Raw genomic sequence first — 49,750 nt, 5'->3', positions numbered from 1 at the left:
GATAGAATATCGGGAAAAGGCCGTGGCATAATACTCTTTTTATTACTGTCTACTTGACAGGGAGATGACCAGCTTTACTCTTTTTTTACATTTGTTTAGACAAGCCTTAATAATAGTTTATTAAAATGAAAGTGTATTCATTCATTATATTCACTGTGTATAAAGTTATAATGATATGAACATTTGCATATTTTAATTTATTGATAGAAATTTCGTGAAAGGTGGGATATTCTAGTCATAGGTTAACCGGACGACATCATAGGATCCTAACAAAATGTTTACAATAATTCAATTATAAAATGGAGGATTTTATATGAAAAAGAAAGTACTTGCTTTAGCGGCAGCTATTACATTAGTTGCTCCATTACAAAGTGTTGCATTTGCTCATGAAAATGATGGGGGACAGAGATTTGGAGTTATTCCGCGCTGGTCTGCTGAAGATAAACATAAAGAAGGCGTGAATTCTCATTTATGGATTGTAAACCGTGCAATTGATATTATGTCTCGTAATACAACACTTGTAAAACAAGATCGAGTTGCACTATTAAATGAATGGCGTACGGAGTTAGAGAACGGTATTTATGCTGCTGACTATGAAAATCCTTATTATGATAATAGCACATTTGCTTCACATTTCTATGACCCTGACAATGGGAAAACTTATATTCCGTATGCAAAGCAGGCAAAGGAAACTGGAGCTAAGTATTTTAAATTAGCTGGTGAGTCTTACAAAAATAAAGATATGAAACAAGCATTCTTCTATTTAGGATTATCTCTTCATTATCTAGGGGATGTAAACCAACCGATGCATGCAGCAAACTTTACGAACCTTTCGTATCCACAAGGGTTCCATTCTAAATATGAAAACTTTGTAGATACGATAAAAGATAACTATAAAGTAACGGATGGAAATGGATATTGGAACTGGAAAGGTACGAATCCAGAAGATTGGATTCATGGAGCGGCAGTAGTTGCGAAACAAGATTACGCTGGCATTGTAAATGATAATACGAAAGATTGGTTCGTGAGAGCTGCTGTATCACAAGAATATGCAGATAAATGGCGCGCTGAAGTTACACCAATGACAGGTAAGCGTTTAATGGATGCACAACGTGTTACTGCTGGATATATTCAGCTTTGGTTTGATACGTACGGAAATCGTTAAGTATTTAAAAAAGGTCAAATCTCAGAATAGAGTATTTGGCCTTTTTATCACTATACAATACATGGAGGTATGAAACGTGAAAGGTAAATTGCTAAAAGGTGTACTTAGCTTAGGTGTTGGTTTAGGAGCTTTATATAGCGGAACGTCAGCTCAAGCAGAAGCGTCTACAAATCAAAACGATACATTAAAAGTGATGACGCATAATGTATATATGCTATCAACAAACTTATATCCGAACTGGGGACAAACTGAGCGTGCTGATTTAATCGGGGCGGCAGATTATATAAAGAATCAAGACGTAGTTATATTAAATGAAGTGTTTGATAATAGCGCATCAGATCGTTTATTAGGGAATTTGAAGAAAGAATATCCAAATCAAACAGCAGTATTAGGTCGTAGTAGTGGAAGTGAATGGGATAAAACGTTAGGAAACTATTCATCTTCAACTCCTGAAGATGGTGGCGTTGCGATTGTGAGCAAATGGCCAATCGCTGAAAAGATTCAATATGTATTTGCAAAAGGATGCGGGCCAGATAATTTATCGAATAAAGGATTTGTATACACGAAAATTAAGAAAAATGATCGCTTTGTTCATGTAATTGGTACGCATTTGCAAGCGGAAGATAGTATGTGCGGAAAAACTTCACCTGCATCTGTACGTACAGACCAATTAAAAGAAATTCAAGACTTTATTAAAAATAAAAATATACCAAATAATGAGTATGTGTTAATTGGTGGTGATATGAACGTAAATAAAATAAATGCAGAGAACAAGAATGACTCAGAGTATGCATCTATGTTTAAAACATTGAACGCTTCTGTACCATCTTATACTGGACATACAGCGACTTGGGACGCAACGACAAACAGTATTGCAAAATATAATTTCCCTGATAGTCCTGCTGAGTATTTAGATTATATTATTGCAAGTAAAGACCATGCGAACCCATCGTATATAGAGAATAAGGTGTTACAGCCGCAATCTCCACAATGGACTGTTACATCATGGTTCCAAAAATATACGTATAATGATTACTCTGATCATTATCCAGTAGAGGCGACTATTTCTATGAAGTAGTTTCAAAAAGTTTCTTCGTAAAGAAGAAACTTTTTTTATTTGCAAACAGGAAAATCACACTTTCTTTCCAATATGTATAAGACATATTGAGAAGAGGAGAGAAAAATGTGGATCGAGGAATTTTTAAAGAAGTTCCATTACCGTGTGCATTTTTGGATGAAGTGGCTTTAGATAGAAATATTCAATCGATTATAGAGTTAAGTGGAAATAAAAAGATTCGTATAGCGAGTAAATCGTTACGCTCTGTTCCGATTATGCAAAAGATACTAGCTGCAAATGATCGATTTCAAGGTATTATGTGCTTTTCACCTAGAGAGATTTTATTTTTAATAGAACAAGGATTTAATGATTTATTGCTTGGATATCCTGCTTACGATGAAAGAGCTCTGTATGAAATTAGTTTGTTAACAAAGAAAGGTTTCATTATAACTTGTATGGTGGATTGTGAAGAGCATATTGTGTATTTAGAAAACATTGCTGAGCAATCTAAAGGATGTTTTCGTGTTTGTTTGGATATTGATATGAGTAGTCGCTTCTTTCAATTTCATTTTGGTGTACAAAGGTCCCCAGTAAAAAATGTGCAGGATGCGTTGAAAGTAGTAGAAAAGGTGAGAAGGTCATCATATTTAATGTTAGATGGTGTAATGGGATATGAAGCTCAAATTGCCGGGGTGGGCGATTATATACCGAATCAATGGTTGAAAAGTAAAGTGATTTCGTATTTAAAGCAGAAATCAGTGCTAGAAGTTAAAGAAAGAAGAGAACATATTGTAAAAGCAATACAAAACATTGGTATTGAGCTAAGGTTTGTAAATGGAGGCGGAACAGGAAGCATAAAAACAACCGAGAAAGATAATTCAGTTTCAGAGATTACAATAGGTTCTGCTTTTTATTCTCCGAAGCTGTTTGATTATTATAAAGAGGTGAAATTTCATCCAGCGGTCGGATTTGCCTTACCAGTTGTGCGTAAACCAGTCCCGTTTATTTACACTTGCCTAGGTGGTGGATATATTGCTTCAGGAGCAGTTGGAAAAGATAAAGAGCCTGAAGTTTGGAGACCGAAGGGTGCAAAATTATTAGCTTTAGAAGGTGCTGGCGAGGTACAAACGCCAATTTTTTATAACGGCGAGGAACGAGTGGATATAGGAGAGACCATTTTGTTTCGTCATAGTAAGGCTGGTGAATTATGTGAACGCTTTCCTTTTTTATATCGTGTTAAAAAAGGAGAGATTGTCGGGGAGTATTCAACATATCGGGGGGATGGCCAATGCTTTCTATAAAGGGACAAAAGTGGAGAAATTGGACAGGGAATGTAGAAGGAACGCCGCATTATACGATGTATCCAGAAAGTATACAAGATGTAGTAGAAGTTGTGGGGCTTGCGCGAAAAAAGGGAAAGAAAATTCGTGTTGTCGGTTCAGGACACTCGTTTACCCCCCTTGTGCAAACGGAAGAAGTTTTAGTTTCTTTAGATGAATTGAAGGGTATTGTGAATATTGATGCAGAGAAGATGGTTGCTGAAGTATGGGCAGGAACAAAGTTATATGATTTAGGGAAGTTACTTGAGGAAAAAGGTTATGCGCAAGAAAATTTAGGGGATATTGATTCGCAATCTATTGCAGGAGCGATTAGTACGGGGACTCATGGAACGGGTATTACCTTTGGGAGTTTATCAACACAAGTTATAGAGATTACGGCAGTTCTATCTAATGGTGAGAGTATAGTTTGTTCGGAAGCTGAGAACGTAGAATATTGGAGAGCGTTTCAGTTGTCACTTGGAATGTTAGGTATCATTGTAAAGATAAAATTGAAGGTTATTCCAGCGTATTCACTCGTTTATGAAAGTGAAAAACAGTCATTATCCACTGTAATGAACAAACTAGAAGAATATAAGAAGCATCGTCATTTTGAATTTTTCGTTTTTCCTTATTCTGATGAAGTACAAGTGAAACTTACGAACGAAACAACGAATAAAGGCAGTGATTTGAAATGGCATAAACTAAAGGTGGAGTTACTTGAAAATAGGATGTTCTCTTTACTATCTAAAGGATGTAAATGGTTTCCTTCTATAAGTAAAGGCGTGAGTCGGTTATCAGCTAAAGCTGTACCAAACACAAAAATAATTGGCCCGAGCTATGAAGTATTTGCTACATCACGTACGGTGCCATTTTATGAAATGGAGTATAGCATTCCTTCAAAGTATATGAGGACGGTTGTAGAAGAAATCTCAAATCTTATTGAAAAGAAAAAGTATAAGGTGCACTTCCCAATCGAATGCCGCTATGTGAAAGGGGATGATATATGGCTTAGTCCGGCCTATGGAAGAGATTCAGCATATATCGCTGTTCATATGTATAAAGGTATGAAATATGCTGCTTACTTTGGCGAAGTGGAAAAGATTTTTCTGAAGTATGAAGGGCGTCCACATTGGGGGAAAATGCATACATTATCGTATGAACAATTACAATATATATATCCAGAGTTTCATTCGTTTTTACAGGTGAGGAAATCTCTAGATGAACTTGGAATGTTTTTTAATCCTTATGCGGAGAAGTTATTTATCCCGCTATTTGTCAGGCAGTAAGACCCCTACCTCAAAATTCAGTGGAAGCAAAGAAGTTAGGTGAGGGCTAATTAAAGTTTCACATTATGTATATGAAAAAGGTGACAAATAATTATTTGTCACCTTTTTTTAGTGTAATTGCATTTCTTGTATGACTAATATGTTCATAAAATAGTAGTTTATCACGGCTAAATACATGCAGTAAAACATGAATAATAAATAGGCCGTTAATGATGAATAGGAATAATAATGTAACGAGTAATACTAAAGGCTCTGTGTGATTTAAAATAGAGCTACTAGAAAGAATATAATTGATTCCACCTAATGCAAAATAAAATATACCGTAGCGAATAAATAGTTCTTTTAATGTAATACGATTTGATTTTCCTTTCACGTGAATGCGAAGCAATGCTTTCCCAATTGTTTTTCCGTTAGTAAAGTATGGAATAATAATAAAGTAAATAAGGATTGAACACGTAATGAAAATGAGTTCATACATATTGGTGTAAGATTGCATATTAGAAACGAAGAAAGAATTTCCTTTGTTTTTAACGACAGGTACGACGATAGATAAGAAAATCCAATCAATTTGCATCGCGATAAGGCGACGAATGAATCCGACTGGTTTCGTTTCCAAATCAATATGACTATCTAACTCGTTTGTCTTCGGAAGGAAGTACGTAAATATTGGTGCAATGATAAAACCAATTACGCCACCTAATGTATTTAAAAACAAATCATCGATATCAAATAATCGGTATGCACAATTGTATATACCGTATAATCCAGTCACTTGTGTTAGCTCGAAAAATAGTGAAAGGAAAAAGGAAATGCAAATTGTTTGTAAGAAACTACGTCGGAAATAATAACGTAAGTAAATACCGAATGGAACAGTTAATAGAACGTTAAAGGCAACTTGTAAAAACGCAGACTCTTTTAATAAGTAGAAATAAGTAGCTGGTTTCGTTAAAACTGCCGATGTATGACTACTAATCTCTTGTATGAAATAAAATGGTGCGAGTTGCATGTGTTGTGTATTAGCCGGTTGTAGGCTACAAGTATCAAACGTTTGTGGCAACGGCAAAATAACAAGAAAATAGGCATTTAATAAGTAAAGTAATAATGAGTATAAAATAAATGAGCGCCATTTATTTAAATAACCGTATTTTCGATAATTAAATATTAAAAAAGGGATTAAAAGAAACATTGCTAAAAAAGGAAATAAAATAAATGCTGTTTTCACTGGAAATAAATATGCAGTCAAAGTAAAACTCCTTTCAATAAAAATTCGTTTATCATTATAGCGCTAAAAATATTTAAATACAAAGTTAAAACCTTTCGAAATAGAAAAAATTACTAATTTGATAGGGATTAAGTTATAATAAATTTAATATAAGGATATTGTGATTATATAAGTTGAGAGAGGGTACAAGAGATGCGATATGAACTTTTTTCTGTAAGTGGGGATCATATTACGACTTTTGAAAGTGCATGGCGTTTTCAGGAGGGAGAACAGATTTTTGTTCATGATGATCAAACAAAACGAAACTTTATTATTATTCGGCTGACGCATGATGTATTTCAACAAAATAAACATGTTATTCGTTTGTATTGTCAAGAGAAGAAAGTGTATGCATAAGAGAAGCCCTCTTACAGTATGAAAAGTAAGAGGGTCCTTATCTCGTTATTTGTGAACAGCCCAATTGATGAGGGCTGATTAATTTAACTTTATCATTTTGGCCCTCGTAAGGAATAAAAAGAGAAGGATTAATGCACATAGGTAGCATTTGATTTGGAAGAAAGGATATAGCCTTGTATTTTGTGCTTCAAAGTTTCATTGCCTTCTTTTTGAGAAAGCCATGTATGGTAATCTTGTTGTGTTTTCCATAACATACGAATCATATACTCTGCCTTATCATTTGTACGATGAACAGGTGAAAACTCTATGTTAATACAACCGTTCGTTCCGGGGGAAGGATAATATTGTTTAATCCCATAAAGTAGCTCATTTTCATATTCGTACTTAATGTGAATGAGTTTAGTAACTATAAACATATAAACACCTCTTTTACGATAATAGTAGGAAAGATAGAATTACTGTAATAGTGAACTTGATAAATATTATACTATTCTGAAAATTATAAGTAAATAATAGGTTTTAACTTAATAAAGGTATAAAAAAGCGAGTCATTCTATTACACTAGATGACTCGCTTTTAATTTGTAAGTTTTACTTTATAAGAAAATAAGAGTAAGTACACCTACGATAATACAATAGAAAGAGAAATATTTTAAATTTCCTTTTGCCATAATGTTCATAAACCATTTTAGTGAAATATACGTCATGATAAATGTTGCGATGAATGCAACGACATATGGTACGAATAATGTGTCTAGATTTGGGTCATTTGCAATGTCTGTAATGCTTAACAATAAGCCACCTAAGCTAACAGGAATGTATAGTAAGAATGAGAAGCGAAGAGCTGTTTCTTGCTTCATACCAAGTAACATTGCTGCTACGATTGTGGCACCAGATCGGCTTATTCCGGGAATCAGTGCGCAAGCTTGTGCTAATCCGACGATGATTGCATCTTTCATAGAAAGGTCGCCATCATTTTTACGACCGCGTAAATTTCTAATAGTCCAAAGGCCGACAGCAGTAATAAGAAGGGAAACCCCAACCATCTTCACACCTTTTAAGTACTGATCGATGTAATCTTTAAATAAAACACCAATAACACCTGCTGGAATGGTTGCAATAACAAGATAAATAATAAAGAAGAAATCTGATTTTGCGTCTTCTGCTCTTGTAAATATATAAGAGAGACCATTCTTTGTTAGACGAATTAAATCATTTCTATAAATAAGTAATACAGCTAATAATGAAGCTGAATTAACAAGTAGTTCGAAGCTAAACCCTTCTATTTTTAGTCCTAGCAAATGTTGTGCTAAAACGAGATGACCACTTGAAGAAATCGGAATTGGTTCTGTTAGTCCTTGGAACAGACCGAGAATTAAATATTTTAAAACGTAGTAAAATTGTTCCATAATAACCTCCTTGTTTATTAGTTGAAAGAAACAACTTTTCCATTATAACAAAGATATGGATGAATATTGAAAAGAAATAAATATTCAAAATAAAATAAAAATCCCTTATAGCAGTATAAGGGATTCTTAATTTTAATTAAGAAGTCACTGTTCTTTGAAGACTTTTAGATAATTGAACATCGACTTTTTCAGCATCATGAATATGATTCATAATAGTAGTATTTAATTTTTGGAACATTTGTTGTGTGTTAGCAAATTCTCGTAATATGTCATCATTACAAGACTTTTGGTTTTCGATAGCCTTAATAACATTTGTAGCACCATTTTGTAACGTTTGAATCATAACTAAAATATTTTCAATTCTAGCATTTGTATCGGCGCTCATTTCTACACCTTCATCGACTAAATGTAAATTATCTTTTGTGTTATCATATGCTTTTTCAATTTCTTCTTGAATTTTTTTCGTTAAGTTGCCGATGTTTTTTGTACTTTCTGCTGTACTTTCCGCTAGTTTTCTTACTTCATTGGCAACGACAGCGAATCCTTTACCGTGCTCTCCAGCACGCGCGGCTTCAATACTCGCATTTAATGCAAGTAAATTTGTTTGTGCTGCAATGTTTTGAATGACTTCTACAATTTGCTCGATTTCCTTTGAGCGTTCGCTTAGATGATTCATACTATTAGACGTGCGTTGAGATTGTTCACCTAATTTATTAATTACAATAAGTAAGCGGTGAACGGATTCTTTTCCTTCATTAGAGCAGTCAATAATTTCTGCAATAGACTGAATTAAGCTTTGTTCCTTTTGTAACATTTCATTATTTAACTCATTGGAATGTGTCGTACGTGTTGAAACATTTTCGAAACATGAACTTAATTGTTGAACTAAATTTTGAAGTGTATTATGTTGGTTATTTACAAGTTGATGCTCTTGGATAACGCTTTGTACACGATCGTGGATAGTAGAAATAGTCTCCTGCTTTTCGATATCTTTTTGTTTTAATTCTGCTTCTAATTCTTGTATACGCTCTTGTAATTGAGCAATTGTATGTTGGAGTGATTTTTTTTGAGTAAACATGTATTTATTTCAACCGCCTTCGAAAGTTATATTTTCTCTATATTTGGATTTTAGCATCTTTTGTATTTTTTAAATATAGGAATTGTTAAATATTTAAGAATCTATTACATTTTATTCATAATTCTCTTTTTTTCGTCACGAAAAATAAACTGTATTTAATCGTTTTGTAAACAAACTGTAAAATAAATCATGTATAACTGTATAAGAAGGGAGTCGGATTATGAACTATTTTAAGCGAATCAGCTGTCTAGTATTAGCAGGAATTATCGGTCTTTCTAGTACAGTCGCTGTTAAAGCAGAGTCAAACGACGAGAAACTTAACAACATGCAACAGCAATTGCAACAAAACGATGCAGAAATGCAAAAGAAAGAGCAAGAGAAGCAAGCTGTTAGTAAAGAAATTAAAGGTATCGAAAACGAACTACATAATTTAAATAATACAATTGCAAAAAATAAAGAGGATCAAGCTGCTATTCAACGTAAAATCGATGAAACACATAAGCAGATTGAGCAAAAAAAGCAAGAAATTGTCGTTTTGGAGGATAAAGTCCTTGCTCGTAAAGATATTATGAGAAAACGTATGGTTTCTGTTCAAAACAGTTCAAATACAAGTTTAGTAGTAGAAGTTGTAGTAGAGTCAAAAAACTTTGCAGACTTCTTACAACGTATGAACGCAGTTTCTACTATTCTAGAAGCTGATAAAGAAATTTTACGTCTACAAGAACAAGATCTTCGTCAAATTGAAGAAGATAAGAAAACAATTGACGAAAAAGAAGCATCTTTAGTAGTAGACAAACAAAAATTAGCAAAAGCGCAAGCTGAACTGCAAGATAACTTGAAAAAGCGTCAAGATAACTTACAAACAGTTCAAGCTAAATATAATGAAGTTGCAAGTCAACTTAATTTAGCAGCGGAAGAAAAAGCTAAAATTGAATCAAATATGAAGACAGTACAAGAAACGATTGCTCGTGAGCAAGAAGCAGCAAGAATTGCAGCGGAAGAGCGTGCAAAAGCAGAAGCGGCTGCAAAAGCAGAGCAAGAAGCTTTAGCGAAAGCACAAGCAGAAATTGTTGAAAAGCAAAAGCAGGAAAAAGCTAGTAAACCAGCTGAACCAGTTGCTAATAATGATTCGAAGGTAGAACCTGCACAACCTGAACCATCTTCTAAGCCAACTGCTGGTGGGAAAGAAATTTATGTAGAAGCTACAGCTTATACAGCTGATCCAGGGGAAAATGGTTATGCACCAGGTCAACAAGTATTTTCTGCATGGGGACCAGGTGGTAAAGGTTATAATCTAACTGCAAACCCAGGAATGAAATTAATTGCTGTAGATCCAAATGTTATTCCATTAGGTAAGACTGTAAATGTTGAAGGTTATGGAGTAGCAATTGCAGCCGATACTGGTGGGGCTATTAAAGGGCATAGAATTGATGTTTTAATGCCAGATAAAGGTTCATCAAGTAGCTGGGGCAGAAGAACAGTTAAAGTTACAATTTTAAACTAACAAGTAATCCAACTTTACAATACGTAGAGTTGGATTTTTTTATAATAATAATGTTAAGTTGAGTTTACATTTTGTTAAGAATAGCATACAATAATGGTGAGAGGTGGTAAATTTGACCATTTTAAACAGAGTAAAAGAATTAAGAGCTCGTTTTAACTTTACGCAAAGCGTATTAGCAGAAAAGGTTGGAGTAACGAGACAAACAATTGCAGCAATTGAAAAAGGGGATTACGTTCCTTCGTTGTTATTGGCACTTACGATTTGTGATGTGTTTCAGTTAAAGATGGAAGATGTGTTTGTTTTAAATAAGGAGGGGGAAAAGGATGAATAGAATTGTTTTTTCTTATATTATAAATGTACTCTATACTGCACTAGCATGTTGGACATTTGTTGAATTTTATAGTGTTATTACAGAGTTAGCAGATATAATTAAAAACGAGAAATTCCCGTTTGAAGTATGGTTTAATGGAGTACCATTCATTTTATTATTTATTGGAGCAATTATAGTTACAATTTTTTATAGAATTCAAAAGAAAAAATATAAGAATTTATCTTTTTGGATGTATCCATTATTATTTCCACTAGAAGATGAACGTGAAAAAGCGATTACGGATAAAGCTTGTAGAACAACATTTGTATCGTTATGGTTTGTGTTACCTTGTGCAGTTGGATTTTTAACTTTTTCGCCTATTATTAATGAATATCTTCCTGGATACCCATTATATATTCTATTTTCTATTTTCTTTATTCAAATGACAGTATTTCACGTATCACTATACAGAAATAAATTAGCTTAAAAAGAAACCTTCTTGCACCGGCAAGAAGGTTTCTTTTTAAGCTAATACTTGTACATATAGCGATATTATTTTATCATTTTATATAGAGTAAGATTTTGTAAGGGAAAGGAACTGTGTATGAATAAGCAAAGAATTTATAGTATAGTAGCAATTCTGCTATTTGTTGTAGGTGGCGTGTTAATTGGAAAGCCATTTTATGATGGATATCAGGCTGAAAAGAAACAGACTGAAAATGTGCAGGCTGTTCAAAAGATGGATTATGAAAAGCATGAGACGGAATTTGTAGATGCTTCCAAAATTAATCAACCAGACTTGGCGGAAGTAGCGAATGCATCATTAGATAAGAAACAAGTAATTGGTCGTATTTCGATTCCAAGTGTTTCAGTAGAACTGCCTGTTTTAAAAGCTTCTACTGAAAAAAACTTATTATCAGGTGCAGCGACAGTAAAAGAGAATCAAGTTATGGGAAAAGGAAATTACGCATTAGCAGGACATAATATGTCTAAAAAAGGTGTTTTATTTAGTGATATAGCTTCTTTGAAAAAAGGCGATAAAATTTATTTGTATGACAATGAAAATGAATATGAGTATGCGGTTACTGGTGTATCTGAAGTGACTCCTGATAAGTGGGAAGTTGTAGAGGATCATGGGAAAGATGAGATAACGCTTATTACATGTGTATCTGTAAAGGACAATTCTAAGCGTTATGTTGTTGCTGGTGATTTAGTAGGAACGAAGGCGAAGAAGTAAAAAAGAAGGGGAACTCTTTAAAGAGTTCCCCTTCTTTTTTACTAATGTTGAGAAATAATAGAATATTTCGGTTTGCATTTAATTATTCTTCTATTTATGTATAATAAATTTAGAATTCTATATTTTGGGAGGAACAAGAGTGAGACAACAGGTGAAGAAACTACTTTTAACAACGAGTATAGCGTTATTGGTAGCTCCAATTTCAGCTTATGCGCATCCAGGGCGTACAGATGCTAATGGCGGACATACGTGTCGTACAAATTGTGAGAAGTGGGGATTACAGTACGGGGAATATCATTATCACAATAAACCAGCTTCTAGTAGTGGCGCAACGAGCCTAGCTCCTAGTCAGAATAATAATAGTGCTGTAGAAGCTGAGAGACAAGCAGAAGCACAGCGCAATACTGAGGCTGAAAAACAACGTGCTGCAGAAGCACAGCGTAAAGCTGAAGAAGAGAGACAACGTGTAGCCGAGGAACAAAGAAAAGCTGAAGAGGCACGTAAGCAAGAGGAAGCGCAGCGCCAAGCTGATATGGAAAAAGGTCAACTTGAAGGTCAAAAGAATGGAGAAACTGATTTTAAAGCAGGAAAAAATGATGCAGAAGTGCATGTAGCTGGAAAATCTGATGCATATAAACAAGCGTTTAAAGCGACTTATGCAGCCGCATGGTCTTTAGAAGAGCAGAAGAAAACGCATTTTGAAAAAGGAAAAGAACAAGGTTTAGCACAAGAGACAATGGACGATAGTCAAGTTGCTCCAGAGTTTAAGGTAAACTTTGCAGACGGATTCAAAGTAGGGAATAAAGAAAGAACAGAAAAAATTGAAAAAGAGCAAGCTGAATTAGGGGAAAAGACAGGGAAAGAACTAGCTGAAAAGAATCCTGGAAATAGAGAGAAAGAAGTATACGTGAAGGCATATGAAAAAGCGTATGAAAAAGGCTATAAGTCTACAAAAAAGGCAGTAGAAAAGGCTGGCTATAAGTATGCATTTGAAAACTATGATTTAAAAGTTCTTGCTAAGTATGAACGAAATGAATTGTTAAAGAAATGGTTTACTGAAGGATTTAAATCGAATAAAAAAGCAGCGGAAATTCGAGAAGAAGGGTATAAAAAGGGAGATAGCTGGTTCTCATTTTTCTATAAGAGTTTCGTACCAAGTGAATATAAAGAACATAAAGAGCTGTACGAACAAGCAATAGAAAAAGGTAAAACAGTATAAAAAAAGATGAGGAGAAATTCCTCATCTTTTTTAATCCATCCATTTCACTAATTTCTTAGAAATTAATAATAAAACACAGCCTAATACAATTGCCACAGCGCCAATAACTGTGAATACTTCAGCGTATCCAAGTGAAGTTGTGAAGCTTGCAAGTTGTCCGCCTAAAATGTTGGCGATACCTGAACTTGCTAGCCATACACCCATTAATAAAGATGCTAATTTTACCGGAGCAAGCGCACTAACCATTGATAGTCCGACAGGTGATAAGAATAGCTCACCTAACGTATGGAAAAGATACGTAAAGACGATAAACAGTAAGTTTGCTTTTTCTGTAATGTTATGTTCATCACTACCTGTTTTTAATGTAGCGATAACGAGAATGATATAACCGATACCGAGCAAGATCATACCAAGTCCCATTTTAGTTGGGATTTTTAAATCACCTTGCTTGCGAGTTGCAAGTTTTGCCCATAATGCAGAAATGACTGGAGCAAGTAAAATAATAAATAATGGATTGACCGATTGGAACCAAGATGTTGGAACTTCCCATCCGAACACAGAGCGGTCTACAAATTTGTTTGTATATAATGTTAATGAGCTACCAGCTTGTTCAAAGCCAGCCCAGAAGAAGACAACGAAGCATGTTAAAATGACGATAACTGCGGTACGTTGTTTTTCTTTTTTTGTTAACGGTGTATCTCCTACTGATGGTTGTCCAGCAGCTGTTTGTAAATCACGAGTTGGTTTTTTACCGATATTACCAAGGAAGCGATTTGATAGTGTTGTAAATAAAATTTGTCCAATGATCATTCCGATTGAAGCGGCTAAGAAACCGTAACGGAATCCGTAATGTACAACGCCATCAACTGTTGTTTTGAATAAATTTTCTGATAAAAATCCGCAAACGAGTGGAGCTAAAAATGACCCGACGTTAATACCCATATAGAAAATGGTAAATGCACTATCACGTTTTGGATCGTTCTCTTCGTATAATTCTCCAACCAGTGTAGAGATGTTCGGTTTGAAGAATCCGTTACCTATAATAATAAGCGCTAATCCGAGGTATAGGCCTAATTGGTTTTGCAAGGCAAATAGTGTAAGGTTACCGATTGCCATTGTTATACCACCAATTGTGATTGCTTTTCGTCTACCTAGAAAACGGTCTGTTAAGTAGCCACCAATCATTGGTGTGAAATAACAGGCTCCAGTATAAAATCCGTAAATAGAGAGTGCCCATGCGGGACTAAACCCAAGACCACCGCTTACTAAAGCTGTCGTTAAATATAATGTTAATAATCCTCGTAATCCATAGTAACTAAATCTTTCCCACATTTCTGTAAAGAAGAGTAAGTATAAACCTGGAGGATGTTTCTTTTTTCTTTGTTGTTCTCTTTCTAGTTGTATCGCTGATTCCATGTTATTTTCCTCCTGACACAAACAAAAACAAAGTTAATAATTTTGTACATTTAATATTTTACCTTGTTAACTATTATAAGTCAATAAAGGTTGATTTTTCAGAAGAAATTGGAAAAGAGGAATAGCTATAGAATGGGTGTTTCTTTTGTGATAGACTATGGACTATGTTTTCTTTGTAAGGAAGCGGGTTATTGTACTTTTTATATGTGAAATTGATTTCATAAAAGATGAAATTAAAGAAGGAGAAAGAAATGAAATTGTTACAGAAAAAAGAAATTTTACTTATTAGCCTTATGTTATTCTCTATGTTCTTTGGAGCAGGGAATCTGATATTTCCACCTTTCCTTGGATATGAAGCAGGAGAACATGTTTGGATTTCATTAGTAGGATTTATTATATCAGCAACAGGTCTTCCTATATTAGGTGTTATCTCCATTGCAAAAGCAGGAAGTTTTCAAACGTTAGCGGGTAGGGTTCATTCTTCATTTGCAATTATTTTTCCATGTATCGTGTATGTATTTATTGGACCTGGGCTTGGTATACCACGTGCGGGAAGTTTAGCTTTTGAAATGGGGCCAGGTCAGTTATTCCCTGAAGCAGGAAACGGATTATTATTGTTTTACACAGTTATTTTCTTTAGTATTGTTTACTGGTTAAGTTTATCCCCATCTAAATTAATGGGGTTGTTTGGAAAAGTCTTGACGCCGTTATTATTATGTATGATTGCACTCATTTTTATAAAGAGTATGTTTACAACGGTAGGAGATATGAAAGAACCAATAGGGAACTATGGACAAGCTCCTATGTTTCAAGGGTTTTTAGATGGATATTTAACAATGGATGCGTTAGCTGCTTTAATCTTTGGAATTGTTATTGCAAATGCATTACGTGCAAAGGGTATTGAAGATGATAAAGGTTTAGCGAAATATATGAGTATTGCTGGCATTGGGGCAGGATTATTATTATCGATTATTTATGTCATCCTTGGATATGTGGGGGCAATTAGTGGCTCATTAGGAACATTCGATAACGGTGCGAAAGTGTTAGCACAAGTTATGATTACATTATTTGGACAGGGCGGAGTCGTTTTATTAGGTCTTATTTTTACTATCGCGTGTTTATGTGTTTCAATTGGACTTGTTACGTCTTGTAGTCAATTTTTTGCGAGTGCATTTCCGAAAGTATCTTATAAATTGTGGGCATTTATAGTAAGCGTTGTTAGTATGATTTTAGCTAATTTAGGGTTAACGCAAATTTTAAAAGTATCAGTACCAATTCTTGGATTTATTTATCCAATTGCGTTAACGCTTATTATTCTAGGGTTATTCCATCAGTATATTGGAAAGTATGCATACGTATATGCAGTAACTGTTTTGGTTGTAGCGATATTTAGTGCAATTGATATTTTAAATAAAAATGTAATGATGAATCAGTGGACGTCAGCATTAAAATACATTCCGTTTTATACAGAAGGTGTTGGGTGGATTGTTCCAGCTATTGTAGGCATGTGTCTTGGTTTCATCGTTAGCATTGTTTTAAATAAGAATAACTGAGTAAAAAGGTGTTTTCCGATTTTGGAAGACGCCTTTCTTTTTTTGGAAAAAATACTATTGAAAATGAATAGACTAGGAGTATGATAAAGATAATTGGTAATATATAGGTTTAATGAGAGTTACAAATGAGGGGGGAGCGTATGAAGAAGGATTTGGATAAGAAAATAGAAGCACTCGAAACGGCAATTGAAACAATTCAAGAAGCACTTGCTGAATTAAAAGTGAAGCAAAGGGAAATAGAAGTAGAAAACGCTCAGCAACATGTTAGTAAGAACAAGAAAGAATATATTGAAACGGTAATGGAGGAAAAGCCAAAAGAAGAAATAGTTAAGATAAAAGAGCCTTTGCAAGAACGTCAGGTAAAACAAGTAGATATATCTGCTTTTAAACCAGAGCCATTTAATATTATTAAGTTTTGTCAAACATGGTTACCGCGTGTATTTGTCGGTATTATGTTGCTTGGAGTGATCTGGTTATTTAAAGCAGGGGTAGATGCTGGCTTATTAACACCAGCGATACGAATTGTGTTTGGTATCGTATTATCTATCGGATTGTATTATATAGGAGATATTCAAATTAAAAGAGAGCGGCAGGCGTTAGGGTTAGTATTAGCTGGAGGAAGTATTACCGGGATTGTTCTAACAACGTTTGCAGCACATTATTTATATGGATTTATTCCGGCAAGTGTCGCGTTTCTCTGTAATATTGCATGGGTTATTTTAGGTATTTATTTAGCGAAAAGATATCAATCGGAATATCTCACTATTTTCGTAGCGGTCGGAGCGTTCTTCGTACCATTCTTGTTAAATAGTACGACTCCTAATCCTTATATTTTCTTTGGATATGAGACAGTATTAACACTTAGTTTATTATGGTATGCGTTGAAAAATCGTTATAAATACTTATATATGATTTCTTACGCTGTTGCTGCCATTGTCCTTTTCGTTTTCTTTGCTGTTATGTCAATGTTAGTAGAGAACTTGCAAATACAGTTAACGATTGTATATGGTTTGATTCATTTACTATTATTTTGGCATATGTTTACGGAGAGAAGTTTTATACTAGAACCACGTTTGGCGATATTTAGTGCAAATGCAGTGTTCTTTATACTAGCTATTTCAAAAATACCTGATTTTACAACATGGGGATTAATTATTAGTGCAATCGTGCATGCCGCTATGTTCGTATTTGAATATAGGAAAAATAGGCATTCTACATTTACAAATCTCTTATTTGGTTTCGCAATGGGAGCATTTAGTTTAGCAATTTTATATGAGTATAGTTTAGTGAATGCAGCGATTGTACTATTATTACAAGGTTTCCTCGGCATGGTCACTTCTATTAAAGTAAAACAACAGATAAAATTGTATGTTAGTGCGACGGTTTACGCAATTGGAATGATACAGACTATTTTTAGCCCGTTTGATCAATTTATTTCGGCAGGCTTTGTTGCTCATCTTATTTTAATAGGAACGTTCTATTATTGCATGAGAGAAGCGAAAGAAGTATTAGCGAGCTTCGGCAAATATATGTATTCTATAGTGCTCTATTGGTTTATGATAATTGTATTTATTACAATTACGAGAATCGGTGAAGTTTTATCTACAGATGGAAGCGTAATTAGTGTATCAGTATCGTTATTATGGATGGTATATGCATTATTTGCGGTTTGGTTTGGAAGAAATAGAAATATGAATGAAATATTATATGCTGGTTTAGTCGTTTTAGTCGTAACGGTAGGGAAGTTATTCTTACTTGACTTACCAGAGGTATCGATGATGATTAGGGCAGTGTTATTCCTAATCGTCGGTAGTATAGGTATCGTTATTTCAAGAATGTTTTTCTCGAAGGAAGAGAAGTGAGAAGAAGGCAATCCATGTATGGATTGCCTTTTTTATTATTTCTTATTAATTGTTACAGTTTCATTATATTTCGTTGTTGTATTTTGGCGTAGACGAAGCGTTGCTTGTCCAATTGTATTTGAATCAATCTGTACATTTACAACTTTCTCAGCAGAGCCTAAGCTGTTTGTTGTGAAAGAAAATGCACTGCTATATCCAAAAGTAGATGGCCAAGTGCCGTTTGCATTTTGTACTTTAGCCACTTGTGTTCCTCCAGTAGTGAAGATACCTAAAGAATAGTTGTTATAAGTTGTATTAGGTAGTAAGTTGTTTACTTGAATCTTCATTTGGAAAATTTCATTGTTTGGTAGAATGCTAGGGTGTGTAACGACGTAGTCGCTTGTTGTTACCGCACCATTATAACCGTATGAACCTGGTTTGAAAGTATTTGTATTAAACCATTGATAACCTGCATTTGGTGCACCCCAAGGTTCAGGTTGTGGTTCTGTTGATAAGCTTGGCTGTTCAAATGTCTGTAGAGCTGTAGGTGAATCAAGTTGTAAACCATTTACTTGATCTAAACTTGTAAATGTCTCTTTATTCGATAACCAATTTACGATGTTTTCTAATAAGATAGCATCGTTTTCTTCTTTATAACCATCGTAAGTTTTCTTTGTTTGGCCAGAATCTTCACGAACGTACTTTGGCGTAGCATCTTCAACAGGAGAAGAGTCACCAATAAAGGCAGCTTTTCCAAGTCCTACTTTTGCAATTGCAGCATATGGGCCTTCTGCAATACCACCGCCATTATAAACGCCACTATCAACAGCGTTATTCCATTTTGATGGATTTTCTGGAAGGTAAACAAGTCCTTTTGCTAGTTTTGGGTTTGTAATTGCTAGAGTAGAACCAGCATGCATTGCTACAGACGAAACACCTTTTGTAATTCCGAAAGATTGTTCAGGTGATACAATTGTTTTCGCTGAAACATCACCAATTGCATTGTAGCGGAAGCGAATACCGAAGTTGTCAGAGAGCCAATCAGAGCTTTCTACTCCTTGCATAGCTTGTGAATTTGCTTCTTCATTAGACATTCCTTTTGCAGGATTATCCCAAGCACCGCGTCTATATCCATTAAATACTTCAGAAGAGTCCCAGCGATTTTTATTACGATCTGCATTGTAATGATCAGCAATAAAGAAGATACTACCACCATTTTTCACATATTGTAACATAGCGTCCTGCTCAGATTTTTTGTAAGGAATATTAGCTTCTGGAACGATAAATACATTGTAACCTTTTAAGTCTTCGTACGTAATAGGTGTTGATTTACGAAGTTCCTTTACGTGATATCCGTTTTTTGCAATGCCGTTTCCGAAGTCAGAAAAGCCGCCGTCAATAACCCAGTCAGCTGTCCCAGCAGTTTGACCGTGTGTATTATCGAATAATACTGTCTTCCCATTGTTTTGATTTACAACTTTTGCAGCAATTTCAGGAGCTGGGTCTACAGAGCTTTCGGCATAAGTAGACGGTATGAACGAGGTCCCTATACTTAGTGTAATTGCTGTTGCTAAAGAAAATGTAATCCATTTTTTATTCTTCATAGAAGAATCCCCCTAATAATAAATATATGTGCTTTAATAATGTAATTTATTTTTCTGTAAAAATAAAGACGGAAAACATAAAAAATATTAAAAAATTGTAAAAATACCGTGAATTTTGTTGAGAAATATTTGTATAGATATAAAAACATCCCTTCCAAGTAATAAGGAAGGGATGTTTTGCTTAACTAATTTTTGAGTTAGGTGTTTCATCAATCTTATGAAACCCTTTCATGTAATATACGATTGCTAAGCCGATAAGCCAAATTGGGCCGACAATCAATGCAATTCGTGTATCTTCTGAATACGCCATTATACATAAGACTAGTGCAAGGAAGGCAAGTGAGAAATATGAGCTTAATGGGTATAAAGGCATTTTATATGATAACTTTTGTTTATTTTGAGTAGGCAAGCTTTTACGGAATTTAATTTGAGCGACTAATATAATGCCCCAAGTCCAAATTGCACCGAAAGTTGAAATGCTAGTAAGCCATGTAAATACCTTTGCAGGTACAAGATAGTTTAATATAACACCAATTAGTAAAACGATAGCAGTTGCTACAATTCCTTGGCTTGGAATGCCATTTTTATTTAAACGACCAAATCTTTCAGGAGCTTTTTTCTGCTGAGCTAATGTATATAGCATACGGCCTGTACTAAATAAACCACCGTTACAAGAAGAAAGAGCTGCTGTTAATACGACAAAGTTAATAATACCTGCTGCTTTTGCGATACCAATTTGCTGGAATGTTAATACAAATGGACTGCCTTTCTCACCAAGTTCGTTCCATGGATAAATTGCCATCATAACGAATAATGCCCCAACGTAAAAGAGTAGAATTCTCCAAAATACGTTATCAATTGCCTTTGCGAGTGTTTTCTTCGGATTTTGAGCCTCACCAGCTGTAACACCGATTAATTCAACGCCTAAATAAGCGAATAGTACCATCTGCATGGAGAGTAGTAACCCAGAAAATCCATTTGGGAACCAGCCACCATGTGACCAAAGATTTGAAATACCAGTAGCGATACCACCGTTTCCGAATCCGAATAAAATAATACCAGCTCCCACCACTATCATACAGATAATTGTGACAATTTTAATGAGAGCAAACCAAAACTCAAGTTCTCCAAATACTTTTACCGATAAGAAGTTAAAAGCGCTCATTAATAATAGAGCAAGTAATGCCCAAGTCCAGCGCGGGATATCAGGGAACCAGTACTGCATGTAAATGCCAGCTGCTGTAATTTCAGCCATACAAGTAACAACCCATAAGAACCAGTAATTCCAACCAGTAATATAACCAGCGAGTGGTCCAATATAATCATATGCATATTTACTAAAAGAACCAGCAACAGGTTGTTCAATTGCCATTTCCCCAAGCGCTCGCATAATGAAAAAAATAACGAGACCGGCAATCATATAGCCTAGCAAAATAGAAGGACCTGCTAGTTTAATGGCGGAAGCGGATCCTAAAAATAGCCCAACGCCAATAGCTGAGCCCAGTGACATTAAAGTAATATGTCGTTCTTTTAAACCACGATTTAAAGTTCCAGATTTGTTTGTGTGCTGCATAAGAAGAATCCCCCTTGTAGAGTGAACGATATTTGAATGCGTTTACTAAATATTTAACTATTTCAAATTATAAAACATTTCTATCTGTTATGCTACAAAAATAATCATAATGAACTGTACTACATCTGTACTTGTCAGACTTAAACTTAAAATTCGAACTATTAGGGAATATATTGACTCTTCTTTTTATTGATTGTTAAGATTAAGTATTATATTTTCTCACATACTAGTAAGAAAAAGAATGTGTGATAATAATTCAGGTGTAGGAAGGGTACATAAGCATGTTTCAATTACAAAAATATAACACTTCTGTGAAGCAAGAGTTTTTAGCTGGCATCACAACTTTTTTTACATTTGCGTATATTCTTGTCATCAATCCAAAAATATTATCTGATGCAGGTGTACCATTTGACCAAGCGTTTACAGCAACAATTATTGCAACCGTTGTTGGAACAGTAGGTATGGCGATTTTCGCGAATTACCCGATTGTTATTGCTCCAGCTATGGGAATGAATGCATATTTTGCTTATTCTGTTGTACAGAAGGCAGAAGGGATTACATATGTAGTTGCCTTTTCAGCTGTATTTGTAACGGGGATTATTTTTCTTTTATTATCTTTTACTTCGTTTAGGCAAAAGTTAATTTTAGCAATTCCTGATAGTTTAAAGCATGCAATTGCAGGTGGAATTGGACTATTTATTGCTTTTATTGGATTGCGCCTTTCTGGAATTATCGTGGATCATCCGTCTAATTTAGTTACGATTGGTGATTTTCATTCTCCAGCTGTTATTTTAACTTTAATTGGTTTAATATTAGCGGCGGTATTAATGACATTGCGTGTGAGCGGTGCATTATTTATTAGTATGATTGTGACAGGAATTATTGCCTTCTTTACAGGGCAATTGAAGTTTGCTGATAAAATTGTGGCGATGCCTCATTTACCAGAGGGTATCATCGTTTCAAACCCAATCAATGCCTTTTCAGATGTAATTGAATACGGATTATACGGCGTTGTATTTTCATTTTTACTTGTACTTTTATTCGATACAACAGGTGCATTACTCGGTTTAATTAAACAAGCAGGTTTAATTACAGACAATACAGAGAAGCGTTTTGGTAAAGCGTTTATTGCAGATGCAATTGGCGGGACTACAGGTTCTATCTTTGGAACAAGCCCAACAGCAGCGACGATTGAATCATCAGCAGGTATTGCTGCAGGTGGTAAAACTGGATTAACAGGGATTGTAGTTGTTGGTCTAACAATTATAACGGCATTTTTTAGTCCTGTTATTGCTTCTTTATCAAGTGTAGCCGCTATTACAGCTCCTTCATTAATTATAGTAGGTAGTTTAATGGCACAAAGCATTCGAGATATTAATTGGAATGAATTTGAAGATGCGTTACCAGCATTTTTAATTTTTATAGGTATTCCGTTAACATCTAGTATTGCAAATGGAATCGCAATTGGATTTTTAGTATATCCAGTCTTGAAAATTGTGAAGGGTAAAGGGATGGAAGTACATCCATTACTATACTTATTTGCATTCTTATTTGGATGTCATTTATTCTTATAATATAAATATAGGAGAGGGCCTTCTTATGGGAGGCTCCCTTTTTGTGTATAATAAAGTGAAACTATGGGCAGTAGGGGATATCCTCACTGTGTATTAGCCCGCACCAATCGGGATAAGATGAAAACTTAATTGGTTTTGTAAAATATAAATTACTTAATGGAATATATATGTTACAATATAGATAGAGGAGGAACATGAATGCCTGTAAGTAAAATAAAAGTCGCGCGTGTTCAGTTAGATTTAACACAGCAACAATTAGCAGAAAAAGTAGGCGTTACAAGGCAAACGATTAGTTTAATTGAGAAGGGGAAATACAATCCATCTTTAGATTTATGTTTAAAAATTTGTTATGCAGTAGATAAAACGTTGAATGATTTGTTTTGGGAGGAAAAGGAGTGGTAGGATGAAAATCGTGAAAGATGAACGTTTAATGATTGAAGGGTTAAAACATATTAGATTAGCTTTCATCTTACAAAATATCGTCATACTAGCTATCGTCTTTTACCGCTATGTCTTGCAAGGGGCAGGATATGAAAGTGTTTCGGATTTATTAATGGTATTTATGGGCGGGATAATAATTATTAACTTTTTAAATCTGAAAAATTCAGTGGAAGTGTATGAGCATACGGGCGGAGTGTCGCGTCGTTATTTTATGAAGCTATTATTCATTCCGGTGGGTATTATTATTGGGATTTTAGCTATTTGTATCGTTGTAACACCAGATATTTCGATAAAGGAAATTAGTATGACAGGACTTATTATGTTTGCTTGTTTTTTAGTTCCTAGTTTGTTTATATACATATATATGAAAAAAATAAAAAGAGAAGATTGAAATATAAGAAAGGCTTTCCCGTATTGAGGAAAGCTTTTCTTATATCTTTTTATACAAAACTTTATGAAGGCCAATTGGTTCAATTTCAAAAATTTCACCATGCTCCTGAAAGCCTAATCGCTTGTAATAGTCAGTTACAGTAATTCGGCCATTACACCATAACATATTTGCTTGACGCTCTTGTAAGATTTGTTCTGCATTCTGAATTAAGGAGCTTCCAGCGTGGTTGTTTCGAAACTCAGGTAATGTGGCCATTCCTCGTAGACGATAATGAATACCGGCTGGTAGGTCAGGGTATATTTCTTTTGAGAAGGAAGCGATACTAATTAGTTCATCGTTTATAAATGCGCCTAAGTGGAAGGTGTCTGTTTCATAATCGGAAGGATATTTACAATCTGCTAATGTTTGATTGGGGCGTAAAATTTTTTGACGTAATACGTAAGTTTCAGATCCCTCAATATTTTTCACGATAATCATATTAACATCCTTTCTTATAAGGCCTTTTCTGTTAATTGTATAAAGAAATAAGCAGGTGCGGCGAGAAGTCCGAGTATGCTAGCAGTTCCGAGAAGGAGTGAAAGTAGGAGGCAAGAATATTTTATTCCATTCGATTTTTTCCATCCGTAACTACAAATCTCAATACTAACACCGATGAGAATAATGGCAACGAGTATTTCTGCTAATAATAAAAGAGCTAAAGTTACAATAGACATAATGTGATCCATCCTCATAATATGTGATAGTAACATTTTACCATATGAAGTTAAAAAAATGCCCCTCAATTATGTGAGGGGCATTTTTTTACTCTAATATGTTTTTTAGTGTATCGATATGTTCTTTTGAACCTGTTACAAGTAATGTGTCACCGTGTTGTAGTCTTGTATCACCATGTGGTATTAATGCTTTGTTACCGCGGTAGATTTGAATGACAAGTACATCACCTAAAAACGGGAGGCGGCGAAGCGCAACGCCGTTATATTTATTGCTGCGCAGTTCAACTTCACGTACTGTTTCGTTTGCTGTTGTAATTAAGCGAACGAGACTAGGTTTATCAATAAGTGCACGTAATAAAATACGTGTAGAGTTAATTGTTGAGAATACAGCGATATGTTCTTGCGTTGCTTTTTCTTGTAGAAGTGGATCTTCTACACTTGCAATAACATGTTCAACACCTAGCTCTTTTGCATGTTCTGCCAATAATAAGTTTTGTTCATCATCGCTTGTTGCAACAACGACGCGATCTGCATCAAATGCTGTTTGTTCAGTTAATGATGCGATTGTGATGTCATCTAATTTCACGATAGGGAAGTCATGTGATTTCGCTTCTTCATCATTTATTTTGTTTTGACGCATCATATATAGCGTTACGTCATAATCTTCTCGTTTTAAATCTAGTGATAACGGAAGGGTAATTCTGCTCGCGCCAATAATAGCTACTTTTGGTTTTGGTGTTTCTACTTTTGGGAACATTTTTTTAAACAATATAGGTGCAAAAATACAAGTAATAACTGCGCTTAAAATAAGAGAGGCAGATAAACTTGGACTGATGATCTCCAGTTTTTCACCAATTTGTGCAGCCGCAATAACTAAAGAAAGTGTCGATGTTAATAAGATTGCACTTCCAAGTACGATATTACGTGGATACCATTTTCTTAAGACGAGTGATGGTAAGAGTTTCGAAATAAAGAGTCCTACAATTAAGATTGGAATCATTAGCATGCTAGAAGGTTCTTTGAAAATAGACCACACCTCTAGATTTACACCAACCATTACGAAGAAAATAGGGATGAAGAAACCATAGCCGATAGAATCAAGTTTTTCCACCATATCTTCATTTGGTGATAATAACGATACAAGTACACCTGCTAAGAAGGCACCTAAAATATTTTCTGCTCCAACAGATTCCGATAACCCAACTAAGATTAAAATGAGTGCAAAAACAGCTCGTGTATCAATTTGTACACTACCAGCTTTTAAACTATCTAAGTATGGAATGTTTTTAAAGCGTTTTGCAATAAAGTAAATGACAATACCGGCACCGAATAGAATAAGTAAGAGCCACATACTTTGACCGCTTTCGGAATTTAATCCGACGAAAACAGCGAGTAAAATCATTGTAACTAAGTCTGCAATAACAGCAACTAATAAAATGATTTGTCCGATTGCAGTTTTTCCTAGGTTGTTTTCTTTTAATGTTGGTACAACAACACCTAAAGAAATAGTTGAAATAATTAAAGTCATGAACATTGCATTATCTACAAATCCTAGCCATACGAATAGTAATGATAGGGCATAAGATAAGATGAAAATAAATAAGAAGATAATGCTTGCTACTTGAAATGTATTTGGCTCGTTTGTCGTATTTTTTTTCCCTTTTTGTTTAAAGATAGAAAAATCAATTTCTAAACCGCTTAAGAACATGAGGAAGATAAATCCTAATGTTGATAAAACTTGAAGCCATATATCTGGCTCAATAATATTAAACCCACTTTTACCTACAAAGATTCCTGCAATAATTTCTGCAACGACAACAGGAAGTGCTTTTAATTTAAAGCGTTGTAACAAAAGGGGAACGAAAAACGCGATTGCAACGACAACCATAAGTGATAGAACAGAAGTATGATGTTCCATTGCGTTCTCTCCCTTCAAATAAATATAGTACCTATTTAGCCATATAATAGGTAGAAAAGCAACGCATATGGATTCGATTTCATAAAGAAAGATTTTTCTTAACATTTGTCATAATAAGTATATTTTTCATGATTCTATTGTTAATTCCGTAATGTGGATGTAATAGGGGAGGGGATAAAAAAAAGACTGCTGAGGAATCTCAGCAGTCTTTTTCATGTACATTACATTGAGAAGAAGATCCATACAGTTAAACCAACTGTTGCAGTTGCAACGAAGAAACTGTATATCATTGTAAGAATTTGAACTCTTCCTTCTCCTTCTTTTAAATGCATGAACATAATTAATTGTAACAATGCTTGCGCAACAGCCATTATGATAATAGTTGTTAAGACTGTTGAAAGTGGCAATGTTGTGTAAAGTGCCACGTATAACGCTAGAAACGTTAATGCAAGCGATAAAATAAATCCGAAAACGTGTGACCAAGGGAATCCGCTATGCGCATGCCCGTTTGCTTGATTGTTGTTTTGAGCCATTTACGCCACCATCCCGTTCAAGTAAACTAGTGTGTAAATAAAGACCCAAACTAGATCAAGGAAATGCCAGTATAAGCTGATAATGAATACTTTACGAGCTGTAACTGGTGTTAAACCTCGTTTTAAAATTTGGATAATAACACAAGTTGCCCAAATGATACCGCCTGTTACGTGAGCTCCGTGCGTTCCAAGAAGAACGAAGAATCCAGATAAGAAAGCACTTGTTTGAATTGTTGCGCCTTCACCAATGTACATAATGAACTCTTCGATCTCAAAGAATAGGAAACCTGCACCTAAAAGTAATGTAAGGACGAACCATCCAAGCATCGCTTTTTGGTTATGCTTACGCATTTCATGAATTACGATACCGCATGTAAAACTACTTGTTAAAAGTAGTAATGTTTGAATTAAAAGCGTTTTAAGTTCAAACAATTGCGCTGGTGTTGGGCCATCTGCCGTACGACCAGCAAGGACTAGATAAGAGGCGAAAAGTGTTGCGAACAGCATAATTTCAGCCCCAAGAAAAATCCAGAATCCTAGGATATTCAATCTGCTTTGTTCGGATTGATATTCCAAAGGTAAGCTTTTATCTAAAGCCGCCATGTCATTTCACCTCTCATGCTATATGTTCTGTTTTTTTAATTTCATCAACACTGATATAGTAACCTTCATCATAATCGAATGAACGATAGATTAAGCAAGCTAAAATACCAACTCCACCGATTGCTGCAAGCCAGAACCAGCTAAATACTAATGCGAAACCTGCAAGACCGAAGAATCCAGACGCAATAATAGGCACACCAGAGTTACTTGGCATGTGAATTGGTTTGATATCTTCTGCTGCTGGTGTAACTGTTTCTCCGCGTTTTTTCATGTACCAGAAAGCATCAGCTTCTTTAATTTCAGGAAGCTTCGCGAAGTTGTAATGTTGTACAGGAGAGTGAGTTGCCCATTCAAGTGTACGACCATCCCATGGATCTCCAGTTGTGTCACGTTCACCGTGACGTGCACTCCAAATTACGTTGTAGCAAAGAAGTAGGAAGCCGATACCCATCATTACCGCACCAACAGATGCGATTTGGTTTAGCCATCCCCATCCAAGACTTTCAGAGTAAGTGTACATACGACGAGTCATACCGTCTAAACCTAAGAAGTACATTGGGAAGAAACAGATGTTGAATCCGCTCATAAAGATCCAGAATGTCCATTTACCTAGGCGTTCATTTAACATATGACCAGTCATTTTTGGATACCAGAATGTGAATCCAGCAAGCATAGCGAATACTGTACCTGCGATTAATACGTAGTGGAAGTGAGCGATTAGGAAGTAGCTGTTATGGTATTGATAATCAGCAGCTGCCATTCCAAGCATAACCCCTGTAACCCCACCGACTACGAAGTTTGGAATAAATGCCAATGACCAAAGCATTGGAACTGTAAAACGGATACGTCCTTTATACAGTGTAAACAACCAGTTAAAGATCTTAACACCGGTTGGAATCGAAATCGCCATTGTCGAAATCGAGAAGAATGAGTTAACCGCTGGACCTGCACCCATCGTGAAGAAGTGGTGAAGCCATACGACGAAACTTAGTAAAGAAATTGCAACCATTGAGTATACCATCGCACTGTAACCGAATAGACGCTTACGTGAGAATGTACTAATGATTTCAGAGAAAATACCGAATGCCGGTAAAATAACGATATATACTTCAGGGTGACCCCATACCCAGAACAGGTTGGCCCATAACATCGGCATACCGCCGCTCGCCATCGTAAAGAAGTGAGCATCGAATAGACGGTCAAATGTCATTAATGCAAGAGCAACTGTTAATACTGGGAAAGCGAAAATAATGATAATTGTTGTAATTAAGATTGACCAAGTAAACATTGGCATTCTCATTAAAGTCATACCAGGTGTACGCATTTTTAAGATAGTAACAAGGAAGTTAATACCGGTCATTAGCGTACCGAGACCTGAAATCTGTAATGCAATTGCGTAGTAGTTATTTCCTACGCCTGAAGTAAACTCTGTACCTGCCATTGGGAAGTAAGAAGTCCACCCAGCGTCTGGAGAACCACCGATTACGAAAGCGATGTTGAATAACATTGCTCCGACAAAGAATAACCAGAAACTTAAAGCATTTAAGAACGGATATGCAACATCACGAGCACCAATTTGTAATGGGACTACAAGGTTCATTAATCCCATAACGAATGGCATTGCCATGAAAAGAATCATTACTGTACCATGCGTTGTAAAGATTCCGTTATAGTGTTCAGCGTTTAAATAAGTTGTTTCTGGGAATGTTAACTGTGCACGGATCATTAAACCATCCATACCACCACGGAATAACATGATAACCGCAGAAATAATATACATGGCTCCGATTTTTTTATGGTCAACAGTTGTCAACCATTCGTCCCAAAGCCATTTCCATTTTTTATACTTTGTTAGTACGAAAATGATTGCTAATGTCACAAGAACGATAGAAGCGTCTGCACCGTAAATAATCGGGTCACCTGTGACAAAGAATTCATCAAGCTTCACTGTGTTCACTCCAATCTGTTGGAATAATAGCTATTATTTTTTGTTTTTGTAGTAGTTGTAATCACAATATTCAAGTGATTTTGGATCTACATAACTTAAGTGGTGACTAGAGAATGTCATACGACCAACTACACCAGGTTTAACAATTTCGTTGTACTTAGCTTCTGTTAGTTTAGGAGCAGTTTCTTGTACTTCTTTAACCCACTTGTCATATTTCTCTTTAGTTTTTGCTTCAACTTCGAACTCCATGTGTGTGAATCCTTCACCAGAGAAGTTCGCACTACGGCCTAGGTAAGAACCTGGCTTATCAGCTTGTAAATAAAGATCCATAATCATGCCATCCATTGTGTACTTCATACCACCAAGTTCTGGTACCCAGAAAGCATTCATTGGGCCGACAGAAGTCAGTTTGAATTGAATTGGTACACCAGCTGGGATGTTTAAATAGTTAACGGTTTCAATTTTTTCCTCTGGGTAACTGAATAACCATTTCCAGTTTGCAGATGTAACATAAATTTCAACTGGTTTAATATGTTTGGACTCTTTCGGAACCTCTTCCGAAGCATAAGTTGCTTTTACTGTTGGAATCGATAATGCGATAACGATAATAACAGGAACAAGCGTCCAAATAATTTCTAGTAATGTGTTACCGTGTTGTTCAGGTGGCTCATAGTCCATATTCTCTGGTTTTTCACGATAACGAATCAAGATGACTGTAAACAGAATGAATACAATTGCGATAATTAATGACATAAGCAAGAATGACCAAACAATTAAATCATACTGTGCTTTTGCAACAGGTCCTTGCGGATTTAATACTGCGAGTTTTTTATCACAGCCACCGAGGAACAGAAGTAATGATAACGGAAGAAGTGAAGCCAACTTCCAAAACGCTTTCTTTAGTTGCACGATTGAAAATCTCCTTTCTCCTTGGATTGAAACTATGCCAATAAAACAATATAAACCTATTAATTTATAGAAGGCAATAGTTTTTGATATATTGTTAAAAAATAGACACAAATGCACACTTTTTAAGGTGAATATCATTTGTAACTTGATTACATTGTAAACTATTTTCCAGAGAAAAACGTGATTGTGAAAATTTTAAGATAAATAAAGTTATACCAGGATATCCAAGAAATAGAAAAAAGCTATCTTATGATAAGAAAGATAGCTGAATATTTTGTATATTTAGTTTATTTCTTGTGTGACAGTTCGTGGCTGTTCAAGTGTGACAATTTTTTTATATTTAACTTGGTATAAAATGTAACAAATAATCATAAATGGAATGCCGCAATAAAGAGCAATTCTTTGATCTGGAATGAAAGCCAAACTAACAAATATAATGAAATTGAGCGAGAACGCTACGATTGGAACGAGTGGATAGAGCGGTGTACGATATTTTAAATCATTTATGTCGCCACCATTTTTCACGAAATTTCTACGGAAGAAAAACTGTGAAGCGGCGATTGACATCCAAACTACAACGGCAGCCATTGCTGCAATAGATGTTAAAACTAGAAAGACAGTATCTGCCGCAAATACACTTGTTAGTAAGGACAGGCTAGCGAAAATCAGGCTGAAAATTAATGCATTTAGCGGTACACCTTTTTTAGTTAATTTCGTAAATGCTGGACTTGCCATTCCTTGTTTTGCCATCGCCCACAGCATACGAGAATTTGCGTATAGACCAGAGTTAGCAACGGATAATACAGCTGTAATAATAACAAAGTTCATAATGTCTGCTGCATATGGGACACCGGCTACATCAAATACAAGTACAAAGGGACTTTCGACTAGATTAGCCTCTTGCCATGGGAGTAAACCTACAACAACTGATATCGCTAAGACGAAGAAGAAGAGAGTTCGCCAAATTGTATTTTTTATTGCTTTTGGAATTGTTTTTTCAGGATTTTCACTTTCTCCTGAAGCGATTCCAATTAATTCTGTTCCTTGGAAGGAGTAATTTACTGTAATCATCGTAAGAAGAACAGCTAATGCACCGTTTGGAAATAGCCCACCATTTTCAGTGAAATTATGAAGCATTGGAGCTGGCTTTCCATTGAAGTCTAGTAGACCGAACATAACAGCACCACCAAGCACGATGAAAATAACAATTGTCGCGACTTTTACACTTGCGAACCAAAACTCTGCTTCTGCATATGCTTTTGCTGATAAAGCGTTTACAAGGAAGAGTGCTGCTGCAAATGTAACGCACCAAATCCAGGAAGAAACGTCTGGAAACCAGCGTTTCATTAAAATACTTACAGTTGTTAACTCCACGCCAACTGTAACAGCCCAATTTAACCAATACATCCAACCAACAACAAATCCAAAACCAGGTGAAATGAATTTGCTTGCATAACTTTGGAATGAACCTGCTTCTGGCATAGCAACGGATAATTCACCAAGACATAACATCGTTAAATACATAACAAATCCACCGACTAAAAATGCAAGAATAGCACCACCAGGTCCGGCATTATGGACAATTTGACCAGATCCCATAAATAGCCCGGTTCCGATAACACCGCCGAGTGCAATCATAAATAGGTGTCTACTTTTCATTGTTCGTTTTAAATCTGTTTGTTCAATTTGTTGATTCATATGCCCTCACCCCGTATTTTCTTGAATGTGTGAACTTCGTTTTATTCTGAGTTTTTAATCATTAGTGGGGGATGCAACACACACTCGGTTTATTTGCTATGAAATGAATGGAGTATGTAAAAAAACGAACTATGACTAAATACTCTAAGAATGTTTGTTAACATGGTGATATCTTCACTATGTTAACAATTTTGATTTTAGCAAAATATTCTGGAAATGTATATTTATTTTTCTTTTTATTAAAAATAATTAGAATTTTTATAATTCATTCTATGAGCGATAATTCACATGATCTTTCTAGCAAACTAGTAAGAAGAAGGGTACAATGATAAGAGTTGTGTCTGTAAAATAATAATTAATGGAGTTTTGTTTATAATGAAAAAGTTAAAATATCTTTTTGTTTTTGGGATTATAATTGCTGCTGCGTTTTTTATAGGGAAAGATAAAATCATGCAAAAGGCGCAAGTTCTACGCCTAGAATTTCTATCTGAAATGAAAGAAGCAGCTATGATTGAAGATGTTCCGTTTATTAAACAATTACCAGAATTACCTCGAGGATGTGAAGTGACAAGTTTAGCTATGTTGCTCCAATATAAAGGTGTACAAGTAGATAAGATGCAACTTGCTAGCGAAATTCATCGTGTTCCATTTGAACAAAATGGTTTGCGTGGAAATCCTTACGAGGGATTTGTGGGAAATATTTATACAAAGGCAGAGCCTGGATATGGTGTGTACAATAAACCAATCTTTGATTTAGCAGAAAAATATGTTCCTGAAAAAGTAATTAATTTAACAGGTAGAGACATGCAAGATATATATAAAGTAATTAGTTCAGGCTCTCCGGTATGGGTCATTATTAATACGACGTTTAAGCCGCTAGCTGAAAGTAGTTTTGAAACATGGAATACGAGTTCAGGCGAAGTGAAAATTACATATTATGAGCATAGTGCAGTAGTAATTGGATATGATCAAAACTTTGTATATGTAAATGATCCTCTTAAAAATAATCCACGTTTGGCTGTTCCGCGAGCAGAATTTGAGAAAGCTTGGGAGCAAATGGGAAAACAAGCAATTACTATTTTATAATAATGAAAAAGTCATCTTTTGGATGGCTTTTTCTTTTTAGTTTATCATCACTGAAAATTCAGAAGATTCTTTTAAAAGTTAACAATTCACGTTATAATAACATTTAACTTGGTGAAGAAGGGGAGAAGAGAAATGGATGTTGCAAAGGAACTTGTTTTGTCAAAAAATCAGTTAGTTGAGTGGAGAAGGCATTTTCATAAGTATCCAGAGTTATCTTTTCAAGAAGAAAAAACATCGCAGTTTGTGTTCGATATACTTCGGAAATTTCCATGTTTAGAAGTGTCACGGCCGACTAAATATAGTGTGATGGCAAAGTTAGTAGGTAAACATCCGGGCAAAACAGTTGCGATTCGCGCCGATATGGATGCTCTTCCTATTCATGAAGAAAATGAGTTTGATTTTATTTCTACATATAAAGGTGTAATGCATGCATGTGGTCATGATGGACATATAGCGATATTACTTGGGGTTGTATATAAGTTAGTAGAAGAAAGAGAGAAGATTAAAGGGGAGATTCGTTTTCTATTCCAACATGCTGAAGAGAATTTTCCTGGTGGTGCAGAGGAGATGGTTGCTGCAGGTGTAATGGAAGGTGTGGATTATATTATTGGTGCTCACCTTTGGGCGTCGTTAGAGGTTGGGAAAATAGGTGTTATTTATGGTCCTGCAATGGCTGCACCGGATGTTTTTAAAATTAAGATAGAGGGAAAAGGTGGACATGCTGGAATCCCTCATGAAACGGTGGATAGTATTGCAATCGGAACACAAGTCGTTTCGCAACTTCAGCAAATTGTATCTCGCCTCACGAATCCATTAGATTCTCTCGTAATATCTGTTACGCAATTTCATGCGGGGACAACTCATAATGTAATACCAGAGCAAGCCGAGATTGAAGGGACAGTGAGAAGTTTAAGACATGAATTACGAGGTGAAACAGAGAAGAAGATTGAGCGGATTGTGAAGCATATTACGGAATCTTACGGAGCGAAATATACATTTTCATATGAATATGGGTATCGACCAGTTGTAAATGACTATGAAGCTACAGAGCTTATTGAACAAACGGCCTTACAACTTTATGGAAGGGATAGAGTTGTTCGTTTACAGCCGACGATGGCTGGAGAAGATTTTTCAGCGTTTTTACAAAAGGCACCGGGGACATTCTTTTTTATCGGAGCGGGAAATAAAGAGAAAGGTATTATATATCCTCACCATCACCCTCGTTTTACGATTGACGAAGATGCATTACCGATTGGAGTGGAAGTCTTTGTATCAGCCATTATGAAATTTATAAGTAAAGGAGAATGAGATGAAGAAAATACACATTCTAGCGCTTATCCCAGTTCTTTGTTTAGTAGTTGGGCCAATATTTGCGAATTCAGTTACTCCTTACGTATTAGGGATGCCATTTTTATTATTTTGGGTATTATTATCAGTGTTTATTACATCTTTTTGTATGGGGCTTGTGTACGTGTTTGATCCTGCTAATAAGGAGGATGTAAAATGACTGCATTACTTATCATTATTTTATTTTTGTTTCTCGCACTATTTTTAGGGATTCGGGCACAACATGGAAAAGATATGAATTTAGAGCAATGGTCAGTTGGGGGAAGAGGGTTTGGCACTATTTTTGTTTTTCTCCTTATGGCAGGTGAAATTTATACGACGTTTACATTTTTGGGAGGAAGTGGCTGGGCGTATAGTAAAGGAGCACCTACCTTTTATATTTTAGGCTATGGCGCTTTAGCTTATCTTTTATCGTATTTTTTATTGCCACCGATTTGGAAGTATGCGAAAGAGCATAACCTTGTTTCACAGTCGGATTTTTTTGCGAAGAAATATAGAAGTAAAGCGCTTGGGATTATTGTTTCAATTGTTGGTGTTGTTTCCATCATCCCATATCTTGTTTTACAGTTAAAAGGACTGGGAATTATCGTTTCAGAAGCTTCTTACGGAAGGGTGTCACCTGTTGTTGCGGTTTGGATTGGTGCTATTGTTATAACTATATATGTAATGGTTTCAGGTATACATGGTTCGGCTTGGACGGCCGCTTTGAAGGATATTATGATACTGTTTATCGTTATGTTTTTAGGTATATATTTACCGTATCATTATTATGGAGGATTTCAGCCGATGTTTGAGGCTGTAGAGGCAGCGAAACCGGGATTTTTATCTTTAACTGAAGAAGGAATGAGTATTTCTTGGTTTGTTTCTACTATTATATTAACGGCCCTCGGTTTCTATATGTGGCCTCATACATTTGCTTCTGCTTTTTCTGCAAAAAATGAAAAAGTATTTCGTAAAAATGCAGCAATTATGCCATTGTATTCTTTAGTTTTACTTTTCGTATTTTTTGCAGGATTTGCTGCTATATTACAGGTTCCGGGATTAAAAGGAGCGGATGTAGACCTTTCATTGTTCAGACTTGCTCTTCAAACGTTTGACCCTTGGTTTATTGGAATTATTGGTAGTGCGGGAGTATTAACGGCATTGGTTCCGGGTTCGATGCTTGTTATGGCGGCTTCTACACTGTTAGCGAAAAATATTTATCGAACGATAGTTCCATCTGCTTCAGATAGACAAGTTGCTAAGATGGCAAAATTATTTGTGCCTGTAGTAACGCTCGTGGCAGTTTTATTTACATTCAAAGGAGGAGAAACGATAGGAGCGCTTCTATTAATGGGATACAGTATCGTTACACAACTTTTCCCTGCACTTGTATGTAGTTTGTTTCCACGTCAAATTATTACGAAGCAAGGAGCTATTGCAGGAATGGGAGTTGGGCTATTAGTGGTCGCATATATTACCTTATCTGGTTCAACTATAGCCACGATGTTTCCGAGTTTCCCGCAGTATATAAAAGATTTGAATGTAGGTATAGTCGCATTGTTAATTAATATAATTGTGATGTTTGTAGTCAGTGGATTTACAAAAGGTGTATTTATAAAGAAAAACACTATAATAGTGGAAAAGTAATTCGTTTATCCCCCATTAACAAGCAGTAAGACCCCCACCTCAAAATTCAGCGGAAGCAAAGAAGTTAGGTGGGGGCCCTGCTGCCTGTAAAAGCCCGATTGGTGAGGGTTGATTAAAGTTTTACTTTATTAGAGCTATCTTTGAAAAGAGATAGCTCTTTTTTGTATATATTTTCTTCAATTAGCGGAATCTAACTAAAAACTTGTTGAAAAGGAAGTTAGGTGGGGAAATTGTTAGAGCTTGAAGGTAACTTATTTGAAGTTATGAAAGAAATTAGGGATGAGTTAGGTTCACCTAATGATTTAACAATTAGAGAAGTTGTTCTTGCTGGGAGTTTTACACGTTGTGCGGTTGTGTTTTTATGTGGGTTAACAGACAAGGATAATGTTTATAAATATGTAGTTCGTACTCTTCAATATGAAGAAGTGCAAAATGAAGCGGCTGTCGTTCAGACGTTATTGGATCGTTTTATTTCTATTGCGGAAGTGGGTAAGAAGACAACGTTTCCGGATATTATAAATGCGATTTTAGCGGGAGATACAGTTATATTAATTGATAATATTCAAACTGCTATCGTTATTAATAGTAGGGCTTGGGAGAAGAGAAGTTTAGAGCCACCAGTGACAGAAGATTTAATACGCGGACCGAGAGTTGGATTAAATGAAGATATTAATGTGAATAAAATGTTAATCCGACGCAGTTTACGCGATCCAAAGTTGAGGTTCCAATCTTATATTATGGGGAAGCGATCGCAGAAAGAAGTAACCCTAGTATATATAGAAGATATTATTAATCCTCACATTGTAAAAGAGTTAGATCGCCGTCTTCAATCAATAGTGACAGATGTTATTTTGGAAACAGGTACGATTGAACAATTAATTCAGGATAATAATTTATCTCCATTTCCACAGTTTTTGAATACAGAGAGGCCAGATAATATTATAGCGTCATTAGCGAAGGGAAAAGCGGCCATTTTAGTAGACGGATCTCCGTTTGCCCTTATTGCACCGCTTGTGTTTGTTGATATTTTTCAATCTGTAGAAGATCATTACGAGCGCTGGGTGATTGGAACGTTACTAAGATTTTTACGTATGGGTTCAGGTATAATCGCGGTTTTGTTACCAGCTATGTATGTAGCACTTGTATCTTATCATCAAGGACTTATTCCTTCTAAACTGGCTTATTCAATTGCAGGTGCGAGGGAAGGTGTTCCGTTTCCAGCATATATTGAAACGTTAATGATGGCCTTGACTATGGAATTAATACGAGAAGCTGGAATCCGATTGCCGAAACCGATGGGGCAAACGATAGGGATTGTAGGAGGTCTTGTAATTGGAGAAGCTGCGGTAAATGCAGGGATTGTAAATCCGTTTTTAGTTATTATTATTGCAGTTACTGCGATTGCTACGTTTTCGCTTCCTGTATATAGTATTACGATTACGTTCCGAATTTTACTTTTCGTCTTTGTATTAGCTGCAACGGCTTTTGGACTGTATGGGATTATTCTAGCTCTGATTGCACTTGCTATTCATATTACAAATTTAACAAGTGTTGGTATACCGTATACAACTCCCATTGCTCCTGCATTTTATAAAGATTGGAAAGAAGAATTTATTCGCATGCCAAAATCGATGTTGAAAGATAGACCAGAGTACTTACAAACAAAAGATTCTACAATACGTCCAAAGGAGCGAAAATAAGTGAAACCATTTGAGTATGGCGATGAAGAGATTGGATCTCGGGAAATTGGGTTTGCGGTATCATCGACCATTATTGGTATAGGGGCATTGTCTATGCCGAGAGATATCGCTAACCAAACTTTATTTTCGGACGGTTGGATTATCTTGCTTTTGGGTGGATTGATCTGCGCAGTTTTAGGCTGGTTTGTGACGAGAGTGGCTATCTTATTTCCAAAACAAAATTTTGTTCAATATACGAGTGCGCATTTGACGAAGCCTGTTGCATACACAATTAGTAGTATTTTAGTATTAACGTTTGCTGCTTTGACAGCGTATGAATCGCGAATGATTTCAGTTATTTCTCAAACGTATTTATTTAGTGATACACCAATACAACTACTGTCTTTTTTCTTCTTATTAGTTGTTATTTATGGAATAGCAGGATCAAGAGCAGCCTTATTAAGGTTAAATGTTTTATTCTTGCCTATTGTTTTAATTGCGATAGTACTTCTTTCTTTATTGAATATAAATTTAATGGAAATAAATAATTTACTACCAGCTTTTCAAACGAAAGTAAGTCAATATGCTGTTGGAGTTAAAAATTCTATTTTTACGTTTATTGGATTTGAAGTAGCTTTATTTTATGCGGTGTTGCTGAATGATAAGACAGCGAAAAAAGCGCCAATGGCAGTCGCGAAAGCGGTGATGGTAAACGTGCTGTCATACATTTTAATTTATGTAACTTGTATTAGTGTTTTTACGTATATGACAACACGTGGATTGACATATCCAACAATTGAATTAGGGAAAGAAATTGAAATTGGTGGAGGATTTTTAGAAAGGTTTGATGCGATTTTTTTTACGACTTGGATTATTACTATTTATAACACTACAGCAATGTATTATGACGTCGCATCTTTATTGTTTTGTGCTATGTTTCCGAAAGTGAAGAAACAAATTTTTATTTTCATAAGTGCCCCTATTATTTTTATGGTGAATATGATACCTAGTAGTTTAAATACTTTATCAAGTTATGGGACTTATTTAGCTTGGATAGATATGGGGTTTGTTGTGTTAGCTCCTTTGCTCGTTTTAATTGTATATAAAATAAAAAGAAGGAATGGTGGAAATGAAACACCTTCTTAAAATTATAATGGTTATGGCTTTAACTGGATTTATGAGTGGGTGTTCTGAGTTAGAAGAGATAGAAGAAAGAGGATTTGTAGTAGGAGCGGCTTACGATATTGTGAAGGAGAAGAAAGCGAATCCAATTATGAAAGGGACCTATCAGATGGTACTCCCCAGTAAATTGTCTCAACAGGGTGGACAAGGGGGTGGGGATAGCGAAAATTATATTAATGTTAGTGCAAAAGCAGATAGTGTATTTGAACAAATAAGAATAATCGCCAAAAAAATTAGTCGTACATTATTTTTCCCTCATATACAGGTGATTATTTTCTCTGAAGAATTACTTTCACATCCATACATTTTACAAAATACGTTAGATGTATATATTCGCGATCATGAGATGAGAAGAAATATTCGTTTGTTCGTTTCTAATAAAAATGCCGAAGCTATTTTAAAACAAAGTGCCAAGCCTGAAAATTTACCGGCGCAGTATATTGATATGTTAGCTGAACACCCTCCGAAAAATGCCCAAATGATTGAGGCTGCAAGAATTGGTGAGGTGCAGGAAAAGATGATCTCTAACCGAAGTTTTGTATTACCTATTCTGGAACTAACAAAACAAGGAGTACAAATGAACGGTGCAGCATTGTTTCGTGGAAAGGATAATAAATGTGTAGGCAATTTGAGTGGGGAAGAAACAGTAGGGATGAATTATATAATAGGTAAAAAAATTGGAGGTTTTTTTACCATCCGTAAAAAGAATCAACTTATTACATATGAAATTCATAAGTTACGTCGAAAAATTAAAGTATCCACAACGAATGCTACAAAACCAAAGTTTGATATTCATTTATCTCTGGAAGGCACATTGGCTGAGTTGCATTTTAGTGATCATAAAAAGGTTTTGAATGAAAAGCGTTTAGAGAAGGATATATCGGAAGAAATGGAGAAGCGTATTCAAAAATCAATTAAACTTGTTCAAAAAAAATATAAGGTAGATGTACTAGAGTTAGGGGAAGTGTATAAGCGACATAATTATAAAGAGTGGAAAAAGGTAAGTAAGAATTGGGATCAAGGCGAAAATTACTTTAGTAATGCTGAAATTACTGTTCATGTTCATCCAACAATTGAACATTCAGGTTCAGCTTTACCGAAAAGAGTGAAATAAGGTGATGAAAGTTGTTTACTGGATTAGGAATTAGTTGCACGATATTAATGGCAGTTCTTCCAGGAACTATATATTTTATTCATAAAAAACTCACAACGTATGGAGCACAGCCGTGGAATGCTGATGTGCAAAAAAAGAAACCTGAATAATTTCAGGTTTCTTTCGTGCAAAGCATATGTGAAGGGGGATACCTTCTATGTATGCTTTGCTTTATACAAGCCCTAACCAATGTACCAATTGTGTAGAGAGGAATGTAACAACAATGGCGATAACGGTAGGGATTGCAAACGATAAGAATGTCCATTTTGCACTTTTTGTTTCTTTGTATATATTAACAAGTGTTGTTCCGCACGGGAAATGAAGAAGTGAGAACAACATTGTGTTTAACGCTGTTAACCAAGTCCAACCATTTTCTAGGAATAGATTTTTAATTTGATTAAAATCATCTATTTCAGTTAAAGCCCCAGTTGATAAGTAAGACATTAATAAAATTGGGATTACAATTTCATTAGCGGGTAGTCCAAGAATGAATGCAGCTAGAATAAAGCCGTCAAGTCCTAACATTTTAGCAAATGGATCTAGAAAGTTTACAAAATACATAAGTAAGCTTGTGTCACCAATAAAAATGTTAGCAAGTAACCAAGTTAATGCAGCCGCAGGGGCAGCAACAACTATAGCTCGTTTTAAAACATAGATTGACTTATCGAGTGTTGCGCGAACAATTGTATTCCAAACTTTTGGCTTGCGGTACGGAGGTAACTCAAGTGTGTAGTGAGTTGGAACCCCTTTTAAGGCTGTTTTTGATAGTACCCAAGAAACAGTTAATGTCATAATAACACCAATTACAACCATTCCGACTACAACGCCAGCAGTAACCAATGTTTGCATACTGCCTGTATAACCAGCAGCCATAAATAGTGAAGCCATTAGAATTAACATAGGCCAGCGACCGTTACAAGGAACGAAGTTGTTCGTTAAAATTGCTAGCATGCGTTCACGTGGTGATTCAATGATACGTGTTGACATAATGGCTGCTGCATTACAACCAAATCCCATTGCCATTGTTAAAGATTGTTTCCCGTGTGCGCCGGATCGTTTGAATAAGCGGTCCATATTAAACGCGACACGTGGTAAGTATCCGTAGTTTTCTAATAGCGCGAACATTGGGAAAAAGATTGCCATAGGTGGTAACATAACGCTAATAACAGCACCGATACCACGGAACAAACCAAGTATTAAAATGCCATGTAACCATTCAGGTGCATGCGCTGCTTGGAACCAAGATGTTAAATATCCTTCGGCCCATCCGAAGAATTCGGCAATCATATCAGATGGTACGTTAGCGCCTGCAATTGTAAGATAAAAAATAATAGATAAAATACCGAGCATAATTGGGAATCCCCAGATTGGAGATGTGAAAATTGTATCTAGTTTTTCGGAACGATATAATTTATCAGTATTTGTATATTGGACAGATTCTTTACATATGCTTGCAGATGTTCGGTAAATATCTCCGACTATATCATCTCGTATATCTTCTTTTGAAAGTGTTTGTGCATGTTGAATAATATAGTCTAATGGAAGAGCTTTACTGGCTGAGTGAGATTCCATTAATTACGACCTCCCTTACAAGTGGTTCATTATGGTGTTTTTGAAGTGTAGTTAAGAAATTTTTATCTCCATCTAATATACGTAACGCAATCCAACGTGCTGGATACGTATCACCGAACACTTTATAAATTTGTGGTTCTAATTCCTGAATCATATTTTCGATTTTTTCGCTGTGAGTAATTTTAATTGGTGTTGGAATTAGTTTTTTATTTGCTACTCTTGCAATAACATTTAGCAAATGACCAATACCTACTCGGTTACGTGCTGAAACTTTAACGACAGGTACACCAAGTGATTTTGCTAATTTCTTTTCATCGATAACAATCCCTTTTTTCTCGGCTTCATCAATTAAGTTAATGCAAATGACTACATTATTTGTCATCTCCATCACCTGGAGTGCTAAATTTAAATTTCTTTCCATAGCAGTTGCGTCTATAACAACTACAGTTACTTCTGGTTTTTCAAATATAATATAATCCCTCGCTACTTCTTCGTCTGCGGAATTTGAGTATAGTGAGTAAGTTCCCGGTAAATCTATTAATGTATAATTACTTCCGTTATGTTCATATTCTCCTTCAGCTTTTAAAACAGTTTTTCCCGTCCAGTTTCCAGTATGTTGTTTTAAGCCTGTTAAAGTATTAAATAATGTACTTTTCCCTGTATTCGGGTTACCAGCTAAAGCGATACGATGTTTGCTCATCTGAAATCATCTCCTATTAATACCCCGAAAATAAGGGAGCTTTCTTCTTTACGCAGTGCAATAGTTGTGTTGCTCACTTGATAAGCGACCGGATCTCCAAGTGGACTGCGTTGCAATACTTTAATCGTCGCCCCCGGGATAAATCCCAAATCTAATAAGCGTCGTTTCATAGTTCCTTCTAATTGTATCTTCTCAATTTGTACAAACTCTCCTATTTTAAATTCGGAAAGTGGTTTTATATTAGCCGATACCATAAAAGTTACCTCATCTCTATATTTTTAGTTTGAGTTTAAAAAGTTTCCTAAGGTAAACTTTTTGTTAGTAATATAGTAGACTACATTGGATTATGTTGTCAATTAGTACTTTAAAAATATTCATTTATTTTTAGAATTGTTCCAATTTATTTAGTTGTACTAAAAAATATTACTGAAATTATTTTTAATGTGCATAAATTAGGTGTGTAAAAATTACAAAATACAGCGGAATTGTAAATGTAACTTTAACGAAAAGGGAAAAAGAGAGAAAAACATTTACATTGAATTTACATTGTTAAGAATATATTTACATTGCAGCGTAGTTAGTGTGGTTTTTGTTGGGTTATTTAACTATAAATGTTGGGATTTCTAGCTTTTAAGGATTATTATCGTCATTTACTTAAAATTAAAAATTGCTTAACACTCACATAATATTGTTGTCCTACAATGAATTTGTGTTCGAAAGAAAATGAATTCGAAAAGTGATAATCCAAATGGGGGTACAAGACATGGTTATGAAAAAAGGTATTAAATTTTCTTTAGCAGCTTTAGTGGTAGCAGGAGCATTAGTTGGTTGTGGGAAAGCAGAAGATACAACTAGTAAAGAAACTGCTAAAGGAAGCGATAATACAAAACAAGAATTATCAGGTACGATTGCAGCGGCTGGTTCTACAGCTCTTCTACCTCTTGCGGAGGAAGCTGGAAAGAAATTCATGGAGAAAAATTCAAAAGTTTCTATTCAAGTTCAAGGTGGCGGTAGTGGAACTGGGATTAACCAAGTAGCATCTGGTGCAGTACAAATTGGTAATTCAGATGTTCCGTCCGGAGATAAAATAAAAGATGCTGAAAAGGCGAAAGAATTAGTAGATAACAAGGTAGCGGGTATTGCATTCGCTCTTGTCGTAAATAAAGATGTAAAAGTTGATAACTTAACAATGCAACAAGTACAAGATATCTTCACTGGAAAAGTAACAAACTGGAAAGAAGTAGGCGGAAAAGATGAAAAAATCAATGTAATTAACCGTCCGGCTTCATCTGGTACACGTGCTACATTTGAAAAAACGATTATGAAAGACGCGAAAATTAATGATGGAACTGGTACAACACAAGATTCTAACGGTGCAGTAGAGCAAGCGATTAACTCTACTCCTGGTTCGGTGAGTTATTTAGCAATGTCTTACATGGTCGGCGAGAAAAAAGGCGCACTACAAACAGTGAAAATTGATGGTGCTGAACCGAAAGTTGAAAACATTGCGTCTGGTAAATATCCATTCTGGTCTTACGAATATATGGTAACAAAAGGTGAAGCGAAGGAAGCAACAAAAGCTTACATCGATTATGTAAAAGGTAAAGATTTTGAAAAGCAAGTAGAAGATATGGGCTACATTCCAATGTCTAAATTAAATAAGTAATAAAATTTTATGGGGCTGGCTGCAAGGCCAGTCCTGTTCATTTCAATCTGTGAAGTGGGGTCTGTCCTGTGATGAAGGGGAAAAAACAAATTAATTACGTAAAAAGTGAATATATAGGAAGATCACTTGTTACGTTTTGTGGTATTTTTATTGTTTTAATTACATTAGCTATTATTGCGTTTATTTGTGGGAAAGGTATTCAATCTTTTACACAAAGTGGTATCTCATTTACTGAGATGTTAACATCGACAAAATGGAATCCAAATGCTGATCAAGGATCCTTCGGGGCTTTAATTTTCATTGTAGGTTCAACGGTGGTTTCGTTAGGTGCGGTTATTATTAGTGCACCAATTGCTATAGCTCTTGCTATATTCATGAATTTAATTTCGCCAAAGTTTGGAAATAAAGTATTGAAGCCTGTTCTAGAATTGTTAGTTGGTATTCCTTCGGTTGTATACGGATTATTAGGTGTTACGATTTTAGTACCACTATTACGTGATTCGTTTGGGGGAGTAGGCTTTAGTTTAATTGCAGGTATTGTTGTATTAAGTATTATGATTTTACCTACTATTGCTAGTATCGCTTCTGATGCAATACGTTCTGTTCCATTTGATTATTTAGAAGCTTCTTATGGTCTAGGATCAACGAAATGGCAAGCGATTAGCCGAGTAATTGTTCCTGCTGCGAAGAAAGGGATTTTAACAGGTGTTGTTTTAGGTTTAGCGCGTGCTTTTGGTGAAGCGCTAGCGGTTCAAATGGTAATCGGGAATACGATTAAATTACCAGAAGGAATATATAGTCCGACAGCGACGTTAACTGGTATTTTAACAATGGACATGACGAATACATTGAACGGAACTGCTTGGAACAATGCGCTATGGACTTTAGCGATGATTTTACTTGTTATTTCATTCCTGTTTATTTTAGTAATTCGAGCGATTGGGCAAAGAGGTGAGCGATAATAATGAATGCAAGAACGGTAAATAAAGTTTGGACAGGTATCTTTTATGCGGTTGCAGCTTTAGTTGTAGCTTTGCTAGTGTTCTTAGTATTTGAAATTTTACAAAAGGGATGGGGGTTTTGGGATCCTAATTTCTTGTTTGGAGAACCAAGCAATACAAGAGCTGGTGGTGGGATTGGTCCGCAGTTATTCAATTCCTTCTACATGCTTGTTATAACGCTTATTATATCTATTCCTCTTGGATTAGGTGCTGGAATATATTTAGCAGAGTACGCAAAACAAGGACGTTTTTTAAATTTTGTTCGTCTATGTATCGAGACAATGGCATCTTTACCTTCTATTGTTGTTGGTTTATTTGGTTTGTTAGTGTTCGTTACAATGACAGGTTGGGGATACACAGTAATGGGTGGTGCTCTTGCTTTAACTATTTTAAATTTACCAGGTTTAACGCGTGTTTGTGAAAATGCGATTTCAGAAGTTCCTCATAATGTAAAAGAGGCAAGTCTTGGATTAGGTGCAACGAAGTGGCAAACAATCGCTCGTATTATTATCCCATCGTCATTACCACAAATTATTACAGGGATTATTTTAGCGGCGGGTCGTATATTTGGGGAAGCGGCAGCATTAATTTACACAGCGGGTTTAACATCCCCGATTTTAAATTCAGCAGCGGATTTATCAAGTCCTGCGCATCCTTTAAATCCGTTTAGACCAGCTGAAACATTAGCGGTTCACATTTGGAAATTAAATTCTGAAGGAGTTATTCCAGATGCGAAGTTGATTGCGACAAAATCTGCAGCTGTATTAATTATTATGGTATTACTATTCAATGTTATTTCACGCTTGATAGCATCTATATTACACAAGCGCTTTACAGGAACGAAAAGAAAAAGTAAAACAACGAAAAAGGTAAAAGCGGCATAAATTATAAAGAAGAACTCTCTATTTATAAGTAGGGGGTTCTTTTGTATTTTAATTATAGAAGGAAAGGACGTAGCGATTGTTGAATTTGTGATTAATTATATAGACGAACAGATGTAATTTAGATCGTGGATTCTAGTAAACCTATAGAGAAATATGTGGAAAAAATGATGGATTTTATGACTAAATAGAGAGAAGGCGTTATCTTCATTTGTGAAGATAACGCCTTTTGTTTTTAAATATCAGGTGTTTCTGTAGAAGTACTTATTTTCCTACGGGAGCGTCTTTTTCTCCCGATTTTATCTAATAGTTCATACATAACTGGAACGACTACTAATGTAAGAGCAGTTGAGACTGCCAAACCGCCGATGACAACGACGGCTAAACTTTTTGATACCATACTTCCTGCTTGGGATTGGCCAAATAGGAGTGGGAGCATAGCAACGATTGTTGTAATAGCTGTCATAATAATTGGGCGTAGTCTAGTAGAACCTGCTTCAAGTAAGGCTTCTCTAGTTTCCATTCCGTGTTCCCGATTTTGTTGGACTCTTTCTATTAATACAATAGCGTTTGTAACAACAATCCCGATTAACATTAATGCGCCGATCAAGGAATTTACATCAACAGGTGTTCGTGAAATGATTAATCCTAAAATACCACCGACAGCAGCTAACGGTAAGGAGAATAGGATTGCAAAAGGAGCACGTGCTTGCCCAAAGGTGATAACCATAATTAAATATACAATCCCGATTGCGATCCCCATAATTTTGAATAAATCTGTAAAATTCTCTTGCATAGATTCAGTAGCTCCTGCGATATTTACTTTTGCACCACTAGGTAAATCTAAGTCAGTCATCGCTTTATTTACTGCTGTGTTTACTTTACTCAAATCTTCATTTGAAGCTTCGGCTGTAATTTGGATTGTTTCTTTTCCGTCTTTATGGAAAATTTCTGTTTGCGTTTGTTTTTCTGAAATAGTTGCGATGTCTTTTAAAGGTATTGGTCCATTAATAGGTGATAGTATGTTTGTATTTAAAATATCTTCTTGTTTATTAATGTTTTCTTTTTTGTGTTCTATCATAATAGTAGCTTTTTCATTATTAATTGTAATTTCGCCAATAGGTGATTTCTTCATAAGGAATGCTACTTGTTGCGCAGCTATTTCTGGTGTTAAACCTAGTTGTTCAGCCTTTGTTTGATCAATATGAATTTGCCATTCTTTTTTAGAGTCTTCTAAATTTGTTTTTACTTTAGAAAGATCATCCATGCTTTTTAGTTTTGTTTCAACGATAGTAGCCGCCTCTTTTAAATCCGCTTCGTTAGTAGCTGTTACGTTAAATTGTAAGTTATTGCCGCCGCCAGAGCTTGAATAACTTGTTTTTATATAATCAAGTTCAGCAGGCTCAAAAATTTTATTTTCCTTTTTTAACTCTTTAATATATTGATCAATATCAGAACCTTTTTTAAAGACTACGAATATACTAGCGAGGTTATTTTTAGTTGTTTGCCCCCATTGAGCATCTTCTGCGCTAGATCCCATTCGTAAAATAACGTCTGTTATATCTGAATTAGAAAGTAATTTCTTTTCAAAATCAAATGCTTTTTGTTTTTGAGATTCAGCATTATAATCGGCTGGAAATGTCATGTTAATAGATAACATTGTGTCGTCTTCAGATTTTATGTTTGCTTTCGGTAGTAATATATAAGCTGCAATTGATCCTACAAATAATAAAAATGCAGTAAGTAGAATAATGAATTTATGAGAAAGAGCCCACTTTAATGTAGCGACATATCGTGATGAAGAATTTGGCTTTCGATGCTTTGTTTTTTTGAGTAGTAAAAAAGCCATAAGTGGAACAACTGTTAGTGCAACGATTAAGGATGATAGTATAGAATATACAACTGCTAATACCATAGGTAACATTAATTTTCCGATTGCTCCCGCTACGAGGCCGATAGGTAAAAAAACAGCGACCGTTGTTAAAGTAGAAGAAGTAATTGCGACTGCGACTTCTTTCGTTGCATCGAGAATGATATCTTTAGAGAAAGAATCTTTTTGTAAACGGCGGAAAATATTCTCGATGACAACGATACTATCATCGACGAGACGTCCAACCGCAACAGCTAAACCACCGAGGGTTAAAATGTTAAGCGTAATGTTAGATTGATGTAGTAAAAAGAGTGTTAATAAAATAGATAATGGAATACTGACAACAGCGATGAGTGTTGTTCGGAAGTTACGTAAAAAGATTAAGATAATTAGAGTTGCAGCAATTGCTCCAAGTATTACTTCTTTTCCCATGCTAGTAACAGCATTTTCAACTTGTTCATGGGTTGAAGCCAAAAGTTTAATAGAAAATTGATCTTTATATTCCTTATCTATCTCTTTAACTTTTTTATCAATCTCTTTTCCAATGGCAACTGCATTTTTACTCGGTTCTTTCATGATGATTAATCCTGTGCCTTCTTCTCCGTTTATATGTGAGATTGTATCGTAGTGTTGTTTAATTTCAATTTGAGCAATGTCTTGCAATTTCACTTGGGGTGCCACAGTGATGTTTTTAATGTCATTTACATTTTTTATGTCCCCAATGACGCGGAGGTTGTATTCTTCCTGATTAACAGTAATTGCCCCAGCTGGAGTAGAAGTTTCTTTTCCTTGTAAAACAGTTAGTACCTGCTGTGATGTTACGTTTTTGTTTTTTAATTGGTTCGGATCAAGTACGATAGATAATTCAGAGGTGGATTTTCCGAAAAACATAACGTTGGCAACACCATCAATGTTTTCGAGTTGTGGTACGATTTCTTTTTCAATTTGTTTTTCATCTGCTTTTGAAAAACCGTTTTGTTTCTGGATAGTAATTTGAGCGAGTGGAATCATAGAAGTGTTTAATTGACTAACTACGGGCTTGGTTACATCTTTAGGTAATTTAATTGTATTGACGGCTTTTTCGACTTCGCGTGCTGCATCTTTCATGTTTGCTTTTGATGTATACGCAATGTCGATACGTGATAATCCCTCGTATGTAGAAGAAGTAATGGTGTCGACGTGTTCTAAATTGCGAAATTGTTTTTCGAGAGGATCAGTTACATCCTTTGTCATCGTTTCAGCGTCGAGTCCTTGAGATAAGGTTGTGACGGTAATTGCCGGATTGTCGATACTTGGTAAAAATTCCATAGGTAATTTAGAGCCGGAATAAACACCGAGTATGGAAATGAGAAAGATCATGATGATAATGGCAGCTCGGTTTTTTAATGAAAACTTTGTTAACCTATCCATAAAATAATTCCTCCATTGGTTTATTTATAGTTGAGTGCGTCCTTTCTTACTATATAACAAAAAATGGATATTTTTCATTAATTAAATGTAAAAAAATTCTAACAATATCCTTAAGTTTATATTAGGATTGGAATGTTGTTAATTTGTAGGGGGGGAATTTTCGAATGAGAAGGAAGGGGGTAATGCGCGCGAGTGGCTGTTTAATGTAGATGGGATTTTTTCTTACGGCTAATTTGTATAGTTATTTTATAGAAGGATAATTATTATAAACCTTAATATAGAAGAGAATGAAAATTTGGGAAGGTATTGTGAAATTCAATTTTGTTGAATGAAGTGTAGTAGTATACAATCAGAATAACTATTTTTAGTAGAGAGGATAATAGTTATTTCTATAGAAGAAAGTAGGGTGGATAATTTTTTTATATTTTTATAAAAAAAACACTTGTTATTTAAAAAGTGTGATGGTATATTAATAAACGTCGCTGATGCGGAAACGCAGAAAACGACAAAAAAGAAATTTTAAAACTTAGTTGACATCGAAAAATGAAGATGTTAATATGATGAAGTCGCTTCTGAAGCGGCGGACAAGTTCTTTGAAAACTGAACGAAACAAACAACGTGAAACGTCAATTTTTATTTTAGATGCTAGACAAACTAA

At 35.4% G+C, this 49,750-nt stretch carries 44 protein-coding genes and 1 pseudogene; 26 read left to right on the top strand and 19 right to left on the bottom strand.

What is annotated here, in order from left to right; genetic code table 11:
* The first annotated feature begins 313 nt into the window (after positions 1-313).
* The 4 genes from cerA (at position 314) to QO049_RS25475 (ending at position 4,827) form a co-directional block, all read left to right on the top strand.
* Positions 314-1,165: a phospholipase CerA gene (gene cerA / locus QO049_RS25490; protein ID WP_000730997.1), complete on the top strand. Its 852-nt coding sequence runs from the start codon at positions 314-316 to the stop codon at positions 1,163-1,165.
* A gap of 76 nt (positions 1,166-1,241) precedes the next feature.
* Positions 1,242-2,243, top strand: coding sequence for a sphingomyelinase C (sph, locus tag QO049_RS25485; RefSeq protein WP_000676797.1), 1,002 nt, complete (start codon positions 1,242-1,244; stop codon positions 2,241-2,243).
* Positions 2,244-2,350: 107 nt separating this feature from the next.
* Positions 2,351-3,523, top strand: a complete 1,173-nt coding sequence (locus QO049_RS25480; protein WP_000373747.1) for an amino acid deaminase/aldolase — start codon at positions 2,351-2,353, stop codon at positions 3,521-3,523.
* Positions 3,511-4,827, top strand: coding sequence for a D-arabinono-1,4-lactone oxidase (locus tag QO049_RS25475; RefSeq protein ID WP_000948950.1), 1,317 nt, complete (start codon positions 3,511-3,513; stop codon positions 4,825-4,827). Before QO049_RS25480 ends, QO049_RS25475 begins: the two co-directional genes overlap by 13 nt.
* A 91-nt stretch (positions 4,828-4,918) precedes the next feature.
* On the opposite strand, the gene QO049_RS25470 is transcribed toward QO049_RS25475, so the two are convergent.
* Positions 4,919-6,070 carry a VanZ family protein gene (locus QO049_RS25470; RefSeq protein ID WP_000128014.1) on the bottom strand — a complete coding sequence of 384 codons (1,152 nt, stop codon included), beginning with the start codon at positions 6,068-6,070 and terminating at the stop codon, positions 4,919-4,921.
* Between the two features lie 171 nt (positions 6,071-6,241).
* Here QO049_RS25470 and QO049_RS25465 point away from each other — a divergent pair, with 171 nt between their 5' ends.
* Positions 6,242-6,445 (top strand): hypothetical protein, encoded by a 204-nt coding sequence (locus tag QO049_RS25465; RefSeq protein ID WP_001268332.1) that lies wholly within the window; start codon positions 6,242-6,244, stop codon positions 6,443-6,445.
* A 128-nt stretch (positions 6,446-6,573) separates the two neighbouring features.
* Here QO049_RS25465 and QO049_RS25460 read toward each other — a convergent pair whose 3' ends face one another.
* The 3 genes and pseudogenes from QO049_RS25460 to QO049_RS31005 form a co-directional block, all read right to left on the bottom strand.
* The gene (locus QO049_RS25460) at positions 6,574-6,861 is read right to left on the bottom strand and encodes a hypothetical protein (RefSeq protein ID WP_284489599.1); all 288 of its coding nucleotides are present in this window, start codon (positions 6,859-6,861) and stop codon (positions 6,574-6,576) included.
* 179 nt (positions 6,862-7,040) lie between these two features.
* The gene (locus tag QO049_RS25455; protein WP_284489598.1) at positions 7,041-7,853 is read right to left on the bottom strand and encodes an undecaprenyl-diphosphate phosphatase; all 813 of its coding nucleotides are present in this window, start codon (positions 7,851-7,853) and stop codon (positions 7,041-7,043) included.
* Between the two features lie 136 nt (positions 7,854-7,989).
* Positions 7,990-8,490, bottom strand: a pseudogene (locus QO049_RS31005) (methyl-accepting chemotaxis protein); the annotation flags it as partial.
* Positions 8,491-9,151: 661 nt separating this feature from the next.
* On the opposite strand from QO049_RS31005, the gene QO049_RS25445 reads away from it, so the two are divergent.
* The 5 genes from QO049_RS25445 (at position 9,152) to QO049_RS25425 (ending at position 13,201) form a co-directional block, all read left to right on the top strand.
* Positions 9,152-10,435, top strand: coding sequence for a 3D domain-containing protein (locus QO049_RS25445; RefSeq protein ID WP_284489596.1), 1,284 nt, complete (start codon positions 9,152-9,154; stop codon positions 10,433-10,435).
* 112 nt (positions 10,436-10,547) lie between these two features.
* Positions 10,548-10,766: a helix-turn-helix transcriptional regulator gene (locus QO049_RS25440; protein WP_000154020.1), complete on the top strand. Its 219-nt coding sequence runs from the start codon at positions 10,548-10,550 to the stop codon at positions 10,764-10,766.
* Complete coding sequence (locus tag QO049_RS25435; RefSeq protein ID WP_001080043.1) at positions 10,759-11,232, top strand: DUF2178 domain-containing protein; 474 nt, start codon at positions 10,759-10,761, stop codon at positions 11,230-11,232. The genes QO049_RS25440 and QO049_RS25435 overlap by 8 nt, the downstream gene beginning before the upstream one ends.
* A gap of 117 nt (positions 11,233-11,349) precedes the next feature.
* Complete coding sequence (locus QO049_RS25430) at positions 11,350-11,982, top strand: class A sortase (RefSeq protein WP_001041724.1); 633 nt, start codon at positions 11,350-11,352, stop codon at positions 11,980-11,982.
* Between the two features lie 139 nt (positions 11,983-12,121).
* Positions 12,122-13,201 carry a YHYH domain-containing protein gene (locus tag QO049_RS25425; RefSeq protein ID WP_284489595.1) on the top strand — a complete coding sequence of 360 codons (1,080 nt, stop codon included), beginning with the start codon at positions 12,122-12,124 and terminating at the stop codon, positions 13,199-13,201.
* Positions 13,202-13,231: 30 nt separating this feature from the next.
* Here QO049_RS25425 and QO049_RS25420 read toward each other — a convergent pair whose 3' ends face one another.
* Complete coding sequence (locus QO049_RS25420) at positions 13,232-14,617, bottom strand: peptide MFS transporter (RefSeq protein ID WP_000443143.1); 1,386 nt, start codon at positions 14,615-14,617, stop codon at positions 13,232-13,234.
* Positions 14,618-14,868: 251 nt separating this feature from the next.
* On the opposite strand from QO049_RS25420, the gene brnQ1 reads away from it, so the two are divergent.
* Both brnQ1 and QO049_RS25410 read left to right on the top strand, forming a co-directional pair.
* Complete coding sequence (gene brnQ1, locus QO049_RS25415) at positions 14,869-16,170, top strand: branched-chain amino acid transport system II carrier protein BrnQ1 (protein ID WP_000771691.1); 1,302 nt, start codon at positions 14,869-14,871, stop codon at positions 16,168-16,170.
* Positions 16,171-16,310: 140 nt separating this feature from the next.
* Positions 16,311-18,032, top strand: coding sequence for a DUF2339 domain-containing protein (locus QO049_RS25410; RefSeq protein ID WP_000710928.1), 1,722 nt, complete (start codon positions 16,311-16,313; stop codon positions 18,030-18,032).
* A gap of 35 nt (positions 18,033-18,067) precedes the next feature.
* Here the strand turns inward: QO049_RS25410 and QO049_RS25405 are convergent, their stop codons facing one another.
* Positions 18,068-19,615, bottom strand: coding sequence for a DNA-binding protein (locus QO049_RS25405; protein ID WP_087964868.1), 1,548 nt, complete (start codon positions 19,613-19,615; stop codon positions 18,068-18,070).
* A gap of 181 nt (positions 19,616-19,796) precedes the next feature.
* The gene (locus QO049_RS25400; protein ID WP_001164895.1) at positions 19,797-21,188 is read right to left on the bottom strand and encodes an amino acid permease; all 1,392 of its coding nucleotides are present in this window, start codon (positions 21,186-21,188) and stop codon (positions 19,797-19,799) included.
* A gap of 281 nt (positions 21,189-21,469) precedes the next feature.
* Between QO049_RS25400 and QO049_RS25395 the strand changes: the two genes are divergently transcribed.
* The 3 genes from QO049_RS25395 to QO049_RS25385 all read left to right on the top strand — a co-directional run bounded on the left by QO049_RS25395 (position 21,470) and on the right by QO049_RS25385 (position 23,594).
* Complete coding sequence (locus tag QO049_RS25395) at positions 21,470-22,762, top strand: NCS2 family permease (protein WP_000487191.1); 1,293 nt, start codon at positions 21,470-21,472, stop codon at positions 22,760-22,762.
* 198 nt (positions 22,763-22,960) lie between these two features.
* The gene (locus QO049_RS25390; RefSeq protein WP_284489594.1) at positions 22,961-23,164 is read left to right on the top strand and encodes a helix-turn-helix transcriptional regulator; all 204 of its coding nucleotides are present in this window, start codon (positions 22,961-22,963) and stop codon (positions 23,162-23,164) included.
* Between the two features lies 1 nt (position 23,165).
* A complete protein-coding gene (locus QO049_RS25385; protein WP_000706629.1) occupies positions 23,166-23,594 on the top strand; it encodes a hypothetical protein in 429 nt (142 codons plus the stop codon).
* A gap of 39 nt (positions 23,595-23,633) precedes the next feature.
* Here QO049_RS25385 and QO049_RS25380 read toward each other — a convergent pair whose 3' ends face one another.
* The 8 genes from QO049_RS25380 to QO049_RS25345 form a co-directional block, all read right to left on the bottom strand.
* Complete coding sequence (locus QO049_RS25380) at positions 23,634-24,071, bottom strand: GNAT family N-acetyltransferase (protein WP_000587680.1); 438 nt, start codon at positions 24,069-24,071, stop codon at positions 23,634-23,636.
* Positions 24,072-24,085: 14 nt separating this feature from the next.
* Complete coding sequence (locus QO049_RS25375) at positions 24,086-24,343, bottom strand: DUF4022 family protein (protein ID WP_044129536.1); 258 nt, start codon at positions 24,341-24,343, stop codon at positions 24,086-24,088.
* Positions 24,344-24,395: 52 nt separating this feature from the next.
* Positions 24,396-26,225, bottom strand: a complete 1,830-nt coding sequence (locus QO049_RS25370; RefSeq protein ID WP_000399972.1) for a monovalent cation:proton antiporter family protein — start codon at positions 26,223-26,225, stop codon at positions 24,396-24,398.
* A 221-nt stretch (positions 26,226-26,446) separates the two neighbouring features.
* Complete coding sequence (qoxD, locus tag QO049_RS25365) at positions 26,447-26,758, bottom strand: cytochrome aa3 quinol oxidase subunit IV (protein WP_000068425.1); 312 nt, start codon at positions 26,756-26,758, stop codon at positions 26,447-26,449.
* Positions 26,759-27,361 (bottom strand): cytochrome aa3 quinol oxidase subunit III, encoded by a 603-nt coding sequence (gene qoxC, locus QO049_RS25360; RefSeq protein ID WP_000729318.1) that lies wholly within the window; start codon positions 27,359-27,361, stop codon positions 26,759-26,761.
* 13 nt (positions 27,362-27,374) lie between these two features.
* Positions 27,375-29,309, bottom strand: a complete 1,935-nt coding sequence (gene qoxB / locus QO049_RS25355) for a cytochrome aa3 quinol oxidase subunit I (RefSeq protein WP_000762367.1) — start codon at positions 29,307-29,309, stop codon at positions 27,375-27,377.
* A gap of 33 nt (positions 29,310-29,342) precedes the next feature.
* A complete protein-coding gene (locus tag QO049_RS25350) occupies positions 29,343-30,218 on the bottom strand; it encodes a cytochrome aa3 quinol oxidase subunit II (RefSeq protein ID WP_001176165.1) in 876 nt (291 codons plus the stop codon).
* Between the two features lie 282 nt (positions 30,219-30,500).
* Positions 30,501-31,916: an amino acid permease gene (locus QO049_RS25345; RefSeq protein ID WP_284489593.1), complete on the bottom strand. Its 1,416-nt coding sequence runs from the start codon at positions 31,914-31,916 to the stop codon at positions 30,501-30,503.
* Positions 31,917-32,291: 375 nt separating this feature from the next.
* Here QO049_RS25345 and QO049_RS25340 point away from each other — a divergent pair, with 375 nt between their 5' ends.
* From QO049_RS25340 to QO049_RS25305, 8 genes are all read left to right on the top strand, one after another.
* On the top strand, positions 32,292-33,002 hold the full coding sequence (locus QO049_RS25340; RefSeq protein ID WP_000734482.1) for a C39 family peptidase: 711 nt from the start codon (positions 32,292-32,294) through the stop codon (positions 33,000-33,002).
* Positions 33,003-33,134: 132 nt separating this feature from the next.
* Positions 33,135-34,310 carry an amidohydrolase gene (locus QO049_RS25335; RefSeq protein ID WP_016117179.1) on the top strand — a complete coding sequence of 392 codons (1,176 nt, stop codon included), beginning with the start codon at positions 33,135-33,137 and terminating at the stop codon, positions 34,308-34,310.
* A 1-nt stretch (position 34,311) separates the two neighbouring features.
* A complete protein-coding gene (locus tag QO049_RS25330) occupies positions 34,312-34,509 on the top strand; it encodes a DUF3311 domain-containing protein (protein WP_000719833.1) in 198 nt (65 codons plus the stop codon).
* Positions 34,506-35,978, top strand: a complete 1,473-nt coding sequence (locus QO049_RS25325) for a sodium:solute symporter family protein (RefSeq protein WP_016112167.1) — start codon at positions 34,506-34,508, stop codon at positions 35,976-35,978. Before QO049_RS25330 ends, QO049_RS25325 begins: the two co-directional genes overlap by 4 nt.
* A 221-nt stretch (positions 35,979-36,199) precedes the next feature.
* On the top strand, positions 36,200-37,678 hold the full coding sequence (gene gerLA, locus QO049_RS25320; protein WP_139147433.1) for a spore germination protein GerLA: 1,479 nt from the start codon (positions 36,200-36,202) through the stop codon (positions 37,676-37,678).
* Complete coding sequence (gene gerLB / locus QO049_RS25315; RefSeq protein ID WP_000802008.1) at positions 37,679-38,803, top strand: spore germination protein GerLB; 1,125 nt, start codon at positions 37,679-37,681, stop codon at positions 38,801-38,803.
* Positions 38,787-39,953, top strand: a complete 1,167-nt coding sequence (gerLC, locus tag QO049_RS25310; RefSeq protein ID WP_000681631.1) for a spore germination protein GerLC — start codon at positions 38,787-38,789, stop codon at positions 39,951-39,953. Before gerLB ends, gerLC begins: the two co-directional genes overlap by 17 nt.
* Positions 39,954-39,964: 11 nt before the next feature.
* Complete coding sequence (locus tag QO049_RS25305) at positions 39,965-40,102, top strand: hypothetical protein (RefSeq protein ID WP_098559404.1); 138 nt, start codon at positions 39,965-39,967, stop codon at positions 40,100-40,102.
* A gap of 61 nt (positions 40,103-40,163) precedes the next feature.
* On the opposite strand, the gene QO049_RS25300 is transcribed toward QO049_RS25305, so the two are convergent.
* The 3 genes from QO049_RS25300 to QO049_RS25290 are packed head-to-tail and all read right to left on the bottom strand — an operon-like array spanning position 40,164 to position 42,518.
* Positions 40,164-41,564, bottom strand: a complete 1,401-nt coding sequence (locus QO049_RS25300; protein ID WP_284489592.1) for a nucleoside recognition domain-containing protein — start codon at positions 41,562-41,564, stop codon at positions 40,164-40,166.
* Positions 41,542-42,264 carry a FeoB small GTPase domain-containing protein gene (locus QO049_RS25295; protein ID WP_284489591.1) on the bottom strand — a complete coding sequence of 241 codons (723 nt, stop codon included), beginning with the start codon at positions 42,262-42,264 and terminating at the stop codon, positions 41,542-41,544. Before QO049_RS25295 ends, QO049_RS25300 begins: the two co-directional genes overlap by 23 nt.
* The gene (locus QO049_RS25290) at positions 42,261-42,518 is read right to left on the bottom strand and encodes a FeoA family protein (protein ID WP_000252982.1); all 258 of its coding nucleotides are present in this window, start codon (positions 42,516-42,518) and stop codon (positions 42,261-42,263) included. The genes QO049_RS25295 and QO049_RS25290 overlap by 4 nt, the downstream gene beginning before the upstream one ends.
* 509 nt (positions 42,519-43,027) lie before the next feature.
* Here QO049_RS25290 and QO049_RS25285 point away from each other — a divergent pair.
* The 3 genes from QO049_RS25285 (at position 43,028) to pstA (ending at position 45,815) form a co-directional block, all read left to right on the top strand.
* A complete protein-coding gene (locus tag QO049_RS25285; RefSeq protein WP_000245109.1) occupies positions 43,028-43,930 on the top strand; it encodes a phosphate ABC transporter substrate-binding protein PstS family protein in 903 nt (300 codons plus the stop codon).
* A gap of 71 nt (positions 43,931-44,001) precedes the next feature.
* Positions 44,002-44,892: a phosphate ABC transporter permease subunit PstC gene (gene pstC / locus QO049_RS25280; RefSeq protein WP_000676676.1), complete on the top strand. Its 891-nt coding sequence runs from the start codon at positions 44,002-44,004 to the stop codon at positions 44,890-44,892.
* A 2-nt stretch (positions 44,893-44,894) separates the two neighbouring features.
* Positions 44,895-45,815 carry a phosphate ABC transporter permease PstA gene (gene pstA, locus QO049_RS25275; RefSeq protein ID WP_000994140.1) on the top strand — a complete coding sequence of 307 codons (921 nt, stop codon included), beginning with the start codon at positions 44,895-44,897 and terminating at the stop codon, positions 45,813-45,815.
* Positions 45,816-46,047: 232 nt separating this feature from the next.
* Here pstA and QO049_RS25270 read toward each other — a convergent pair whose 3' ends face one another.
* Positions 46,048-49,092: an efflux RND transporter permease subunit gene (locus QO049_RS25270; RefSeq protein WP_284489590.1), complete on the bottom strand. Its 3,045-nt coding sequence runs from the start codon at positions 49,090-49,092 to the stop codon at positions 46,048-46,050.
* Positions 49,093-49,750: the final 658 nt, after the last annotated feature.

The organism is Bacillus sp. RB3, assembly GCF_030164735.1.
Taxonomy (GTDB): Bacteria; Bacillota; Bacilli; order Bacillales; family Bacillaceae_G; genus Bacillus_A; species Bacillus_A cereus.
This window is presented reverse-complemented; position numbering and strand designations above follow the sequence as displayed.

Excerpts from the sequence above, each read along its gene's own strand:
- qoxC (WP_000729318.1), bottom strand. The coding sequence starts at position 27,361 with ATGGCGGCTTTAGATAAAAGCTTACCTTTGGAATATCAATCCGAACAA.
- QO049_RS25475 (WP_000948950.1), top strand. The coding sequence starts at position 3,511 with ATGCTTTCTATAAAGGGACAAAAGTGGAGAAATTGGACAGGGAATGTA.
- QO049_RS25330 (WP_000719833.1), top strand. The coding sequence starts at position 34,312 with ATGAAGAAAATACACATTCTAGCGCTTATCCCAGTTCTTTGTTTAGTA.
- QO049_RS25340 (WP_000734482.1), top strand. The coding sequence starts at position 32,292 with ATGAAAAAGTTAAAATATCTTTTTGTTTTTGGGATTATAATTGCTGCT.
- QO049_RS25465 (WP_001268332.1), top strand. The coding sequence starts at position 6,242 with ATGCGATATGAACTTTTTTCTGTAAGTGGGGATCATATTACGACTTTT.
- QO049_RS25285 (WP_000245109.1), top strand. The coding sequence starts at position 43,028 with ATGGTTATGAAAAAAGGTATTAAATTTTCTTTAGCAGCTTTAGTGGTA.
- pstC (WP_000676676.1), top strand. The coding sequence starts at position 44,002 with ATGAAGGGGAAAAAACAAATTAATTACGTAAAAAGTGAATATATAGGA.
- QO049_RS25390 (WP_284489594.1), top strand. The coding sequence starts at position 22,961 with ATGCCTGTAAGTAAAATAAAAGTCGCGCGTGTTCAGTTAGATTTAACA.
- QO049_RS25395 (WP_000487191.1), top strand. The coding sequence starts at position 21,470 with ATGTTTCAATTACAAAAATATAACACTTCTGTGAAGCAAGAGTTTTTA.
- QO049_RS25370 (WP_000399972.1), bottom strand. The coding sequence starts at position 26,225 with ATGGAACATCATACTTCTGTTCTATCACTTATGGTTGTCGTTGCAATC.
- QO049_RS25435 (WP_001080043.1), top strand. The coding sequence starts at position 10,759 with ATGAATAGAATTGTTTTTTCTTATATTATAAATGTACTCTATACTGCA.
- QO049_RS25295 (WP_284489591.1), bottom strand. The coding sequence starts at position 42,264 with ATGAGCAAACATCGTATCGCTTTAGCTGGTAACCCGAATACAGGGAAA.
- brnQ1 (WP_000771691.1), top strand. The coding sequence starts at position 14,869 with ATGAAATTGTTACAGAAAAAAGAAATTTTACTTATTAGCCTTATGTTA.
- QO049_RS25400 (WP_001164895.1), bottom strand. The coding sequence starts at position 21,188 with ATGCAGCACACAAACAAATCTGGAACTTTAAATCGTGGTTTAAAAGAA.
- QO049_RS25375 (WP_044129536.1), bottom strand. The coding sequence starts at position 24,343 with ATGTTACTATCACATATTATGAGGATGGATCACATTATGTCTATTGTA.
- QO049_RS25460 (WP_284489599.1), bottom strand. The coding sequence starts at position 6,861 with ATGTTTATAGTTACTAAACTCATTCACATTAAGTACGAATATGAAAAT.
- QO049_RS25345 (WP_284489593.1), bottom strand. The coding sequence starts at position 31,916 with ATGAATCAACAAATTGAACAAACAGATTTAAAACGAACAATGAAAAGT.
- qoxD (WP_000068425.1), bottom strand. The coding sequence starts at position 26,758 with ATGGCTCAAAACAACAATCAAGCAAACGGGCATGCGCATAGCGGATTC.
- QO049_RS25290 (WP_000252982.1), bottom strand. The coding sequence starts at position 42,518 with ATGGTATCGGCTAATATAAAACCACTTTCCGAATTTAAAATAGGAGAG.
- QO049_RS25380 (WP_000587680.1), bottom strand. The coding sequence starts at position 24,071 with ATGATTATCGTGAAAAATATTGAGGGATCTGAAACTTACGTATTACGT.
- pstA (WP_000994140.1), top strand. The coding sequence starts at position 44,895 with ATGAATGCAAGAACGGTAAATAAAGTTTGGACAGGTATCTTTTATGCG.
- QO049_RS25300 (WP_284489592.1), bottom strand. The coding sequence starts at position 41,564 with ATGGAATCTCACTCAGCCAGTAAAGCTCTTCCATTAGACTATATTATT.
- cerA (WP_000730997.1), top strand. The coding sequence starts at position 314 with ATGAAAAAGAAAGTACTTGCTTTAGCGGCAGCTATTACATTAGTTGCT.
- QO049_RS25445 (WP_284489596.1), top strand. The coding sequence starts at position 9,152 with ATGAACTATTTTAAGCGAATCAGCTGTCTAGTATTAGCAGGAATTATC.
- QO049_RS25430 (WP_001041724.1), top strand. The coding sequence starts at position 11,350 with ATGAATAAGCAAAGAATTTATAGTATAGTAGCAATTCTGCTATTTGTT.
- QO049_RS25335 (WP_016117179.1), top strand. The coding sequence starts at position 33,135 with ATGGATGTTGCAAAGGAACTTGTTTTGTCAAAAAATCAGTTAGTTGAG.
- QO049_RS25325 (WP_016112167.1), top strand. The coding sequence starts at position 34,506 with ATGACTGCATTACTTATCATTATTTTATTTTTGTTTCTCGCACTATTT.
- QO049_RS25270 (WP_284489590.1), bottom strand. The coding sequence starts at position 49,092 with ATGGATAGGTTAACAAAGTTTTCATTAAAAAACCGAGCTGCCATTATC.
- QO049_RS25455 (WP_284489598.1), bottom strand. The coding sequence starts at position 7,853 with ATGGAACAATTTTACTACGTTTTAAAATATTTAATTCTCGGTCTGTTC.
- gerLC (WP_000681631.1), top strand. The coding sequence starts at position 38,787 with ATGAAACACCTTCTTAAAATTATAATGGTTATGGCTTTAACTGGATTT.
- QO049_RS25410 (WP_000710928.1), top strand. The coding sequence starts at position 16,311 with ATGAAGAAGGATTTGGATAAGAAAATAGAAGCACTCGAAACGGCAATT.
- QO049_RS25420 (WP_000443143.1), bottom strand. The coding sequence starts at position 14,617 with ATGGAATCAGCGATACAACTAGAAAGAGAACAACAAAGAAAAAAGAAA.
- QO049_RS25405 (WP_087964868.1), bottom strand. The coding sequence starts at position 19,615 with ATGAAGAATAAAAAATGGATTACATTTTCTTTAGCAACAGCAATTACA.
- QO049_RS25385 (WP_000706629.1), top strand. The coding sequence starts at position 23,166 with ATGAAAATCGTGAAAGATGAACGTTTAATGATTGAAGGGTTAAAACAT.